This is a genomic window from Geitlerinema calcuttense NRMC-F 0142, assembly GCF_030285425.1.
The window spans coordinates 1-55,687 of sequence record NZ_JASVEJ010000030.1; the positions used below are offsets into that span (position 1 = coordinate 1).

Below are 55,687 nucleotides of genomic sequence, written 5' to 3' on the forward strand. Positions count from 1 at the left end.
ACGCATTTTAGTCACTGGAGGGGCCGGGTTTATTGGCTCTAATTTCGTCCATTATTGGTGCGATCGCTATCCGGAAGATAAGGTGGTCGTGTTAGATGCACTCACCTATGCGGGCAATCGTGCCAATTTAGCAGAGTTGGAGATGCGATCGCAATTTCGGTTTGTGCAAGGGGATATTGGCGATCGGCGAGAAGACCGCGAGAACGTTGAAAGGCAATCACTGCATTTTCGGTTTGCGGGCCAAAAACGCCGTCAACGCCGACGCCATACCCTAGGTTGCGTAGGGTGGATTGAATGGTGGTGACAGTGGCACCGCTGCTACCGTAACGTACGTAGGCAAGCGCTTGCGAGGAAATACTGAGAATTGATAGGGCAACGATCGCGCTAGCAACCCCAATCCAAGCTGAGTTACAGATTTTCAGGGAAAATCCGTAGTGCGATCGCAGTTGGGGTGCAGGGTTCGGATCTTCGTGGGCAATATAGGAATGCAGGAGCGCGAGATTTTCCATAATGTGTCTCCTAAAGCAATGTATGGTCTTTGCTTATCCAAGCAACTGACGTTTGCACCAAGCTCAAGCGAGATCGATATCTAAAATTAAAGGGAAAACACTAATTTCCGTATTTCTACTGCCGATTCAGCAATTTCACGGTGTTATGTCTCTATTATGTCTAGGAATTCCCTCTAAGGGGATGAAAATCAACGAAACTTTAAAGTTTCTAGAGGATTGCTTCCGAGTTTTTACTAGTTTTTGAGGCTGCTGGTATACTGAAGAGCTTCTGATGACCCAGAGAAAGTCGTTCGCAGCGATCGCACTATTGCCATATAAGTGTCATGCAACTGACAATTAAGCAAGGCATTATCAAAAGTAGTCTGATAACTCCTTACACACCTATTGGATAACCGCAGATACCCAGAGCCACCCAGCTCTGGTTTTTTTTTAGGGGTGCAACGATCGCGATCGCCAACTGGGCGCGATCGCATCCTGAGAATTTCTCATCTTTTTATTAAATCTTACTCAGGCATTCATCAGAGAAAATTCAGAGAAATTTTGGATTCTGGAAGACAGCAACCAAGACAAGCGACTGATGCTCATCCCCAAGTAAGGAGTTGCTCCTATGAAACGCTTTCTACTGGCTGGTTTCTCTGTTTTCTTTTTCTCTAGCATCCCTCACCTCCCTGTTCGTGCAGAATCAACTAAAGCGATAAGCACGCCTCCCACCACTGTCACCTCAATACGACCCTTTAACCTCGTTTACCTCGCGTATCAAGGCTACTTCAGCGAAGCAGGCATTCCCGGTTATGGCGGACTGATTGCAGCATATAATGCCAAACGAATTGACGCTACAGACCTAGTTGAGCAAGCTATCGAACAAAATCGCCTTCCCGCTTCTATGCGAAATGACTCTGCTTATCTGAGAGATGTAGAAACGCAACTGGCAGGTTTGCGAAATCGGAGTAACTAGAATCCCTCGATCGGCTACTCACCAGTTTCTCACATCGATCGGTGAGAATCTCTTCAATACCAATGCTTAAAGCGAAGGGGTGGAGGTTTTATCTAAATCTCCACCTTTTTTCAGCGACTCTCTTTTTACTGTGCCAGCGCTTGTTCAATGGCGGATATTAATTCTGGCGAGTCTGGCTTCACTGCGCTTTTGAAGCGTGCAACCACTTCTCCCTGGCGGTTAACCAAAAACTTCTCAAAGTTCCACGCCACATCGCCCGACGGTTCCACCGCTTGGGTCAGTTTAGCGTAGAGGGGATGCTGTTGGCTGCCTTTGGCATGAACTTTATCGAACATTTCAAAGGTTACGCCATAGCTCGTTTCGCAGAACTGAGCAATTTCATCGTTCGTTCCCGGCTCTTGTGCGCCAAAATCGTTACAGGGGAATCCTAAAACTCGCAATCCTGCATCGCGGTACTTTTGGTTCAGGTTCTCTAAACCTGAGTATTGAGGTGTATAGCCGCAAAAAGAAGCCACGTTCACAATTAAAAGCACGTTACCGGCATACTCGCTCAGTTGCTTCTGTTTGCCATCCATCGTTTCAACCGTAATATCCGATACGGTGGTACTCATAGCTATCCCGATTTGAAAGGGTACGGGAATATTCTAAGGTTGGATTGCGGACTGAGGACGTTGATTCTCCACACTGGATACAAGGACGCACTCATAAGTGATTCGATTTCATCTCTCTCAACAGAATTGGCGACGCTTGCAAGAAACGTTTTCTGTCTTTCAGTACAGCGGGAAGGCGGTGCGCCTGGTGTGGTCAACAAGTCGCCTGTTGACTGTGGTTTTTGGGATTTTAACATTAGGGGCGGGTTTATTACCGGCGGCGATCGCTTACGTTGGCAAGTTGATTGTTGATGCGGTTGTGTTAGCTGCTCAGACAGCAAGCGAGAGCGATCGCAATTTAGCGTTATTTTACGTGGGTTTGGAAGGATTGGCGATCGTGCTGCAACTGGGGACTCAACGCAGCCTTGCTATTTGTCAATCTTTACTGCGCGTCTTACTCGGTTACAAAGTCAATGTCTTAATTTTGGAGAAAGCGCTAACCCTAGATTTAACTCACTTTGAGGATTCTGAATTTTATGATTCCATGAGCCGCGCCCGTCGGGAAGCCTCTAGTCGTCCTCTTTCCCTAGTGAGTCGTACTTTTAAACTAGCTCAGGATGCGCTGTCTCTGATTGCTTATGGGGGGTTGCTATTGCAATTTTCCCTGTGGGCGGTGCTGATTTTAATCCTAACGGCGATTCCAGCTTTTGTTGCAGAAACCCGATTTGCTGGAGAAGCTTTTCGTTTATTTCGCTGGCGTTCCCCGGAAACGCGAGAACAGACTTACTTAGAAACGCTGATTGCGCGGGAAGATTATGCCAAAGAGGTGAAACTCTATCAACTGGGTTCGCTGTTACTGAAGCGCTATCGCGATATCTTCCATCGACTGTATGACGAAGATCGTAATTTAACCATTCGTCGGGGCGTGTGGGCAACGGTTTTAGGCGTATTGAGTACGATCGCCTTTTATCTAGTGTATGCCTGGATTGTGCTGGAGGCGATCGCCGGACAACTGACATTAGGAGATATGACGTTATACCTGATGGTGTTTCGTCAAGGTCAATCGACTTTTTCAGCCGCTTTGAGCAATATTGGGGGAATGTATGAAGATAATCTGTATCTGTCTAATCTTTATGAATTCCTCAATCAACCCATTCCCCAGTCTGGCGGAGAGGCGACGCAGGGGATAGTCTTTCAAGATGGGGTGCGGTTTGAAAATGTCTCGTTTACCTATCCAGGGAGTACAAAACCCGCCTTACAGGATATTTCCCTACATCTCAAACCGGGTGAAAAGCTAGCGATTGTGGGTGAAAATGGCTCTGGGAAGACGACTTTAATTAAGTTACTGACGCGTCTCTATACCCCCACCCAAGGGCGAATTCTCCTGGATGGTTTGGATTTACAAGTGTGGGATTTAAACGTTTTGCACCGCCGCATCAGCGTGATTTTTCAAGACTTTGTGCGCTATCAATTTACCGTGGGTGAAAATGTGGGCGTTGGCGATGTCGAGAAGATATCGGATGCCGAACGCTGGGAGATTGCGGCCCAAAAGGGGATGGCTAAACCGTTTATTGAGTTAATGCCCAATGGGTTTTTGACTCAACTCGGACGTTGGTTTAGAGGGGGGACAGAATTATCGGGAGGTCAATGGCAGAAGATTGCCCTTTCGCGGGCATTTATGCGCCAGCAAGCCGATATTTTAGTTTTAGATGAACCGACGGCGGCGATGGATGCCGAAGCAGAGGTGCAGGTGTTTGAGCATTTCCAGAAAATTACGAAAAATCAAATTGTGGTTTTGATTTCCCATCGCTTTTCTACGGTGAGAATGCGGATACGATTATTGTTTTAGCGGGTGGAAAAATTATTGAACAAGGAACCCACAAAGAACTTTTAGCCGCAAATGGGCGCTATGCTCATTTATTTTCTTTGCAAGCGGCGGGATATCAGTAGGACTAGCGACTGGGGGAGGGGTTAAGGAGGGGTTGAATTTGTCGATTCCAAAATTGGTTAAAGCTTTGGGGTTGGATGGTTCGCCAAAACAAGCCACCTGCGATCGCGATCGCGCCTAATACCAGTATTGTACCGATGACTTGCGTCACTGAGCGAGAGAGGTTCCGCCCCATCCGACTGGCGCTAGGGGGCCTAGGGGGAGGGGTGCTGAGTCCTGCCGATTGGCGGGGAATCGTCCGAGTCGGTTGAACTTGAGGGGTTCTGGCGGGGTGTGGCGGGGGAGTTCGGGTTGCTTGAGGAGGGGGGGCAGCGCCTCTGGGGAAACCGCCGGAATGACCGTTAGAATGCGTCGGTATCCCGGTGGAGTTAAGCAGGTTCAGGCGTTGGGTAATGAAGGGGGGTGTCTGTTTGGTGCGACTCCATTGTAGGAGTTGGGCGGTGGTCATGCCGCATAGGTTGGCGGCTTTGATGGCTTGAACGCGAAGTAAAAGCGGTTGGGTATTGGAGACGAACACCACTAAACGGTCTGGGTGAATTTGGGAAAAGCCGTAGGCAGATTGGGCGGTAATCAGTTCGAGGCGGGCTTTTTTACTGAGGCCTTGACCTTGAGGTGGGGCGAGGGCTGGGTGGGGGGCGCTGGCGGGGGTAATTTGCCAGTTATTTTGGACTTGGAAGCGGATAAAGGCTCTGGCAGTTTGTTCTTGGCGCGGATCGGAGGCGCGATCGCTTAAAAATTTGATTTCATCATAAACCACTTGGGGCAGGTAAGCACTCCCCAGAGTTTGATATTCCTGCCATTCTCGCGCTGAGGTCTCCATCAGCGCGCTGGTCTCAAATAATAAGTAGAGGGTCATAGGGGTAGGTGCTAAGTAGGTTGGTTCGCCCTAACCAATGCCTAGGCGTCCTGCAACGCTGGGAGTCAGGGGGATGAGTGTCACCACCATTAAGAATAAGGCTAACAATCCTAACGCGGCTCTGGCGTCATCGGGTTCGGTCAGTTCGTTCAGGCTCGGTCTTTCTAAGTCCCGCTGCAAGAACAAAATGAGGATGGCCCAGTATAGGGCTAAGGGATTGGCTAAAGATGCGATCGCCAATACAATAATCGTCGCTACGGTGGTGCGTCCGGCGATTTTGCGTCCGTAGATGGCTTGGACGATACGTCCGCCATCGAGTTGTCCGGCAGGCATCAGGTTTAAGGCGGTAATCACTAATCCTAACCAGCCGATAATGGTTAAGGGATGGACATCAACGAGGGGTTGCTGAACGGCATCCCCTAACACGACTTTGGCTAGGGTGCCGACGAGGATGGAACCTTGGAAAAACTGCGAGGGGACTTGAAAGTAGCTGCCGGGATGGGAGAGAAGCAAACCCAGTAAGAGCATGGCGAGGGACAGAATACCGCCCGCAGCCGGCCCGGCGAGGGAAATGTCAAATAAGACCTGACGGTTGGGTAAGAGGGATTCAAAGCGCGTTAAAGCGCCAAAGGAGCCAATTTGCCAGGTGGGTAGGAAGAACGGCCAACTTAGGCGGATATTATGGCGTTTTGCCCAGAGAAAATGACCGAGTTCGTGGGCTATTAAGATGGCCCAAATGCCGACGGCGACGGGAAGCGCTTCTGGATAGCGGGTGGGTTCGTTGAAGATATCGAAGCGCAGCAATAACCCTCCGGTTTCTAGGCTGGTGGCAATGGTGGCTAACGCCAGCACTAAGGCGAGAACCCTTTGGGGAACCGTCATCGGTTGGGGTTCGTTGTGGCTGGGGAGGACAACGACGGTGGGTCTTTCTTCTGGGCTGTTGAGTAAAAAGAGCCGATAGCGATCGCCAACGCGTTGTTGCATACTTGCCGATAAGCTAGCATGGACGGCTTCAGGTTCGCCGCGCAAGTTGCCTTTAAAGATTGCCCCATCTTGATAGGGGATGGTTTCGGTGGCAAAAAAGGTATCGATGCCAAAAATTCCCTGAATCGCTTTAATATCTTCAGCCGGCATGGCGCTGACGGCTTCGGGCGTTGCAGTGGGGTTCGGCTTGTCTGGCACTGGTGCGGCTGGTGTTGAATTCTCGGCTTCCATTTCTTGCAGTTTCGCCGCAATCCGTTCTCGCAAGGCGGCATCTTGTCCGGCGGCGCGTAACTGTCTGCCTAAATAGATATATAAACCGGCTGAAGCTAAAAGCAAAAATAGGATACCCGCCAAGTTTATATAGATACCCAGCGAGAATAAGCCAAAAAATAACAGCCAAGGCGTCATTAACACGACCGATTGCAACCAGGCGAGAATCCCTAATTTGCCAAAAGGTCTAGCCCGCCAAAACCCCCAACCCAAGATGGCTAGGGCGGCCAGCACAATTACCACTGTTAAAGAGATTTCTGATGTATTTAGCATTCGTTAACCTAGTTTGACCGATCGGCAAAACTTCAAACGTTAATATCTATTGTTTTATTTTTTCATCTTTTCCTTCAGGATAGCGTTCCTCTGCGTAGAATTTGGGAGAACTCTTTAAGAACAGAGATACCGAGTCCCGGTTGGTACGGGGTTTCCGGTAAGCTGAGATCGATTAGCCCTTGTTTTGTTGAGGACGGTTATGCGTAAATCCCTGACGGCGGATATGTTGGATGCAAAGACGCCTCAAGATGTTAACGTGCAGACAGAGGCCCGCAAACCCGCAAGCGACCCAACTTTGGGGATTCCGGTCAGCGTCAATCGCACCGGGACGCCGCGCCATCGCCTGGTGAGTTTGGGAGACTCGCTGACGCATGGTTTTCAAAGCGGCGCGATTTGTAAGACTCAGTTGTCTTATCCGGCGTTAATTGCGAGGGAGTTGGGGTGGTTTGAGGCGTTGCGGTTTCCCACCTATGGCGGCCCTGGGGATGGATTACCGCTCAATTTAGAGAACTTGGCGCGATCGCTCGAAGCGCAATTTGGCGATACGATTAACTGGTATGAGTATCCGCCTTTACTGGCTTTTTTGCGAAACTATCTCGACCAGATTGAAGATTACTGGGAACGCGGCGAGGGCACGCACTTGCCCGCAACGGAAGGGATTAATCACAATCTCGCTGTGTATGGTTGGGACTTACGCAACACCCTATCGCGCAATGCTGAGATTTGCCAAGCGATTCTCGACCAGAACCCCCCTAGAGATAACCTGCTGCGGCAAATTGTAGAACATCATAATGAACGGGCGGCCCTGCGCGTGCTGAATTCGGCTCGCGATGCGGCAGAAAATGCCCTCTCCCCCGTGCAAGCGGCGGCGGCTTTGGGGGCGGAAGGAACCCAAGAAACGCCGAACCAGGGGGACGGAATTGAAACCTTAATTGTTTTAATTGGGGCGAATAATGCGTTAGGTAGTATTCTGACGTTTCGGGTGAACTGGACGGATGAAGGGTATGACGATATGGCGGTGAATGACCGCTATACGGTTTGGCGTCCGATCCACTTTCAAGTTGAATTAGACCAATTGGTGGCTGAAGTTCGCAAAATTCGCGCCCGCCATGTCATTTGGGGAACGGTTCCCCACGTCACCATCGCGCCGTTTGCCAGGGGAGTGGCAACGAAGGTGAGAGACGGGTCTCGCTATTTTCCCTACTACACTTTACCGTGGATTAGCGATCGCGATTTCAATCCCAACCGCCATCCCCACCTCACAGGCCCCCAAGCCCGCGCCATTGATAGTGCGATTGACCAGTACAATGACTCAATTACCGCCGCCGTACGTCAAGCCCGTCTGGAGGGTCAGGACTGGTACTTATTTGAAACGGCTGGACTGTTAGATCGGTTAGCTTCGCGCCGCTACTTGGAAGATCCGACCGCCAGACCTGAATGGTGGGAAGAAGTGGGCGGTCAATACGAGTTACCGGCTGCGTTGCAAGCGCTTTCTCCGGTGCCCGATTCTCGGTTTTTTCTCTCCAATGAAACTGGGCGCATCCGTGGCGGTTTGTTCTCCCTCGATGGCGTGCATCCGACAACGATTGGCTATGGGATTTTAGCCCAGGAATTGATTAACGTGATGCAGCTTGCGGGCGTCCGATTTTACCAAGCGGATGGGGTGACGGAACGCCAAGGTCGAGTAAACATTGACTTTGCCCGATTGCTTGAGTTAGACACGTTAATGGCTAAACCTCCTGGTCTGGTTGCCCGTGCCATCGACCAAGTGGGGTGGCTAGATACTCGCTTTAGACTGTTTAGCAGCATGATGATGGCGAGTTATTAATAGAACAGGAAGACTCAGGAGAAACCCTGGTTTTTCTCTTAATTTCTAGCGAAAGTTGGGCGACAATAGTCTCTCCTAATGGCTCATCCGGGTGGGTGAAGTCAATTGCAACGTCGTTCATTCAAGCTTTTACTAGAGCCTCATCGGATTGCCAACTACGCCTGGAGGTGGGATTTGTGAAGTCAACTCAAGTTGCGATCGCCATGCTAATGTTGTTGGGTCTGCTATGTCCCTAGGGTTGTTAAGAGGAGCGCCCAGGCAAACAGGCGGATCGGCTTGGACTATTCCGGTCGCGATCGCCCTAGCCTATTTTGTCACCGCACATTGGGCGATTTGCAGAATTGCGCCCTTGGGTTGGGCGCTGGAACCGTCTCCCTTGTGGCCCTCGGCGGGGGTAGCGTTAGGCAGCTTGTTGATCTTTGGCTGGCGCTATTGGTTTGGCGTTGCCCTTGGGGCCTTGTGGGTTGCCCATTCTCTGGGTTCTTCCTGGGAAGCCGCCCTAGAATCGGCGATCGCCAGTACCTTTGCTGCCGTTGCGGGGGTACTGCTGTTGCGTTGCGTTGGCTTTCACCTCAAGTTTCGTCGCCTGCAAGATGTATTTAGCCTGATCGTGCTAGGGGCGATGAGTAGTTCTCTATGTGGGGCGCTATTACGCGCGATCCTGCGACTGGCGGTCGGTTCTTTACCGGGGGAATGGGGTCGCGATGGGTGGACGCTATGGGTGGGCGATACAATGGGCATTCTCGTGGTGACGCCGATGTTACTGGTCGGTTATACCTTATGGCAAGAGCAGTTGAGTCCCGCACGACGGTCTGTTCAAGGTCGGGTGCTTCCTCATTCGGTGTGGGAGTTACTGCTAGGGTTAACGTTGCTGTGTGGGGTGAGTGCCTTTGTGTTTTGCGCCCAGACTGAGGCGGCGTTTGTGCGCTATCCCCTGGAGTATTTGCCCTTTCCGTTTACGATCTGGGCGGTGCTGCGCTACGGTCAGTTAGGGGCAGTGCTGAGTAGTAGTTTGGTTTCCTGTATTGCCATTTTTGGGGCTTCCCAAGGACGCGGACCGTTTGTCGGGGGCGAAACCTCTACAGAGTCGGTGCTATTTTTGCAGGCGTTTATGGGGGTGCTGACGGTGACGACGCTGGTTTTGGCGGCGGCGGTGACGGAACGCCAAGAGGTTGAGAAGTTACTGCGGCGTCAGGAGGCAAGTTTAGCAAATGCTCAACGGATCGCGAAGATTGGCTACCGCGAGTTTGATGACCAGACGCGGCGGTGGTGCTGGTCGGATGAGATGTATCGGATATTGGGGTTTTCTCCCAAAATTTTTGTCCCTACGGAGTCGGCGTATTTAAATGCGGTGCATCCAGACGATCGCGATCGCGTTCGCCAACTGTTTGAATGGGCGCGACGCGGACAGTCGGGCGCGGCTTTGGACTATCGGATTATTTTACCTACGGGTGAGGAACGGATTGTCACCGAACAGGTAGAAGTGGGCGCAAATGGGATTACGGGAACGGTTCAAGATATTACGGAACGCAAGCACTACGAGGCGCAGTTACGGGCATCAGCGGAGGGCGATCGCTTGTTGGGAGAAATGGCGTTACGCATTCGTCAATCGCTAGATCTCCATCAAATTTTAGAGACGACGGTGCGCGAGGTGCGGGCGTTTTTGCAGGCCGATCGCGTGCTGATTAGTTATATGGGGGCGAAGGGAAAGATTGTTGCGGAGTCGGTTGCACCCCAGTATCAATCGTGTCTGGGGTTAACGTTTGAGGCGACTGATTATTATAACGAGATTAGAGGCTTGTTTGAGCGTAATTGCGTGCAGGCGATCGCCGATACGACACAAATTCAAATTCAATCGGCGGCGCGGGCTAAGTATTTACAAGATTTTCAGGTCAAAGCGGTTTTAGGGGTACCCATTTGGTTAAGCGAACCGTTTTTATTAAAGTCGGGGGTTTGGGAGGCGACGGGGTGCGGCGAGATGCAAGCCAAGCCGGAATTTTTTGGGTTGTTGGTGGCGCATCAGTGCGATCGCGTGCGGCAATGGCGACCCTGTGAGGTGGATTTTTTGCAGCGGCTAGCCACTCAAGTGGCGATCGCGATTCAACAAGCTCAACTCTATCAATGCTTGCAGGATAATCAAGCCAGTTTAGAGCGCCAAGTGGCCCAGAAAACGGCGCAATTGCAGCAGAAAATGCAGGAGTTAGCTTGCTCGAATCAGATTAAAAATGTGTTTCTAGATGCCGTCTCTCACGATCTGCGGACGACGTTGATGGGCAATGCGATTTTGTTGCAGTCGCAGTTGCAAAAGGAGGGCGATCCGATTGCGGTACCGCGCTGTTTATTGGAACGGATGATTGAGGCGGGAAATCGGCAATTGGTGAAGTTAAATTCGCTGCTAGAGGCGACGGAGTTGGAAGTACAGGGGGTACGCCTCTATCCCAAACCGATTCAAGGACGGGCTTTTGTTGAGGGAATTGTAGAAGAGCTTGAGGGGCTTTTTGCTCAAAATCAAACGCAAATGCGCTTAGAAATGCCGGAAGAGTTGCCGTATTTTATGGGCGATCGCGAACAGTTGCGCCGGGTGTTTGAACATTTAATTCACAATGCGATTCGTCATAATCCCCCAGGGTTGGAATTGACGGTGGGGGCGGCGGTGATTGAAGAGTGTTCTGGCTGTCAGGGAACGGCTGAGTGGGTGCGCTATTTTGTGCAAGATAATGGGATGGGAATTGCCCCAGATTTGCGCGATCGCTTGTTTGATTTGTATGTTTTGGATGAGGTGGCGCTGCCCAAACGGTTGATGGGAATTCGTTTAGGGTTATATTTATGTCGGAAAATTATTCGGGCGCACGGCGGTCAAATTGGGATTAATACCCAATTAGGGGAAGGTTCGACGGTTTGGTTCACGCTGCCGTTAGGGGTGGCTTCAAGCGCTTACGTTGCCCAATAATAGGGCGTTTCTTTGGTGTTGATAGTCGGCGACTTTAGCGAAGTCGCCTAAAGCGTTGCAGGTGACAATTAAGCTGCTAAGGATTTGTCCCATCAGGCGGGTGTCTTGCAGTTTTTGAGCAATTTTTAAGCGCTGTTCGTAATATTGGGCGGCGACTGAATATTCACCTAAAGCGTCATAAACTACGCCTAAACTGCCGAGGGCTTGTTCTTCTCCCCGCAGGTCTTGCAGTTGTTGAGCAACGCTGGCTCGCTGTTGGTAATAGGCGATCGCTTTGGGATAGTTACCGATGGCGTGGCAGGTATTGCCGAGATTTCTTAAAATTTGACCTTCGAGTCGCCGATCTTTAAGTTTGCGGGCGCAGGCTAAGAGTTCTTCGTAATATTCAATGGTTTTAAGAAAGTCGCTTAAGGCATGGTAGGCGTTACCAATGTTTCTTAAAATTTGGGCTTCTACTAAATCATCTTTAAGTTCGCGGATGATTTTAAGGCTTTGTTTCTGGCATTCAATGGCTTGTAAATAGTTGCCCAAGGCTTTGTGAACCAGTCCTAGGTTGTTGAGGGCTGCGACTTCTAAACGGGGGTTGTTGAGTTCTTGGGCGATCGCTAAACTGAGTTGCTGATATTCTAGGGCTTTTTGGGAGTTTTCTAAGTGGCGGTAAGCGTTGCCTAAGTTGCCGTAGGCTTGTCCTAAGAGGGTGCGATCGCCAATTTCAGCAGCCAGTTGAATTCGGATTTGCTGGAATTCTATGGTTTTTTGATAGTCGCCCTTGGCATAATAGGCATTACTTAAGAGGGCGAGGACTTGAATTTGTCCGGAAATTTGCTGGATTTGTTGATAGAAGATTAGGGCCTTTTCCCAGTCGGAAATGGCTAAATCCCAGGTTCCAGTTTGCTGGTGTTGAAGACCGCTTTGTAAAAGTTGGTCTGCCAGCATTTGCACGTCGGCTGATTGGGTGAAGGTTTGGTCGGAATGGTTAGGGCTTTCTGCGGTTTCAGGAACCAGCGTATCGCGATCGCCCTTCTTGGCTTCGCTGTCAGGTGTTGCGTTGAGGTAGCGCTCCCAAAAATCCATTTGTTTTCCTATTTCCCTGAATTAACCTGGCTGGAGCGAGTGACGATAAGTGTTTATTGTTTAGCTTAACTTTTAGCTGTTTCAAATGAACTCAGTAGTTTCTCCAGTTCATTTGTGAAGTTTTTATAAAAACTTCGTAATTAGCTCCGTAATTTCATGAATTTTCTGTAAATACCTGTTACTTCAGGCTGGCTGGCTCAGATATAGCGCTTTTTGATTGGATGAGATCCCCCTAAATTTCCCTCAAAAGCTACCGTGTATACACATCTAGTGTAAGAACCCTAAGTCTAATTGAGATCCCCCTAAATCCCCCTTATTAAGGGGGACTTTGATTCCGGTTCCCCCCTTACTAAGGGGGGCTAGGGGGGATCAAAACCTTGTAGAACAATACTAGAAAACTTATGTATGCACGGTAGCCTTAATAAGGAGGACTTTGAACGAAAATGTGCTTCACAGATCTGAGAAAGGCTGTAGCAGGCGGGCTGTGTCGCAATCTTGTTAGGGAAATCATCTCAACTTGCGCTTGAATTACTATGTTTTCCACCTCAAAAAAGATCGGGAGAGCATTAATAACTCTCCCAATTCCTTGCTATTAACTTGGGTTGGGTTAAATTAAAAAGTTAAGCAATTTCCACCAATTGAATATCAAAAACTAGAGTTTGACCGGCTAAAGGATGATTGGCATCCAAAGTCACTTGTCCGTCATCGACTTCAGTTACCATGACCGGAACTAATTGTCCGGTGGGTTGGCGAATTTGCAGTTGTTGGCCGACTTGAGGGGCAATTTCTGCGGGAATCTGTTGGCGATTGACCTGTAACACCATATCTTGGCGATAGGGGCCATAGGCTTTTTCCATTGGAATTTCTTCTGTTTTGGAATCTCCCGGTGCCATGCCTACAACAGCTTGCTCAAAGCCAGGGATAATTTGACCTTGACCCAGGGTAAACTCCAAGGGATCGCGCTGAACAGAACTATCAAAAACCGTTCCATCGGTTAAGCGTCCAGTGTAGTGAACTTTAACGGTATCGCCCGGTTTTGCTGGTGCTTGAATCATAGTTTTTCCTAGAATGCGTCACGCACATACAGCCAGTTTAACGACTGAATTCCAAAATTGGCGAGTGAATTTATTGAGAAATCTCGATATTGATTGCTCAATCGAAGTAAAATCGTTAATTAACCCAATTGCCTAGAATTTTGAATGCAAAGCGCGATCTTAAGTCAGTTTATTGTATATAAAAGAATCTGAATTTGAGGCTCAAAGTTAATAAAGATTTTAGATTTATTGCGGAAACTACCAAAGTTGGCTACGCTAAATTTTTATGGCTGGGAACCCAATGGATAAAAGTGCGATCGCGCTCATTTCTGCTTTGTCTTTATCATCGACTCAGCGGGCTGTTGTAGAGGGAATCTGTGCTGAATTTGCGAGTCTCCCGCAAGTGCTGGCGATCGCCTTAGCAGGTTCTCAAACCACCACCCAATCGGATTTTCGCTCAGATTTAGATATTTACATCTATCAAATGGCGGAAATTCCAGTTGAAGTCCGTTCTGTACTCGCTGCCCGATTTGCCCAGCACTGCGAAATTAATAACCAATTTTGGGAAACGGGCGATGAATGGCTAGCGCTAGAGGCCAATTGCGGGGTCGATCTGATGTATCGCCGCCCAGAGTGGATAGAAGCGCAATTAGAGCGGGTGTTGGTTCATCATCAAGCGTCAGTGGGGTATTCAACTTGTTTTTGGGCTAATGTTTTGAATTCTCAGGTTTTATACGATCGGACAGGCTGGTTCGAGCAGTTGCAGCAAAAAGCGAGACAACCCTATCCGGCGGCTCTCCAGCGGACGGTTATCGCTCTGAATTATCCGATTTTGCGCCAAACGATTTCTTCCTACCGCCATCAGTTGGAGTTAGCGATCGCGCGTCAAGATTGGGTTAGCGTGAATCATCGCGTCGCCGCATTTTTAGCCAGCTATTTTGATATTCTATTTGCGGTCAATGGGGTACCGCATCCTGGGGAAAAACGATTGGTCGCGTGGATAGAGCAAAGCTGCGATCGCTATCCGGAAAATTTGGGCGATCGCGTTCGGGCTGTATTGGAAGCGATCGCGCCCTCTGCTACGGGTTCGCTCTTAACTGCAATGGATAGCCTAGCCGATGAGTTGGATTGCATCTTGCAAGATACTGAATTTGCAGTTAATGCTGATAGGTGAGCTTTAGGCGTTAACCTGAAAAGGGCTTTCAATATTGGGGACTTACATGGATGCTGGCATTACTATTTTAGGATTGACTGCGGGGGCGCTAACCACGCTTGCGTTTCTCCCGCAGATGTTAAAGACCTATCGCTCTAAATCAGCCAAAGATGTTTCTTCGCTAATGCTGATTACATTTTGTACGGGCGTGTTTCTTTGGTTGGTCTATGGTTACTTCCGAAAAGATGTTGCGGTGATGCTTGCTAATAGCATTACTTTAGTTCTAAATTTGGGCATCTTTTATCTGAAGTTTAGATACAAATAGCCCTATTTCTCTCTAATTTTTTGATGGTTCAATGGGTAAAAGATAGAGGGCAAAAATGCCGATTTGACAAAGTGCCTCATTTTTTGTAGAATTACAGTTATGGGTGGAAGGTGTGACTGCCTGTAAGGTCTTCCGTAAGAAAAGTCATTCTACCCAGAAAATCTTCCCATCCTCAACCCCTTACCCAGGCTCCAGAATCAAGATTTGTCTCTCCCTTTATATCAGTTGTGAACCTTTCTGCCTTTTCAGACGAACGCCTTCTTTTTACCCCTGCAACGCCTAGCTGCGATCCAATTTCAACCATCTTTGCCTTTCCCAACGAGTATAGCGTCGGCATTACCAGTCTAGGCTATCAGGTGGTTTGGGCAACCCTTGCCATGCGATCCGATCTGCAAGTCAGCCGCCTGTTTACCGACCTGCACGAACCCTTACCCTCAGAACCTGAACTTGTCGGTTTTTCTGTATCCTGGGAACTCGACTACATTCATATTTTCCAGCTTTTAGAGTTTTTAAAAATTCCCCGACGCAGCCAACAGCGCCAAGACCAGCATCCCCTGGTGTTTGGAGGAGGACCGGTTTTAACCGCCAACCCCGAACCCTTCGCCGACTTTTTCGACCTAATTTTACTAGGGGATGGGGAAGACTTACTCGCCAACTTAATTGACGCCTATCAAACCGTTCGTCATAGCGATCGCCAAACCCAATTACGGCACCTCGCACAAGTACCGGGCATTTACGTTCCTAGCCTGTATGTGGTGAGTTATGAATCGCCAGCAGGTGCGATCGCAAGTATCGAACCTCTAGATCAATCTATCCCGGCTGAAGTTGAAAAACAAACCTATCGGGGAAATATCTTATCCGCTTCCACCGTTGTCACCCCTAAAGCAGCTTGGGAAAACATCTTTATGGTGGAAGTGGTTCGCAGTTGTCCAGAAATGTGTCGCTTTTGTTTAGCAAGCTATCTGACCTTACCCTTTCGCACCGCCAGCTTAGAAGGTTCTCTAATTCCTGCCATTGAACGCGGTTTAAGCGTCACTAACCGTATCGGCTTGTTAGGGGCTTCCGTCACGCAACATCCCGAATTTGAAACGTTACTCGACTATCTCAGCCAACCCCAACATCAAGAAGTCCGCCTCAGCGTCGCCTCCGTTCGCACCAATACCGTAACGCCAAAATTAGCCGCAACTTTATCCAGCCGAGATACCCATTCTATTACAGTTGCAGTCGAAAGTGGTTCAGAACGCCTGCGGCAGATTATCAATAAGAAATTAGCACAAGCCGATATTATCCAAGCCGCCATTAATGCCAAAGTAGGCGGTTTAAAGGGCATCAAACTTTACGGGATGGTGGGTATTCCGGGAGAAGAAATGGAAGACTTAGAACAAACCGTTCTGATGATGCGCGATTTAAAGAAAGCAGCACCCGGTTTGCGCCTTACGTTAGGATGCAGCACCTTTGTCCCAAAATCTCACACGCCCTTTCAGTGGTTTGGTGTCAATCCCCAAGCGGAAAAACGCTTAAAATTTCTCCAGAAAGAGTTAGGCAAACTGAAGATTGAATTTCGCCCGGAAAGTTATAACTGGTCGGTGATTCAAGCCTTAATTTCTCGCGGCGATCGCCGTTTGTCTCATCTGTTAGAATTAACCCGTCATTATGGAGAAACCCTCGGCAGTTATCGCCGCGCCTACAAAGAACTCGCCGGGACACTCCCAGAGTTAGACTACTTTGTCCATGCTAACTGGGACGAACAACAAATTCTTCCTTGGGAACATTTAAAAGGCCCCCTGCCAATTGCTACTCTACAAAAGCATTTAGCGTCTGCAACCGCTCAGTTTAGCGCCGTTCTTTAAGAAAATTCAACGCGCCTGTAAATAAACCATAAAGACTCTGGACGTTCTCTCCGGTGCAGGCTAGATTCGAGCAATGATGCTGCTAAGTTATGTTGAACTCCCATGAAATCAACCTTAATTAAAACAAGCCATTGGTTACTCAAAGGGATAAGCCTGTGCGTGCTAGCCATGAGTGTCGCTGATGCTGGCATTGCTTCTCCGGTTGTCCAAGCCGAACCCCTGGTTATTGCTCAATCGCGGAACTATTGTTTGCAACATGAAAGCTTATTTGTAGTTGCAGAAACGCGCGATTACTGGGTCAATATTTGTGGTGGCGATAACCCAGGACATTACGTAGGAGTCAACAAGCGCAATGGCGATAGCATTCGGGTTCGTCTGTATGACTATGACCGCCAAGGAAACTATTTTGAAGCGATTAATGGGGATGTCAGTTATTTGCTGATTCGCGGAACCACAAAAGGCGACTTTTTGACCGTTACTCAAGGTAGTCGCGAACTTCTCAGACAGCCGATTTTAAGGTGGCAATAGCGGTTGGATTCGCATTAGCATAACCCAACGAGAATGCTAATACAGTCGAATTTCAATAGCGTTCTACCTAACCTAAAAAAGATTTGTCAATCCATAACCGGAAGTTAGGCTAAACCTAGCTTCCGGTTTTAACTGCGGAATTCTCAATTTTTAAGTCAAGGTTTCCAGATAGGAAGATGCGTCGCTCCAGTTTACAATCAAGCTTATAGTTTATTGAGTCTTAACGCTATGGGACGGGGAGACTTTCAGCGCCACCGCCAATATCTGATGAATCCCGATATTCGGAAACCGCTAGATGAGATTTATGCAGACTTGGATGCTTTTACCCAAGAAATCTTTGAAACCGATACCGAACGCTTTTCCACCATTAGCTTTTATAACCTGTTACCCCCTCTTTTTTATGAAGAGCGTTTTATTAAGGGGATTTATTTTAGCGAGTCTGTAGACCTCCTCAACAAAGTTTTTCCTCAACTCGCACCCGTTTTCTTTTCCTTTGCCTATTCCATGTGGTGTTCTTACCCTTGGTCTACTACGGCAGATGCGTATTGCAAACTTTATGATAATCCTAGCCGAGAAGCATGGTTTCAAAAAACCTATCCCGATCGAGCCAAGAAGATTCTAATTCCCTTAATGGATTCTGATTTTACCCATGAATATTTAATTTCGCCGCGCAATATCGCCCAAAAGCAAATCGATGTCATTTGCGTCGCCCGGTTATCGGAGGAAAAGAACTTACCGATTGTGGCTCATGCTTTAAAGATTTATCGCCAAAAGTATCCCCATCATCCCATTCGCCTGCGATTAATGGTTTGTCGGCCATTCGATCTAAAAAGTCCCCAAACTTTAGAACCCCATAGCCTTAGAGAATGGCAAAAAATTGAAGCCATTTTAGGCAATCCTTTTGATTATCTTGAGGTGATTCCTCAAGTCGATTATTATGCTGAGATGCCGGTGTATTATTCTCACGCTAAACTATGCATCATGACTTCGCTGCTAGAAGGGAAGAATCGCAGTATTTTAGAAGCCATGAGTTGCAATATTCCGGTGGTTTGCTTCCAGGAATATAATCAATACGCGCGAGGTGATGCTCCTATTTTTCCAGAAGGGGCTGGACTTTGTGCCACCTTCCATCCAGAATCTTTAGCCGATACGATTTATCAGGTTTTACAAAACCTCGGCGAATTTCAACCCCCGGCGACGTTTTTCTCGAACATTGGGGGCGAAAAAACTTTCTTTTAATCGCTGTCTCGATAGCTTTCCTTACTATCGCGAGAATGTACCTGATTATATTCCCGGTCAAGCTTATAATAATCTTTGGCTAGATTTAGCCTTGCAACAAAATTATCAGGTGAGTTTGCATGATTTTCTCTATGGGCGATCGCAATTCTCGCACCTGTACGGACTTCAGCAAATCAAGACCGTTCTAGAACGCTGGATCAAGCTCGCATAAACTCTCTAAAACGATGCAAACTACGGCTGAATATTATTGTGCGTATTGTGGGGAACCGAATACCACTTTTATCGATATCAGTGGCGGCGGACAGCAATCTTATATTGAAGATTGTCAAGTGTGCTGTCGTCCCAATGTTTTGTATATCCGCATTGATGAAGAAAGTTTAGATGTGGAGATTGATACGGAGTATGTGGAGTAAGTCGCCATCGAGCTATCGCAATATCCAATTTTGAACCTTGCGATAGACCCGCGCCCAAGCATTTTAGTTAAAGGCTGGCGACTGCCAATAGATGCTATTCTCGATCGGGGTTTTCTGGCGTATTCTCGTCTTCTAAGGTGGGTTTATTCATTTCTTCTTTAAAGCCTCGTAGGGTTTTACCGATCGCGCTTCCCATTTCGGGGATTTTCTTTGGACCAAAGATGAGTAAAGCAACCACGGTAATTACGCCAACTTCAAGGGGACCAAGACCAAACATATCAACCTCCTGCAAACTGCTCTTTTACACTATAGACAAGGGGAACCGATGCGATCGCGCCTTTGTCTAATTTCCTGCCCAACTCAATTCACCTCAGACTCGCTGCAAGGCAGTGGTAAAATGAGCGGCATCTGGATTCTACTGCAAGCGATTTTGGCAAAACAACGACTCGATACATTATTGGTGGAACGGGCTTTGTGCGACTCTCGACAGATGGCGCAACGCTTGATCCGTGCTGGGGAAGTGAAGGTGAATCAGCAGGTGGTGGATAAGCCGGGAACCGAGGTGGATGCTAGCGCGGAAATTCAGCTAAAAGCGCGATCGCGTTTTGTATCGAGAGGGGGTGAAAAACTGGCTAAGGCGCTGGCGATTTTTGCAATAGACGTTAGCGATCGCATTTGTTTAGATGGCGGGATCTCCACCGGCGGCTTTACCGATTGTTTATTGCAAGCAGGGGCTAAATTAGTTTACGGCGTCGATGTCGGTTACGGTCAAGTTGATTGGGGTTTGCGAAACGATCCGCGCGTGATTCTCAAAGAAAGAACTAACCTGCGCTATTTGCAACCCGAAGAACTGTATGGCGACGCTGAACTTCCCAATTTCGGTGTTGTTGATGTTTCTTTTATCTCTTTAACAAAAATTTTACCCGCGTTAAAAAATTTATTACAATCGCCCAAAGAGTTAGTTTTGCTGGTTAAACCCCAATTTGAAGTCGGGCGATCGCGCGTGGGAAAAAAAGGCGTTGTTCGCGATCCCCAAGCGCGGGCAGAAGCCATTTTTCAGGTTTTACAGGCCAGCTTATCATTAGGATGGCAATATGGCGGTTTAACCCATTCCCCCATTGCCGGACCAGCGGGTAATATTGAATACCTATTATGGCTCAGTCTTCAACATGCTCAGAGCGTTCCAACGCTTCAAGATATCGAACGCTACGTCCAACAGGTGAAGATTGACGCGCCCTCAAAATCGGAAGGGTTGTAAAAAATATCACGCAATTGTGTTAATTTTTCAGTCAATTTCTAGCACAAAAAGAATAAAACGGCAAGAGAGCGCCTCCCCATCTCAGCCAATTTTCAGGAGTTTAAATGGTATCATTACCTGCATTGCCTTGCTGGTGTCGCTTCCGTTCGCTCCTTTTCCATGAATAATTCTAAAAACCTCCTCCGCAGCCTTCTTTACCTAGGCATTATCTTTGCAGTAATTGCCCTAGTCATTATGCTCAAACGCCTGCTAATTTTTGTCAGCGATGAGTATATCTATCCCATTCCCCTATTAGGAGATTTGCTGCGAGGGATTGAAATTGTTGAGCTTTCTAATATTATTCTCTTTGCCGTTTTAGGATTAGGATTTGGCATGGCCTGCGGTGTCTTACCCCGCCATTTAGGACGCAAAGTTAGCCTGTTCTTGCTGATTCCCATTGTGCCTATCTTATTTAATATTACCGGCTTAGTCCGCTACCGAGAATGGTTAAGAGAAGTGGGCGCTCAAGAAAGCTTGCTACCCGCAGAAGTGCAAAGCATTACCAATGACTTTTTGCATAGCCGGGTAGGTAAAAAAGGGTATCTCGGCTTTTACCTGTTTACCGCCCAATACCCCGTTATCCCCACCAACCAGCAGCAAATGGAGGAAATGCAGAATGTAGATAATCGCGTCAAAGCCCGATTTAACCGTATGGTGGGTTCGCAAGCCTGGATCGTCAATTTTATCTTTGCAGCCCAAGGATGGATTCTGCGGCTATTTTATTTTGCAATTGCTGCCATTGCGACCATCTTTCACTTTCAAGAAGGCGTCAAAGAGTCGGAAAAATTCAGTCGCAAGCGCCCTAAAGCCCAACCCCCATCCCCGCAAGCGAGAGTCAAAAAACCCTTACCTCAAGATAGCGAGATTTCCTAGGCGCGATCGCCCTTTACCCCCGCCGTTAACTCTTGGCGCAGACGATAGAGAATTGTATTAGGTTCTACCTGATTGAGAATATCTTGAATCACTGTATTCGCCCCCAAGGGCCCCCAAGTGCATCCCTGTTCGAGGTAGACTTGAGCCACCCTCCCCACCTTATACGCCCCATATCCGGCTAATGTCGCTTGGGCGATCGCCGTTCCCGCATAAGCCGTCACGCTTAACGCCCCCTCTCCAGCAGCCCCCACAGCAGCGGCGGTACTTTTCCCCAACCCCATCAATAGGCTACTGCCCAACTCGCCCAGCAGCAAGCCCCCAGAACTGAGTAAAATCGTCTTCCAGAGTTTCCCCGCCTCATAATTAGTCATCGGCAGATCGTATAATTGCCCCAACGCCCGAATCAGCGCCAAATCTGCCCCCGCACCCCCCACTAGGTCTAAAATCGCAATGGGATTTGCGGCCACTGCGATCGCCTTATAGCGGGCGAACTTCCAGATTAAAGCCTCCGCTTCGCGATCGCGCAACTCCAACGTCTTGCGGGCAATATTGACGCTTGCTTCCCGCGCCTGTACCATCGCATTCAACGCCAACAAACTGCGCCCCTCGCGGTTGAGTAACTCCAGAAGCTTGTGCTTCAGTTCGTCTACCTGCGGCTTCGGCGTCTCCCACTCATAGGTCACTCGTCCATCGGGCCATTCCAAGCGCATCTGGCGGGGAATGGGATCGGCGGCTACCCGAACAATTTCATTCGGCGTGAGTAGCTTGCTTTGCGCTTCCGTTGCGCCCAATTGTTGCAGCTTGCGATAAATTGCCTCAATATCCTGTTCCGGGTACAAGTCTGTTTTATTAAAGACCAAAATCAGCGGTTTCTGGGCTTGTTCCAACTCCAGCAGCGCTTGATATTCCGTCCGGGTAATATCCCCCGCCACAATAAATAGAATTAAATCGGACTGACGCGCCACCGATCGCGCCATTTGCGCCCGCGCTTGTCCTTGAATCTCATCTAACCCCGGCGTGTCAATTAACTCAACCTGCACCTTGCCATTATTCTGAGGCGTCCACCGTACCGAACGCGGCCATTGTGTCACCCCATTTAAGGGCCCAGTTTGCAAGACCTTTTCGCCCATTAAAGCATTGAGAACTGCCGATTTCCCGCGACTGACTAAACCAAACGCCGCGATCCGAATTACCCCTTGGTCGAGTTTATCTAAGCTGGACTTTAAGACCTCAACTTCCGGCTTTAAAGCCGCTTGCAGGCTTGGGTTCAGGGCAATTTGCCGATGGCGGTTGAGTTGTCCATACTGCGCGATCGCCTGTTTCAGACTCGCACGGGCGCTTTTGAGGTGAGATTCTTGGAGATTCGGTTGAGGGGAAGGTGGGTTGCTCAAGGTGGAATTGCACAGAAAAACGGGCTATATCCATTCTCTCTTAGCGTTTAATGACTCAAATGGCAAGAGGAGTGCGGATTTTTCGACTTCTCATGCGAATGAGGGGCGGTTGGGCAAACCTGGGCGATCGATTCGAGCTTTTGCGATCGCCTGCTACAAATTCATAAAAAATTAAGTTTCCGGCTTGGAATTGTCTATCTTAAAGCAGATTTTCAGCATTTGATTTGCAGCGACACTATAAGAGATTTGCAAATCACAGTCAAAATCTATAAAAGCGACCAGAGTTTAAAATACCATTAACCTCTCAAATCAAGAGGATGGGTTATGTCTGGATCGGTGACAGCAGGCTTTTACTCCTAAAGTTGTTAGCAGTAAAAGCCTGCTCTTCTAATGAATCAGCTTCAAATCGTCGATTGTCACCCCCTATTTAGGTGACTCAAAGCATTACTTCTGTGATTGAGTATTCAACCTTTGAGTCAAGCGGTCGCGCTATGCTAGAGAAAATCGCCAATTGAGCATTTTTTCTATGCTTCAACTTCTCCGAAAAATCTCCTGGAGTTTGGTTATCCTTGCGATCGCGTATCCTTCTGACGCCTCATTCGCTCAAGTCCAACCCGTCCCCAGCGTTAGCGGTTGCCTAACTGGATATCCCGATGGCAGCTTTCGGGGCAACCAACCCGTGACGCGCTACGAGTTTGCAGCCGCCTTAAATGCCTGTTTAGATGGAGTCAACCAGCAGTTAGAAGGTATTAGTCAAGATGCTCCAACTGCTGAAGAAATTGCTAATTTCAGGCGCTTGTTAGAACAAAACCGCCAGGAACTCGACAGCCTTAATCAGCGGTTGGATAGACTCAACTAAAGTTATGGAAATTGTCGATCTCTTGCCCGATGCTAGCGATCGCATTCACCAAGCTGCGGCTTTGTTAGTTGAGGGTTTTCGGGAACATCATCCCCAAGCTTGGCCAACCTTAGACAGCGCTTTAACAGAAGTCCAAGACTCCTTAAGCGATTCGCGGATTAGTCGAGTGGCGATCGCGCCTGCTGGCTTCGTCTTAGGATGGATTGGGGGAATTCCCAGTTACGGCGGTCATGTTTGGGAATTACATCCCCTGGTGGTGCATCCTGCCTATCAAAGTCAAGGCATTGGTCGGGCTTTAGTGGCAGATTTAGAGCAGCAAGTCAGTCAGCGAGGGGGGTTAACCTTATGGGTGGGAACCGATGACGAAAATGCCCAAACCTCCCTTTCAGGTGTATCGCTTTATCCCAACCCCCTAGAAAAACTCGCCCAGATTCAAAACCTGCATCGCCATCCCTATGCGTTTTATCAAAAATGTGGGTTTACCTTAATCGGCGCAATGCCCGATGCTAACGGTCGCGGCAAACCCGATCTTTTTCTTGCAAAATCAATAGAGACATATCTTTAGGGGTTCTAGCAGGCAAAATGGTATAACAGAAGACGTTGGCTTCAGCAGTACGATCGCCGCTCTTTTTCTGGGTAATCGCTCAATGGCTTATGCTCGTCGGTACTTTCGCTTCAGGTCAAAAATTTGGCCTGAAGAACTAGAGGTATTGCATTTTGGTACTTCTGGTTATCCTTTACTTTTATTTCCTAGCAGTTGCGGGCGTTTTTTTGAGCCAGAGGATCGCGGTTTAATTGCCAGTTTGCGTTGGTACCTCGATAGCAGTTACGTTCAAATCTTTTGCTTAGATACGCGAGATTGGGAAACATTTTTTGCGTCTAATCTAACGCTTCAAGAACGGCGCGATCGCTGGTTATTACTCGAACGCCATTGGGTGAAAGAATTTATCCCCTATGCCTGCGATGAAGCTCAAAATGATTTTCTAGTAGTTGCTGGCTGCGCCCTTGGTGCCACCCATGCGTTAAATTTAGCGCTGCGGCATCCTACCCGGGTTCGTCGCTGTTTAGCGATGGGCGGCATTTACGATATCGCCCATAGTTCTGCGGTCTTTAACGAGTTTTCCTCAGCCGAAAAAGAGCAAGAACTCTATTTTATGAATCCAATGGCTTATATGGCGAATATGAGTCGCGATCGCTGGGTAGATTTAGGGGGATTGAATACCGATATTAAACTCCTCACAGCCCATGAAGATGGCGGGTTAAGCGAACATTTGCAACTCTCAGAACTTTTGCACCGCAACCGCATCCCCCATCAGTTAGAAGTGTGGAATGGCGGTCATGATTGGCATACTTGGGCCGCTCAATTGTCAGCCTTTGCTTAAAATCGAGTAAATAATGGCAAGACTAGGGTAACGAAATAATAAACTAACGGTGCGGTAAAGACATAGCTATCGGCGCGATCGAGAATTCCTCCATGTCCGGGAATGAGTTGTCCGGAATCTTTAACGCCCGCGTCTCGCTTCATCATTGATTCGGTGAGATCGCCCAATAAGCTAGCAATGCCAATCATTAATCCAAAGGCAAATCCCGTCAACAGACCATGCGGCCAATCTAAATACCGCGCCCCCACCAGCGCGATCGCAATACTCCCTACCACGCCAAATAATGCCCCTTCTACCGTCTTCTTCGGGCTAATATGGGTCAGGCGCGTCCGTCCAAACATCCGACCAAACGTATAAGCACCAATATCCGCCGCCCAGATGCACAGGAAGGTTAAGAGCGTTACGGTTAACCCTAGGGGTAAAGCTTGCCAGTTCGTCCAATCCTCCGGCCAATAAGCGTCTAAGGGGAGGTTGCTGGTAGCTTGGGCTTCTAGCGATCGCAATCTCACCCAATAACTGGGCAGATAGCCGCAATAAAATAAGCCCAAAATGGAAGAGGCGATATCGGCGATCGTCGCGAGTTTAGGCTGAAACAGTAAATAAAAGCAAATAAAGGTGGCGGCGACGGGTAAAACGGCATCCGCTAGGGGTGAGGAGAACGTACAGATGATTAATAAAATTAAGCTGACTGCAATGGTGGTTTTGGCTGCTGGTGCAATCCCTTTTGCTCTCACCAGTGAAAATATTCTAATTGACCCAGATAGACGATTGCCCCAAAACATAAGGTAAAGTACCATCCGCCTAGGATCGTCATGGGTAACGCAATGGCGATCGCCACTAGACCGCTGAGGATGCGCGACCACGGGAGGGAGAAGCTAGGGCGAGAAGAGAACTCGGATGGTGAGGACATTATCGGGTTAAGAAAGTTAAGAAACGATTTCGCTTACTTTAACGACTTTAAGCGCTCATTCGTTTTTTGTCATTCGCTCGATAGGTCGGCGCAAAGTTCGGACGCCTTTTAATGGGACCTCTCTTCCCAGCGCGATCGCTACCGTTCTATCTTGATTATGAAGCGCCAAACCCCTGGCTGCACAGATTGGCGATCTTGAAAGGAAAGGGGCGGTCTTCCTAATCTAGCTTTTCGCCGCTTAAGATAAAAATCGGGTTGACGGCGGCAAAGGTTTGATAAATCCCGCGCTTCTCTAAACGGTTAATGGAAGACTGAACCACCTCAATGTTGCGGAGTTGCAGTTCTGCGAACCCTTCGGAAATCGCATACAAGTTTTCTAGGCTGCTAGCAGTGGCGACAATTCGACCTTGGGGCGTTAAGTGTTGCCAAACGACTTTTAAGATATCTTTAATCGGTCTACCCCCCTCAATACAAACCCGCTGGGGACGGTGGGGTAAATCCTGCAAGCATTCTGGGGCGCTTCCTTCAATCACTTCCACATTAGAAACCTCAAAGCGATCGCAGTTTCGCCGAATCAGCGCCGCCACATCCTCATCCCGTTCTACAGCAATAATTTTACCTTGCGGACAGAGCAAGCCCGTTTCTACAGGAATTGTCCCCGTTCCTGCCCCAATATCCCATACCACCGAATCCGGTTGCAGTCGCAAAGCCGAAATCATCAATAAGCGAACTTCTCGCTTGCTCAGAGGAATACCCGGAAGTCTTTCAAACCAATCATCTGGAATTCCCGGAGTGACATAAGGCCAGCGCATAAGCGTTCCGGTAAAAACAACTGAATCTCACCTGTGCAAAGCGAATACCGCGCTTCACGTTCGCCAAGATTGTGTTTATCCTACCAAACCTTACCAGTCGCCTCATCTACCTGCGCTGAGGAGTAGGATAAATTCAACGATTCGAGAGTTCTGGCTATGCGACGAGATTCCATCTTTTATCAACTGTTCCAACAATCGCCGGAACTGTTATTTGAGCTACTGGAAAATCCGCCCGTCAATGCTGAGAACTATCGCTTTGATTCAGTTGCGGTAAAAGAACCCAAGTTTGAAATTGATGGAGTATTTCTCCCACCCGAAGCGGAAACGCCAGGAGTTGTTTTTTTCTGTGAAGTCCAGTTTCAAAAGGATGAACAACTGTATGAACGATTGTTTGGAGAGTCGTTTCTCTATTTTTACCGCAATCGCGATCGCTTTGAAGACTGGCAGGCTGTCGTCGTTTATCCATCGCGGATCGTCGAGCAAAGTCAAACCTTACCCTATGAAGATTTACTCAATGGCGATCGCGTTCATCGCGTTTACCTAGATGAACTGGGCGAAATGGCTCAATTACCGTTAGGGGTTGCTTTAATGGTCTTAACTACGCTTCGAGAAGATCGAGCCGCACTAGAAGCGCGAAATTTGTTAGCGCGATCGCAACAGGAGCTACCTCCACCCGCAAATCGTGCCATCCTAGAGATGATAACAACGATTATGACGTATAAATTTGCCAATCTCAGTCGGCAAGAGGTTGAAGCCATGTTAGGAATTACCTTGCAACAAACGCGGGTCTATCAGGAGGCCAAAGCGGAGGGACGCGAAGAGGGAGAGCGATCGCTCATTCTCCGCCAACTGACTCGGCGCGTAGGGGAAGTCCCCGAACCTCTCAGAAAACAAATTGATACGCTGGCGATCGCGCAATTAGAATCGCTAGGAGAGGCGCTGCTAGATTTTGCCAATCTCTCTGACTTAGAAAACTGGCTAGCTGCAAGGGAAACGTAAGTTTTCAACCCTTAACCACTTTAATGGTTTTTAAGGTGGGGTCGCTGCACCCGGTCAGGCTTCCCCCTAAGTTGAGAACTTGCTGTAAATAATCTAGAGTCGCTAAGTTAATTTCCTCACCGGGCATTAAAGCCGGAATTCCGGGAGGGTAAGGACAAATCATTTCCGCACAAATCCGCTCATCTGCCCGTTCAATCGGAACGCGTTCTGTGGCAGCAAAGAAAGCTTGCCGAGGGGATAATGAAGGATAAAGGCGAAAGGAGGAAGGATGAATAAACAGAAATTCTTCTTTCCACCTGCTGAAAACCGTCTGTTCTTGAGAAGGAAGGCTTAACGATTTCCGAGTTTGGACTAACTGACGAAAAGCGTCAACCATTGTCTCGATATCAGTCAGCGTATTCCCTAAGCTGATAATAAAAGTAAGGTGTTGGGCTGAAGGTAACTCCGCAGTGACGCCAAACTGCTGGCGTAAAATTTCATCCGCTTCATAGCCACTGATCCCTAAGTTACCGAGATTCACGCTGATTCGGGTTGGGTCTAAAGCCAAAAAACCGGGTGTATGAGAGGCTTGCAAAACAGATAAATCCGGAATTTGAGCAATTTGCGCGTAACCGTGTTTGGCGAGTTCTAGGGTTTTGCTCATTAAGGCTTCGCCGTGGAGAGCCATTTGTTGGCGCGTCGCATCTAGAGAAGCCAGTAACAGATAGCTAGGGCTAGTCGATTGGAGGAGGCGCAAGGCCTGGGAAATGCGATCGCAATCGATGCGCTGCCCTTGTAGGTGGAGCATGGACGCTTGAGTCATCGCCCCTAATACCTTATGCGCCGATTGTACGGCTAAATCTGCACCGCTGGCCAGGGCAGAGGGGGGGAGGTCTGGGTGAAAAGCGAAATGGGGGCCGTGTGCTTCGTCTACAAGTAGGGGAATTCCGTGTTGATGGCAAATTTGGGCGATCGCCCCCACATCCCCGCACGCGCCATAATAGGTGGGATAGACGAGCATCACCGCTTTGGCATCGGGGTGGACTTGCAGAGCATTGGCGATCGCATTCGGTGTAATACTGTGGGCTAAATCGAGATTGGGGTCATATTCCGGCGTCACAAAAATGGGAATCGCTCCCGATAGAATCAAACCCGCGATCGCGCTTTGATGTACGTTGCGCGGCAAGATCATCTTATCGCCCTCGCCACAAGTCGCTAAAATCGCCGCCATCACTCCACAGGTTGAGCCATTCACCAAAAACCAAGTGCGTTCTGCACCAAAGGCTTCTGCGGCTAAATTTTGTGCGTCTGCGATCGCCCCGCAAGGCGCAAATAAGTTATCGAGTTCGGGTAACTCCGGCAAATCCGCACGAAATACCTGTTCTCCTAGGACATCTCGCAGTTGTGGCGAAACCCCGACCCCGCGCTTATGTCCAGGTGCATAAAACGCGGCGTCAGGTTTGTTAGCCAATTCTTGGAGAGCTGTTAATAAAGGGGTTGTTGCTTGAGGCGTTTGCATCGTTAGCTACATCGGGTAGACTGCCACTCTGAAGAAGAAAAGGGAGTTAGGCATTGGGAATTGAAAATTGGGAGTTCACAGACGAGAGGAAGAAGAAGGGTTGGATCTTTTCATCAACGCTACTCAGCAGCGAGCGACTCCGTGCAATAGCATTCCGCACTCACCAAACCCTATTTTGACAGATGTCAGAGACGCGTTTTCTTTTTACTCTAGGGGAAGTTGGCTCTTAGAGAACGAATATTATGATTAATCCTATTCCTCAACCCGATACCCCCGCTCCTCCGGTTCCCGAACCCATACCCGATCCCGTTCCGAGTCCAGTTCCCTCGCCTGTACCCGAACCCATTCCCAATCCCGTACCCGAACCCGTTCCTGCACCTATTCCCCAACCCGTTCCCGCGCCAGTTCCTCAACCGATTCCTGGCCCTGCGCCCCAACCCGTTCCGCAACCCCAGTAAAATAAGCTTGATAGCTATAGCTCTAAAGACGGGGACAGTACCTTGCTGAAGCGATCGCCCCTAGAGGGTTTTCTCTCAGCACTTTGCTATAGCTTCAATTGCGAACTTAATTTTACTGCCCACGAATCTAAAATGCTCAGAGCTGGAATTGTTGGACTACCAAACGTTGGTAAATCAACGCTATTTAATGCCTTGGTGGCGAATGCAAAGGCACAAGCTGCAAATTTTCCGTTTTGCACGATTGAACCGAATGTGGGAGTTGTGGCGGTTCCAGACGAACGCCTGGAAGTTTTGGCCAAAATTTCTAATTCTGAGCAAATTATCCCCACTCGGATTGAGTTTGTGGATATTGCAGGTCTGGTGAAGGGTGCCAGTCAAGGGGAAGGTTTAGGAAATCAGTTTTTGGCCAATATTCGCGAAGTGGATGCGATTGTCCATGTGGTGCGCTGTTTTGAGGATGATGACATTATTCATGTGTCGGGTTCTGTCGATCCGGTTCGCGATATTGAAGTGATTAATCTGGAATTGGCATTGGCGGATTTGTCCCAGGTGGAACGCCGGATCGAGCGCGCGCGCAAGCAGGCGCGGGGAAACAAAGAGGCTCAGGTTGAAGTGGAGGCTTTGGAGAAGTTGCTGGCGGCTCTCAATCAAGGTCAGTCGGCGCGGAATGTCGATCTGACGGAGGAAGAAGCCGAGTCGGTGCGCTCTTTGGGTCTATTAACGGCTAAACCAGTCATTTATGCCACGAATGTCACTGAAGACGATTTGGCGGCGGGAAATGCTTGGGTGGAACAAGTCCGCGAGGTGGCCGTTCAAGAACAGGCTCAGGTAGTGGTGGTTTCGGCTCAGGTGGAGTCGGAGTTGGTGGAATTGTCGGACGCAGAACGAGCCGATTTTCTCTCGGCGTTGGGGGTAGAAGAAGGGGGATTGCGATCGCTCATTCGCGCCACCTATGATCTGTTGGGTCTGCGAACCTACCTAACGACGGGACCCAAGGAAACTCGCGCTTGGACGATTACAGCCGGGATGAAAGCTCCCCAAGCGGCGGGCGTGATTCACTCGGATTTTGAGCGCGGTTTTATTCGAGCCGAGACGGTTGCTTATCAAGATTTAGTCACCGCCGGTTCTATGGGCGCGGCTAAGGAAAAAGGGTGGGTGAGAAGCGAAGGAAAGGAGTATATCGTCCAAGAGGGCGATGTGTTGCTCTTCCGCACTAACGTCTAAAAATCAGGGTGAAGAAGGGGGACTTTGATTCCCTTTCTTCTTCGATTCTCCCACGGGTCTGAGTAGCCCTGTTCTTGCCAGGGCGTCTCTAGCGCCTTCTAGACCTAACGATTGCCCTGAATGATGTGTTTTGTCGTCGTTAGGCTTTCTAGCCCAATTAAACCGCGACGGAAGCCCCTCTGGTTAGACATTCCTAGGAAGATTGCGCTTCCGCGTTGGGGATGGCGGTAGAAGCGAGGGCTGTTGTTGATGAAGGCGGCGGCGCTATTAATTCCCAGCGCGAACTGGCGGCTTTCTTGATAGGATTCGGTTACTAGACAGTTGGCATGACCGCTGCTGTAGCGATTCATCCAGGCGATCGCAAACTCTAAGTTTTCGACGCTCTTAAATGTCACCACTTTGCGTAAATAGGCCTGACTCCACTCGCTAGGATTCGCCAGCGTTAGTTCTGGAAACTCGGCAACTAAAGCCGGATCTCCCCGCAATTCAAAGCCTTTTTCTTTCAAGCCGTTGAGCAGCGTGACTAGGGCGGTATAGCTTTGATCGTGGTGAATCAAGACTTTTTCAATGGCGTTGACAGGATCGGGTTCGCTTTGATGGGAATCAATAATCATCCACCGCGCCAAATCCAAGCTACCCGAAAGCCCCCAATACAGATAACAATTGCCCATTGCTGACTTTAATACGGGGGCGGTTGCCTGTTTGACGACTTGTTCGACGAGGCTAGGGCGACCGTAGGGAATAATCAGGTTAATGTATTGATCGAGCTTTACGATGTCGCGAATGGATGCACCCGGATCGGCGGGTAGTAATTCGATGCTACTAGGCGGCAAACCCGATTCTTCGATGGCTCGCTGAAGTACCTGAGCAATAATGGTATTGGAATTAATCGCTTCGCTGCCTCCTCGCAAAATCAAGCTATTGGCTGTTTTTAGGCATAAGCCTGCTGCAATGACGCCGAGTTCGGGAAAGGCTTCGTAAATTAAGGCGATTGTTCCCAAGGGCATTCTCTGGCAGTAGGTTTGACAATACTCTACTTGATAGGGAGTGCTGAGGGCTTCTTGGATTGGATCGGGCAGTTCGGCGAGTCGATGGAGAATTTGGACTGCCGTTTGCAGGCGTTCGGGCGTCAGTTTCAGCCATTCCAAAATTAAATCGGGAACGGCCATTTCGCGAGAGGCTTCGAGATCGAGAGTATTGGCTTCGAGAATGTTATCGATGGCTTTTTCTAAGGCCGCTGCCATCGCTTTGAGGGTTTGATTGCGATGCACTCCCTTAGCGTTTGCTAACTCTAAGGAAGCCTGGTAAGCGCGGCTAACGGCTGCCGTCGCGGTCGGTGAAGGAACAGTGGAGTCAGTTGTCATCTAGAACGTCTGTAAGCCAGCCATTGCATGAGTGCCAGCAGTAGGACAACTAACAGCGGCACCATAACCCAGAGAATAATATCAAAGCCTGACGGAGAAACGAGAAATACTAAAGAAAGCCACACAACGGGCAGTACGAGGATGGTAAATAGGGCAACGGACAGGTAATGTTCTCGGAGTCCGGAGTGTGCTTTGATCCACTGATGACCTGTCCAGCACCATGCTTTTTTATAGGGATAGTTGGTTGAGAGTTGTTCGATAACGTGACCGTTTTCTTCAACCACGAAGATTTGCTGGCATTTATTGCAGCCGAATGCTTCGGTCAAGGTAATCGGTGTAATCCGACCCCGGCGACCGCAAGGGCAAGGATAGTCAGCGTTGAGGTCTATTTTTTGAGCTTTCTGGGATGGCACAAGCAGCAGTCGAACTAACTAATATAAATTTATAACCACCTGAAGCAGAAGGGGATTTGAGGTTTCCCCGCAGATACTCTTTAAGCGTACAAGTTTGAGCGGCTACTGCCAACCAAACGTTTACTCCTCTACTAAGAGTGGATGGGCAAATTTTAGCATTGCTGGCCGGGGGAAGCAGGGGATTTATTGAGGATCTCCGCCCGTTAATTCAGCTTTATCCCTTTGGGTAGAGTTTGAGGATTTTGAAAGCGGGTAACGCGATTCGAACGCGCGACATTCACCTTGGCAAGGTGACGCTCTACCACTGAGCTATACCCGCAAAACTTATTGCTTATCTATACTCTCAAAAAGACCGGAGCTTGTCAACCCCCTCTAGCTCGAAAGAAAAACAATCTCGGCTCAGGGTTTGTTGCGATCGCGACCGGGTGTTTTCTTGCAAGCGATCGAGCGTTTCAATAAAATCGCGGATGCCTTGAAACTGGCGATAAACCGAAGCAAAACGGACGTAAGCCACTTCGCTCAACGGTTGCAGCCGCAGCAACACCATTTCACCAATATCGCTACTGCTGACTTCGGGAGTGGCTTGTTGTTGAAGTTCTGCTTCAATTTCATCAACAAAGGCTTCTAGGCGTCCCAAGGGTATCCCCGTTTTCTCGCAAGCTCTCACGACACCGCGCAACAGCTTGGAGCGGTCAAAGGATTCTCGCTGTCCATCCCGCTTGATCACCGTGATGGAGACGTATTCGATCCGTTCGTAAGTGGTAAAGCGACGCTTGCAGTTTAAGCATTCGCGCCGCCGCCTAACACTCTGACCAGCTTCTGCTGCTCGCGATTCTAGAACTCGACTATCTGTATGCTGGCAGAATGGACACCGCATGATCGAAGCCTTTCAAGCAGGATGGACGAACAAAAGCGTTATTTGCCGATGCGAGGGGGTTCGCGGAAGGCGATCGCAAAGAAAAGCGTACCGATCGCTAAAGCCAGAATCAAGATATAAGCAGCGCTTTCCATGTCAGAAATTCCTGATACTTTCCCTTTTAGTTTACCGAATAATGGCAATCGAAACGCACTTGAGCAGTTTTAAACAAGAGGGGCAGGAAAATCCCACCCCTGTTGCGGCTAACAGCTCAAGGTCAACTTAGACCGCCTCTTTCTTCCGAGTAGATTTGTCACCCACTTTTTGGAACAAGCCGAATTCCACTTGTTCTTCAAGGTCAGCTTCCACCCCAGCGAACACATCGCGGAAGATGGTTCTCGAACCATGCCAGATATGGCCAAAGAAGAACAACAAGGCAAATACGGCGTGACCGTAGGTGAACCAACCGCGAGGGCTAGTCCGGAATACCCCATCAGAGCCTAACGTTTCGCGGTCAAACTCAAACGGTTCGCCCAATTGTGCCTTACGAGCAAATTTCTTCACGCTAGCAGGATCTTCAAAGGTTTGGCCGTCGAGATCGCCACCGTAGAAGCTAACTGTAACCCCAGCTTGCTCGAAGCTATAGCGAGATTCAGCCCGACGGAAGGGAATGTCAGCGCGAACAACGCCATCTTTATCCGTCAGGATAACCGGGAAGGTTTCAAAGAAGTTGGGCATCCGACGAACGGTTAGTTCGCGGCCTTCAGCATCCTTAAATACCGGGTGTCCTAACCAGCCAGTGGCAATTCCATCGCCTTGGTTCATCGGACCTGTCCGGAACAAACCGCCTTTAGAGGGGTTATTGCCGATGTAGTCGTAGAAAGCCAATTTTTCAGGAATTTGCTCCCAAGCTTCACCCAGGCTGCTGCCATTGGCAACGCTTGATTGAACGCGACGTTCAATTTCTTGTCTGAAATAGCCTTGATCCCACTGATAGCGGGTCGGGCCAAACAGTTCAATGGGAGTTGCCGCAGAACCATACCACATGGTTCCTGCTACCACAAAAGCTGCAAAGAAAACGGCTGCAATACTGCTTGATAAAACGGTTTCAATGTTCCCCATCCGCAGGGCTTTGTAAAGCCGTTCGGGGGGACGAACAGTCAAGTGAAATAAACCAGCAATGATACCAACAATACCGGCTGCAATGTGGTGAGCAACAATCCCGCCCGGATTAAAGGGGTTAAATCCGGCGGGTCCCCATTCGGGGGCGACGGGTTGAACGCTACCTGTAATGCCGTAGGGGTCAGAAATCCACATTCCCGGCCCAAACAGTCCGGTGAGGTGGAAAGCACCAAAGCCAAAGCACAGTAAACCGGATAAGAACAGGTGAATGCCGAACATTTTCGGCAAGTCGAGTGCGGGTTCGCCGGTACGGGGGTCGGTGAATAGTTCTAAGTCCCAATAAACCCAGTGCCAGCAAGCGGCTAAGAACAGCAAGCCCGATAAGACGATGTGAGCGGCCGCAACGCCTTCAAAAGACCAGAAACCAGCATTGGTTACGGTTTCGCCAGTAATGCTCCAGCCCCCCCAGGAGTCTGTTACCCCTAAGCGGGCCATGAAGGGCATGACGAACATGCCTTGACGCCACATTGGATTCAGGACGGGATCGCTCGGATCGAAAATGGCTAGCTCATATAACGCCATTGAGCCAGCCCACCCTGCAACCAGGGCGGTGTGCATCAGGTGTACAGCAATCAGACGACCTGGATCGTTCAGGACGACTGTGTGTACTCGGTACCAGGGTAGTCCCATTGACTACGCTCCTCCTCTAATACTTTCTAGATGAACGAGTCTGCCAACCTCTTAAGAAAGTTGGAACAGAGCTTTTCGTGCTAGTTGACCCAAGACTAATCCTCACATTTATTCTGCGAGAATTCAACGCTATTGCGCCGGGAATGTCGCTCTAGTGCAGCGACGCCAACGCACTTTTTTGAGAGGGTTTTTCAGTTCGCCCCTGTCTCAAGGGACAGGTTCTCTATCTGAAATTTTTTGTGTTTTGCTGAAGGGGCTGCCCGCATGAGTGCGATCGCCTTGGTGAGTGCAGTCCGCTTGGAGTGATGGTTTAAGCCACCAATTAAACGTCAGAAACCTAACAAGCCAAGGCTACAGGTTTTCTAACGGGTTTATCATGAGAATGAATATAACGAATTGTAACCAGTGTTGGAACCTATTGCAAGCTGGTTTAGGAGTTGAGCAACAGGTTTATCAAAAAGCAATTTTTTGCGTCAACATTTCTTTATAATTTTTAACGAAAAGCAACAGAGGGACAAGCAATGGCGAATATCAACTTTGTTAAGGAAGGTAAAGAGGCGATCGCCGCAGATGGGGCAAATTTAAGGCTAAAAGCCTTGGAAAATGGCATCGATCTTTACAGCGTCTTCGGCAAAATGATGAATTGTGGAGGATACGGTCAATGCGGCACCTGTATTGTAGAGATTGTCGAAGGCATGGAAAACCTCTCGCCCCGTACCGACGTAGAAAAGCGCAAGCTTAAGAAGAAGCCTGACTCCTATCGCCTTGCTTGTCAAACGCTCGTTCAGGGATCGGTTTCTGTCAAAACCAAGCCTTGAGGCGAAAATGGTATTCTAGGTAGTGATTTTTCCACTATTTACGAGAGAGGCTTGATTGCAATGGAAGTTAACGATCTAGGATTTGTTGCCAGTATTTTATTCGTCCTAGTCCCCAGCGTCTTCCTGTTGATTCTGTATATTCAAACGGCTAGCCGACAAAGCGATAATAGTTAGTCACTGGTCAATGGCAGGTCAATCCATCAAAGGTTCGCAAAAATTATTTCTGGCGCTTTGAAACTTTGGCAGGAAAGACAACAAAGAAAGAAGGATGAAGCTAATGAGTCATCCTTCTTTTTATTGTCGGGGAAAAGCGATCGCCCCCCTTTGGCTAAATTAGACGATTTTAATCAACCGTCCGCGCTAGCAGAACCGGACAATTCGCCTTGACGCGCACGTAATCGGAGAGCGAAGTCCCCAACAGGCGGTCAATATCAGGTAGCGTTTTGGCAACCGAAGGACGGCGGTCAGGAGAACCGAGGATCAGCAGATCGACGTTTTTCTCATCGGCAATCTGGCAAATGGTTTCGCCAGCATTACCGCGACCAATCGTTGCGGATACAGACACGCCTGCTTGTCTGGCTTGGGCCATTGCTTCAGACAAAACGGGGTCTTCTTCAATCGTCGTAATTTTTGAGTTGGGATTAACGTGAATGAGCAGCAATTCGCTATTGGGAATCTCGCGTAAAAAGGACAACGCTAGCTTAATGCACTGTTGTGAGGCTTCAGAGCCATCGGTAGCAACCATAATCCGCCGGATTTTTTTGACGTAGATATCGTCTTTGACCAGCAACATCGGACGCGAAGTCAGTTGGAAGACATACTGACTCACCGAGTTTTTCAGAATCGATTCTAAGCGACCGAGAGCGCGAGAACCCATCACAATCAGGTCAGAATCTTCTTCCTCGGCAACTTGCAGCACGAGGTCTTTGGGATCGCCTTGCTTGAGGCGAGCGTTAACTTGGCCTGGATCGAGGTTAAGCGCTTTGACGGCTTCCGCCAGGATTTTTCCACCCGCTTCGAGTTTGGCGGACATATCCTGAGCGCTAATTTGAGAAGGAACAACATGCAGAACCGTTACCGAGGCATTTTTAATTGATGGGATCTCCATCAGCATGTTTACCATCTCTTCACATAGGCCTCGACCTGCAACAGTCACCAGAATTTTCTTTATCATGGGTTAGTCTCATCACTCGTCTATAGGTTTTTATCCCGTATTTAGGATAATCCTGAGTAATGACCCAGGATTTGAAGAAATGTAGTCTTTTAGCACGATTTGTAACGGGTTAGACGCAATGCCTCAGAAACCGGACTTGGCACCGACAGGTGCAATTGCACGCCAGTCAGCGATTAATGACTCTAGTTGGTTTGAGTATCCTGTGCGATCGCATCCCCACCATACTGATTATGGGGGGATTGTCTGGCACGGCAGCTATATTGCTTGGATGGAAGAAGCGCGAGTCGAGTGCTTGCGCTCCATTGGGGTAGAGTTTGCCGATTTGGTCGCCTTGGGATGCGATATGCCCGTCGTCGAAATGTCCTTACGCTACCATCGCTCCGTACTAATGGGAGTGACCCTGGTTGTGCGGACGCGCATGACTCTAGAAGGCGTGCGACTGGTTTGGGATTACCAGATTTGTTCGCCCGATCGTCAGGAGTTGTACGTTACCGCACAAGTCACCCTGGTGGCAATGGATCGCGAAAAGGGTAAGATTTTGCGACAGTTACCCCCCGCCGTCAAGAATGCTTTGATGCGCTTGGGAGTCTAACTCCAGGGTCGCCTGCTGGCTGGGTTCGGGGTAGCGCAGTCCCTTTGAGAGATTAGAGATGGAAAAGAGCGATCGCACTCCCAATCTGTGCGCCCTGATTCTAGCAGGCGGCAAAAGTTCGCGTATGGGTCGAGATAAAGCCTTACTTCCCCTAGAGGGAAAACCCTTACTAACGCGAACCTGCCAAATCGCCCAATCTTGTGCCAACCCCGTCTGGGTAATTTCGCCTTGGCCGGAACGCTACCGCGAGATCCTACCGGCAAACTGCCAACTGATTCAAGAGGTTGCCACAGACTCAGGGGGTGCAACGCACGGCCCTTTAGTCGGCTTTGCTCAAGGTTTAACCCAGATAACAACCGAGTGGGTTTTACTTCTGGCTTGCGATTTACCGCAATTGCAGCCAGAACCCCTCCAGCAGTGGGGTCAGCTTTTAGACGCGCTTCCAGAATCCACTCTGGCTTTTTTACCCCAACACCCCAAAGGATGGGAACCCCTGTGCGGATTCTACCGCCAGCGCTGTTTAACGTCGCTTCAGACCTTTATTGCCCAAGGGGGACGTTCGTTCCAAGCTTGGCTCTCTACTCAGAACGTTCAACCCATCCCCCAAGTTGACCGATCCTTGCTTCTCAATTGCAACACCCAGGAAGAATGGCAGCAAATCGAGCGTTAAGAGCGGTTTTGGCTGCTCGTGAGATGTTGCTTGAGTCTCAGCAAACTCAGGGTTTGTCCCAAACTCAACGGGAGTGCGGTAATCCCTTCAATGCGAGATTGCACCCAGCCTTCCCCCCACATCCATTCGTGAAAACCATCAATCCCTTGACTGAGCAGCAACCGCAAGCAATAGGGTTCTGCCACATCCACTTGATGCGCGATCGCAATTGGCCCCACCCAACTGGTAAAATTCAACCCAGTTTCTAAACGTTCTGGCAAACCCGCCGACAAACGCTGCGGCCACAACCACTGGCGCAACTGACTAGAGTGTAATAAACTCTCGCGAATCGCTGCTTCAGGCGCATCGATTTCAATCCGCAAATGACTTTGTTGAAAGTTTCCTAGCATCGTTTTTTTCCTTAGTTTAACGAATCCTCTCCCAAGGAGGGTGGAGGAAAAGAGTGCAAAGTACCGAACCCTCTTCCCCGCACGCTCAAGAGTTACTAGCCTAGAATAGGGGAAAGACAAATTGTTAAGAAACGTAAGGATTTTCATGGCAGATCAGCTCATTCGCGCTACGGCCGCCGAGGGAGGGATTCGAGCTGTAGGAGTCATTACCACAAGACTTACTGAAGAAGCTCGACATCGACACCAACTTTCCTATGTCGCGACTGCGGCTTTAGGTCGAACAATGGCAGCCGGTTTATTACTGGCTTCTAGTATGAAGCGACCCGAATCCAGAATTAATATTCGCGTAAAAGGCAACGGTCCTTTACAAGGCATTTTAGTCGATGCGGGTTTAGATGGAACCGTGCGGGGATATGTTTACGAGCCTCAAGTTGAGTTACCGCCAAACGAATTAGGAAAACTGGATGTTGGCGGAGCGGTTGGACGAGAAGGCTTTCTCTATGTCGTTCGCGATATCGGCTATGGCTACCCATACTCTAGTACCGTTGAACTGATTTCTGGGGAAATTGGCGATGATATTACCCACTACCTCGTTACCTCAGAGCAAACCCCCTCTGCTTTAGTGCTGGGTGTATTTGTAGGAGCCGATGGCGTTCAAGCAGCCGGTGGTATCTTATTACAAGTGTTGCCAAAGGCTGCTTCTGATGAGGAGCTAGTGCAAAAACTAGAATCGCGCGTGGGTGCATTATCGGGATTTACGCCGCTACTCCGTCAAGCTAAAACCTTACCAGATATTTTTGAGCAACTCTTGGGGGATATGGGATTAAATCTTCTCCCAGAGACTCAAATGGTTCGCTTTGATTGCAAATGCTCGTTTCATCGCCTGCTAGGGGCGTTAAAAATGCTGGGTGAAGCAGAACTTCAAGACATGATTGATAAAGATGATGGTGCAGAGGCAACCTGTCAATTTTGTGGAGAAGTTTACCGCGCCAGCAGCCACGAGCTAGCGGAGTTAATCGAAGCTTTACGAGAAGAGTCCGGATCGTAAATAAAACGCGAACTATAGCGCTTTAGCAGGGGGGAAGAGTTGGCATTTCACGAAAGAGAACGGTAGGATTGCAACTACCGTGGAGTGTTACAGGTAATGGCAAGCCTCCAGCCGTTGCTGTCGTCCTTTAGTGTGGGGGTTGTGAGGAATGGGGATGATGAAAGATCCAAAACTGCCAAAGCGATCGCTGAAAAATCATAGTCCAGTCGATTCGGCTCGGACGGTGCGTAAGCCACCTGCTCCAAAACCTAGAGATAAACATCCCCGCACCGAAGTTCCATCCCCTTCTCGACAAGCTTCTGTCCCCCCTGCTTCCGGTGTCGCTGCTTGGTCTAATCTGCCTTCGGCATTAGATGCAACCCTTCCTGAGTCTACGCCCATCTCTGGGGAGGAACTCTCGCCAAAAGAGAAGTTTTTAAACTGGCTGAAGCCGACGCGCTGGCAATTTTGGGTGATTTTAACGGTGCTGCTTCCGGGTGGCGTCGGGGGGTTAGCGCTAGCAATGCTTTTGCGGCTGCCGGCGTTACCAAATTGTCCTTCAATTTTCTGGCCGACGGCTTCGGCTTCGTTGCGTCTGTATTGCGCGGAGTTGGCTGCGAATAAACAGACGGTGAAAGATTTGCTGGAAGCGATTGAGTTGGTCAATGCTTTGCCTGAAGATCATCCCCTGCGCCCTCAGATTAATCAGTTAATTGAGCAATGGGCGTCGGATATTTTGGATTTGGGGGATAAGGTCTTTCATCAAGGTAAGTTACAAGAAGCGATTTCGATTGCCCGTCAGGTTCCGGCTCAGACTTCGGCGGCGTCGTTGGTGACGGAACGAATCGATCGCTGGCAGGAGGTTTGGAAAAGGCTGAGGGACTTTATCGCGAGGCTGAAGATTTTCTCCGCCAGGAAGAGTGGAATAAGGCGTTCCGCACGGCAACGTTTTTATTGTCGGTTGGGAATAATTACTGGGAGACAACGAAGTATCAAGAGCTGACGGAAGCAATTAAGACGGCGCGAGAAGATGGCGAGAAGCTTTATCAGGCCCGGCGTTTGGTGGAACAGGGAGGGGTTGATAATTTAGTAGAGGCGATCGCGCTCGTTGAGAAGATTGATCCTAAGAGCTACGTTTATAAGAAGGCTCAAGATGAGATTAGAAAGATCGGTCGGCAAATGCTAGCGCTGGCAGAGGAGGAGCTAGAACAACGGCGCAACTCTTCAGCCGCGATTAATATTGCTCGGAGAATTCCCGCCAGCGCTAAGTTAGCTGAAGAAGCTCAAGATTTGATTATTCTGGCTGAGGCCTATGCGGATGCTTGGCAAGGTAAGGTGGCAAGTTTGGAAGCGGCGATTATTCGAGCGCAGAAAGTGACGGTGAAGCGTCCGCTTTATGGTAAGGCGCAGCGGTTAATTGCTCGCTGGCAGCGGGAAATTGAAGATATTGCCCATTTGGAAAAGGCGCAAACTTTGGCTCGCGGTGGTTCGATTGATGCCCTCAGCAATGCGGTAGCGGAGGCGTCGTTGATTCCGGTGAGCAATCCTCGCTATGAGGAGGCACAAGATAGTATTAATGAGTGGCAGCGACAAATTGAGACGCTAGAGGATAGCCCTTATCTCAACCGGGCGGAGGCGCTGGCGATCGCGGGCGATTTGGGTTCTCTGCAAGCGGCGATCGCAGAAGCTAGCCGGGTAGGACGGGGACGGGCGTTGTATTCGGAAGCGCAACAGCGGGTTGGGCAATGGCAGCGTCAAGTTGAGACGATGCAAGATCGTCCCTACCTAGATTCGGCTCAACAGTGGGCGCTGATTGGGGATGCGGTTTCTCTGCAAGCGGCAATTGATGAAGCCAGTCGGATTGGACCGGGACGAGCGTTATACGATGAGGCTCAAAATCGGATTTCTGAATGGAGAAGCCGGTTGCAGCGTATGCAAGATCGTCCGACTTTGGATGGTGCTAGGGATTTAGCGGCTCGCGGCGATTTACAGGGGGCGATCTCGCTGGCCGAACGGATTGGTTCGGGACGGGCTTTGTCTAATGATGCGGCTGATGATTTGCAACGATGGCGATCGCAAATTCGGGCTGAAGAAAATCTCCAAGAAGCTCGCCGCCTTGCTGGAGGGGCAACCCCAGAAGCGCTAGCCGCAGCGATTCGCACGGCCGATCGCGTTCCGAATTTTAGTCCCCTCAGAAATGAAGCCGATCTCGCTATTTCTCAATGGAGCCAGCAGATTTTGAGTTTGGCCCAGCAGCAAGCGACTTTTGATGTAGCCGGGGCGATTGAAATTGCCAGACGCATCCCCGAAAATACTGCCAGCTATGGGGCTGCTAGAGCGCAGATTGAAGCTTGGCAGCGGATGCTGGTGCCATCTCCGACGCCGCGTACCTTCCCTTAAAAATGTTGATTATTTAGACAATATCTGGCACACTAAGGTTAGATGCTCAACTTCCCCAGCAATTGCCGCATTGCTGGGGTCTTTTTTAGAGGACAGTTTTAAAGATCGATCTCAATCAGCTTTATTCGGGCGGCGCGACCTGATTTAATCGTAATCCTAGCTTTGGGGACATCAAACGTTTTTGCCAAAACTTCGATTAACTCTGCGTTCGCCTTGCCATCGGTTGGGGGTGACTTGAGGGCGATCGCCAAACTTCCATCCTCTAGGGTTTGGACGGATTGATGTTTAGCGTTGGGTTTGACTTTGACTTGGAGTTTCATAAAATCAAGACCAAATCCTTTCTCAAGTGGTATTCTCTGTTACTTCAAAAAAGACCGAACTCCGCCATAAACTAAAGGCGTGCTTTTGATAAAACCTGAACAATAATGAAATTTAGCTCCATCAAACCATTCAGTATTGCCCTTTCTGTTAGCGTACTTTTAGCGGGTTGCAATGGCACAAATTCTCAATCGGGACAGGGGAACGACGACAACTTTCAGGTGGGATTAATCTTAGTCGGTCCCAGAAATGACGCCGGTTGGAGCCAAGCCCATTATGAAGGGATTGAGTACGTTCAACAGCAGATGTCTGGGGTGACGCTAGAGTATGCGGATAAGGTGAATCCTGGCGATCGCCCTAACGTTAAAGGCTCGCAAGTCGCAGACGATCTGATTGCTAAAGGTGCCGATTTAATTATTTTCAACTCCGACGACCTCAAGGACGATGCGCTAGCAACGGCTCAGAAATATCCTAATATCCCAGTTATTCACGCTTCTGGGGATTCCGCTTGGCAAGAAGGGCAGAATTATCAAGCCTTGCCAAACCTGGCGAACGTGATGCCCAAGATGGAATATGGCCGGATGATTGCAGGTTGTGCGGCGGCGCTATCTAGTGAGACGGGGCGAATCGGCTTTTTGGGGCCGTTAATTAATGATGAAACGCGGCGCTTAGTATCGGCGGCGTATTTGGGGGCGCGCTACTGCTGGCAGACTTATCGCGATCGCAACCCCGAAGACCTAAATTTTCGGGTGACATGGATCGGCTTCTGGTTTAACATTCCAGGCGTTACCCTGGAACCCACCAAAGTTGCTGACGACTTCTATAACAGCGGCTACGATGTGGTGATGACGGGTATTGACACGCCAGAAGCCGCAGTTCAAGCCAAAAAAGCCGCAGATTCTGGAAAAAATGTTAAGTTTTTGCACTATACCTTGCGATCGGGTTGTAACCTAGCACCAGATGTCTGTGTAGGCGTTCCTACCTATAACTGGGGACCGAGTTATCTCAAACTCATCCAAGATGCTCAGGCTGGAAACTTCCAGAGCCAATTTATTTGGGCCGATCCAGACTGGCAAGATATCAATAACCCGGACACTTCTGCGGTTGGGTTTGTACGCGGCGAGGCCTTTAGCCCAGAGAACAATCGCTATCTCGATCAATTTATACAGGGTTTGGGGGATGGCAGCATCAACCTTTATCAAGGCCCGCTAAACTACCAAGATGGCACGCCTTTTGTAGCAGCAGGTCAAACGGCTACGTTACAACAAATCTGGTACATGCCGCAGTTGTTAGAAGGGATTGAAGGACCAAGCCGTTAGCTCGACTGGGGAGAACCGGGAAACTTAAGCAGCACAAAGTTTAAGTACACAAAGCAGTTTTTAGTTCTCAAGTCTCGCGGTTTTCCGCTAGAGGCTAACGGTCTCCATCAAACATTTGGACTAAACCAGAGAGCTTTACTCGGCGTCCCTTTTTTGAGTTCAATATCGTCCGCTTAATTTATCTCTCTTGGACGATGTATCGTTTTGAGGGTTTCTTTATTCTTAAAAACGTATAGAACTCGCGCATTTACTTTCTCCTTAATAAAGCAACATGTTTTCTAATCAAAACAAAGGCAAAATCGCCTTAATTTCTGTCCACGGCGATCCGGCTGTAGAAATTGGTAAAGAAGAAGCGGGCGGACAAAACGTCTACGTTCGTTGTTGCGGTGAAGCTTTAGCTAAACAGGGTTGGCAGGTTGACTTATTTACTCGTAAGGCAAGTCCCGACCAAGAGAATATTGTTGTTCACAGCCCTAATTGTCGGACAATTCGCCTAAATGCAGGTCCAGAAGCCTTTATTGGACGAGACGATCTATTTGGATATTTACCGGAATTTGTAGAATCCTTTAAACAGTTTCAAGAGCGGGAAGGAACGCTTTATCCCATCATTCATACGAATTATTGGTTATCGTCTTGGGTGGGAATGCAACTGCGGAAAAGTCAACTGTTGAAGCTAGTGCATACCTATCACTCTTTGGGGGCGATTAAGTATAAGTCTATTTCGACGATTCCTCTAGTGGCTAAAACGCGTTTAGAGGTGGAGAAAGCTTGTTTAGAAACGGCAGATTGCATCGTCGCAACTAGCCCCCAAGAAGAAGAACACATGAGAACTTATGTCTCAGAAAAAGGGAATATTAAGGTAATCCCCTGCGGGACTAATATTGAGCGTTTTGGTTCGGTTAGGCGAGAGGCTGCAAGAGATAAGCTTCAGTTATCTCCTGACGATCGCGTAGTTTTATATGTAGGACGCTTCGATCCCCGCAAGGGTATTGAAACGGCGGTTCGGGCTGTTAGCCATCTTTCTTCAGAACGCAAAGCTCAGTTAAAGTTGATGATTGCAGGGGGATGGACGCCTGGAGAAAAGGATGGCGAAGAACGCGATCGCATCGGTCAATTAACCCAAGCATTGGGAATTGAAAATAACGTTCAGTTTGTGGGGCGACTCGATCATACCGTTCTACCCACTTACTATGCGGCGGCGGATGTGTGCGTTGTTCCCAGTCACTATGAACCGTTCGGTTTAGTGGCAATTGAAGCAATGGCTTGTGGAACGCCTGTAATTGCGAGTAATGTTGGGGGACTGAAATTTACAGTCATTCCTGAAGAAACGGGTTTATTAGCTCCTCCAAAAGACGATCGCGCTTTTGCTGAGGCGATCGATCGGATCTTGGCAGATCCTCAATGGCGATCGCAGTTAGGAGAACAAGCGCGATCGCGGGTAGAGGCAAAGTTTAGCTGGGATGGCGTCGCTTCTCAACTCGGCGAACTCTATAGCGACTCAATTCAACAACTGACGAGTGAGTTCTTTAAACATCACTTTGCAGGCTAATGAGTTGCCTGTTATGAAAAACCTGCCTTTCGTAAGAAGGCAGGTTTTATTTTTAAAGATTATTCCATTAACCGCCAGAGACGCTTGACAGCCTGGGTTAAAGAGGCTTGCGTCTCTTTTGATTCATCTAATGCCCAGCATCGTTCTAGATACTCGACTTGCTGCTCTTCAATCAGTTCATCTACCAGTAGATTTAAGAGCGATCGCCATGCCAAATCTACTCCCCACTTCAACTGGAGACGGCTTGTATGGGGATCGGGGACTCGACTTGAGATCAGCTCCAGCCGTTTGTAAAGTTGCCAATGATAACCTTGGGTTGGGTTATGGCTTATAGATTCCATTGTGAACCTCCTCAATGTTTGACGATTGCAGGAGGCACTTCAAAACCTGTCACCACACTCCCTCGCCACTGGGGGAAGCGAAAAGTGTATGTCCGAATCTTTTTCCGTGCCTTATTATACAATTATACAAATAATTTTCAATTTGTTGTAATTTTTACACTAATTTAACCAAAACTTAATAAAACGATGAAATTTTCTCGCCTCAAGAACTCAGTCACTGAGAGCAAAACCTACCCTTCTATCATGACGCCACACCCTATCAGTTGTAATGTATCTTTTGATAGTGTTCCTAGCTTCGTAAGGGGTATCAGAATAACCTTAAGTCCGTCAATATTTAGTCATAATGAGTGGTTTAGAACCAATTCTTCGTCACATTCACCCCATTTATCGTCATCTCACAATGCCTATTTATCCGGACGATCGAATTTTCTATTCCAGCGTTGCGATTGAATATATTGTTCCTCAAGGACAAGGACTTGCTTTTCGCCTCTGGCATTCTCGCTTAGTCCGTCATGCCAAGCAATACAAAGGCTATTTTAGAACCGATCTCTGTCCGCCAGTGAGGTGTAAAAATGGAGTTGTCAAGTGGTGTGCAATGATGCACTTTGACAACCCCGAACATCTCAATCACTGGCTGGAATCGCCACAACGCAAAGAACTGCTAAAATCTAGCGAAAAAGTCCTCCAGGCTTATCGTTTCAAATCCTTTACTACTGGGTTAGAAGGCTGGTTTTCGCATGAATTAGGGGCCGAACAAGCGGGTTTAGGCCCTCCGGCTTGGAAGCAGGTTCTTTCAGTTGTCCTAGGCCTATATCCGGTTTTAATGATTCAAGTTGCGATCTTCACCGCTTTAGGGATTATGCAGTTTTGGCCGCCCGCCGCGTCAATGGTAGTGAATAACTTAATTACCTCTTCGATTTTAACCTGGGTCGTTATGCCCCTCATTTCTCGCGGGTTGGGGTTCTGGCTGCGTCCTGCCTATCGCAGAGCTTCTGTTAAGGTGGATCTGGTCGGCGCTGGTCTTGTGCTGTTAGCGTTGGGGGGGATGGTAGTTCTTTTCGATCGTCTCCCCTGGACCTAATCTCTGTTGTCAGGTTATTCTTCAACTCGATAACCAAATTCTGCCACTCGCAGGCGATCTTGCCGCCATTTGGGTTTCACTTTAACAAAGAGTTCTAAGTAAACTTTCCCGGCAATTAGCTTTTGCATTTGCTCTCGCGCTGCGGTGCCAATGGTTTTCAGCATACTCCCTTTTTTGCCGATTAAGATGCCTTTTTGGGAGTCTCTCTCGACAATAATGGCAGCATAAACCCGCGTCAGTTCTTCGCCTTCTTCCACTCGTTCAATTTCTACTGCGACGGAATGGGGGACTTCTTCGCGAGTCAGCATCAAAATTTGCTCGCGGATGAGTTCTCCCATAATAAAGCGTTCGGGTTGATCGGTTACTAAATCGGGCGGGTAGTAATAGGGCCCTTCCGCTAGCTGTTCGATTAAACTGGTTTGCAGTCGATCTAAACCTTCTCCAGTTAAGGCAGAAAACTTGACAAATTGCCAATTATGGGTCTTAGCAACTGCGGCGTAAGTGGTATCTAATTCTTCTGCTTGTGAGGGCTGTAAGTCAGTCTTATTTAAGCCCAGAATAATGGGAGTTTGAACGTTTTCGAGGAGTTCAACGATATAGCGATCGCCCCCACCCAATTCTACAGAGCTATCGACCACAAACAAGATCGCATCCACAGCTCTAATCGCATTTTTGGCATTTTGTACCAAAACTTTTCCCAGTTGATGGTGGGGTTTGTGAATCCCTGGGGTATCAACAATAATTAACTGGGCTTCTGGGGTCGTGAGAATTCCCCGGAGGCGGTTGCGAGTGGTTTGCGCGACTGGGGAAGTAATCGCAATTTTTTGTCCCACTAACTGGTTCAAAATTGTAGACTTGCCGACATTGGGACGCCCAATTACACCGATAAAGCCTGACTTAAATCCCGGTGGCGCGATGGGAATGCTAAAATTCCCTGACAAATTTAAAATCTCGTCACCTTCTGGCTCAAATTGTGTACTGATTTGGCGTTCTGTCATTTTGTGTAACGTAAATGTTGCAAAGGGAGAAGAAAAGTTTAATTCAAACTGCAATTCAACGGACTTGTCCCTAATCAAGTTTAATTTACTCCTGGGTTTGCACCAATTGGACTTAAGGAAGAATGGGCGAGATGAAACGAATTGGGATTCTTACAAGTGGCGGGGATTGTGCGGGACTGAATGCAATCATTCGGGCCGTGGTTTGTCGGGCGGCAGGCGGGTATGGCTGGAAGGTGATGGGAATTCGCCAAGCCACCCAAGGGTTAATGAGCGATCCCCCGCAGATTATGACCCTAGAACCCGATAAGGTCGATCATTTACTAACAATGGGGGGAACGATTCTGGGGACGACGAATAAGGGCGATCCGTTTGCGTTTCCGATGCCGGATGGTACGGTGCGCGATCGCTCTGAAGATATTATCGCGGGTTATCGGCAACTGGGATTAGATGCCATCATCGGGATTGGCGGCGATGGGAGTCTAGCGATTTTGCGCCGCATTGCTCAACAGGGCGATTTAAATCTGGTTGCCATTCCCAAAACCATCGATAACGATATTGGGATTACCGAAAATTCCATTGGCTTCGATACGGCGGTTAATATTGCCACCGAAGCCTTAGACCGCTTGCACTTTACCGCCGCCAGCCACAGCCGAGTCATGATTCTCGAAGTGATGGGCCGAGATGCCGGTCACATTGCCATTAGCGCCGGAATTGCCGGGGGTGCAGATGTCGTCCTCATCCCAGAAATTGCCTACACTCTAGAAAATGTCTGCCAGCAGATTCAAGAACGCCAATCCCAAGGCAAAAATTACTGTTTAATTGTCGTCTCGGAAGCGGTTTGCACTCCCGATGGCGAAACGGTTACGAATACCAATGCGCTAGGTCAATGTCGCCTGGGGGGAATTGGCGAACACTTGGCCGACCAAATTAGCGCCTGTATCGGTGCAGAAACGCGCGTCACCGTTTTAGGTCATACGCAACGGGGAGGGATTCCTTCGCCTTTAGACCGGCTGACGGCTTCGGCGTTTGGGGTCGCTGCCGTTGAGTTAATCGCCGAGGGCTTATACGATCGTATGGTGACATGGCAAAATCGGCAGGTGGTCAGCGTCCCGATTGCAGAAGCAATTTCCTATTATCGCGCGGTCGATCCCAATGGCACGCTAGTCAAAACGGCCAGAGGGCTAGGGATTTGTTTGGGAGATTAAGAGGGGTGGGATGGGTTAGTCTGGCCTAACTCAGATCTTGCATCATTCTGAGTAGACCTGAGAAACCAGGTTTTTCGACGAAAAATCAGGGTTTCAGCTTAAGCGATTGGCAAGAAACCCGGTTTCTAGCACTGGTGCAAGAGGTCAAGTCTAACCCATTTCCGGTTGGGGATTAACCGCCACTGACAGGGGGAATTAAAACGACTTCATCGCCGTTTTGCAGGAGGGTATCGGGTTCAACAAATTGCAGATTAATGCCAAAGCGAGTCACCTCGCGCCATTTCTCTAATTCAGGGTGTTCGGCAATTAAATCCTCTAAAACAGCACTTACGGAAGTTTCACCCGGAAAGTGTCGCACTAGCTCAGAAACGCCGTAGGCTTCTTGATAAGCTGCAAATAGCTTAATTGTGACGCTAACTGTAGATTCAGGCATGGAAATTTAGCAGGCAGATTCAACAGGGGATGACAGTATTATTACCTAGTTCTTATGGCTCAAGGGCAAAGAAATTCGTCTGTCTCTTCTGGCATAAGTTACTGTTAAGCCACGTATCCGCAAAATCATTCGATCAACAGACCCCGTTGGGGGTTACAGAACTTAAAATTTGGCTATAGTAGACGAAGAAATATAACGTTAGATAGTCGATTATGAGTGTCAAACTCGCTCAAGTTTCTACGGCTGCAAAACTTGCAGGACAAACAGTAGGAGCAAGGGCACTTAAGCAAGTTCTGGAAACCATTGACGCCGACAGTTGTCCGCATCGGTTCAATTTCCACATGCATACCGTTTGCTCCGATGGTCGCTTGCATCCCGAACACCTAATGGAACAGGCGATCGCGATCGGTCTGCAAGGTCTAGCCATTACCGACCATCATACGGTAGAGGGTTACTCGATTGCCAAGCAGTGGTTGGAAGCATGGCAAAACCAACACCCCCAACACCCCGTCCCCCGTTTGTGGAGTGGGGTTGAGATTAATGGCAATTTATTGGGGACAGAAGTCCATATTCTAGGTTATGCGTTCGATCCGCAGCATCCTAGCCTTCAACCCTATCTCCAAAAACACGCGGCTACAGGCGATGCCTATCAAGCCGCAAGTGTCATTTCAGCGATTCATCAAGCGGGTGGGTTAGCCGTTCTCGCGCACCCAGCACGCTATCGTTGTTCTGCAACAGAGTTAATTCCCGAAGCTGTTCGTTGGGGAATTGATGGGGTAGAAGCCTATTATGCTTATAGCAACCCCAATCCTTGGAAACCGAGTCCAAAACAAACTCAACAAGTGAGCCAGTTGAGCCAAATTTATGGCTTATTACAAACTTGTGGAACCGACACGCATGGTACAAGCTTGCTCCAAAGAATGTGAAGCCGACGCCTGACGATAGGGAATTAGGGCATAGAAGCGCTTTGCAACGTCATAAACACAACCACTGCTGCACTCATCAAGACAAGCAAAGCAGCTAAGGAAATAGACTGACCGAGGTGTTGAGAGGAGCGAGAAACTTTCATGGCTATGGGGTCAGGAATTCATGAGAAATGAGTTAACTCAACTTATCAAAATTTTGAGGTTGTCATAGATTTATGACAGTTAATCCATAAAACTCAATATTCCTTAAGACCTTGAGCGATCGCGCCACCTCAGTACAGTCTCGTCTACACAAAGTAGCAAAACTATTTGGTTAGACCATGTTCTAAAGCAAAGCGCACTAATTCCGTGCGGCTGTTCGTACCCGTTTTCACAAACAAGCGCGAGACATACTTTTCCACATTGCGAACGCTTGTAGAAAGGCGTCGGGCAATCTCCTTATTCATCAATCCTTCCGAAACAAGGTCTAAAACGCTTTGTTCTCTGGGCGTAAAATCGACCTGAATGGGGGAAGGCGTTTGAGCAATTCCGCCTGTTTTTTGAATCATGCCGCGAATTTCGGCAATTTGGCGGGCAATATCATCAAGTTCGGTAGTGCCTCCAGAGGTGGCTGTACGCCGCTCTAAAAGGTTTTTGATAATCGCCTCTAATTCTTCAGGATCGAAGGGTTTAGGCAGGTACGCATCGCACCCAGCCTGATAGCCTTGAATCCGATCCATCGTCATCCCCTTAGCGGTGAGGAAGATCACGGGTAAAGACTTGTAGCGCGAATCTTCTCGCATTTGCTTGAGAAACTGATAGCCATCGACTTGCGGCATCATAATGTCAGTAATCACCAAATCGGGCAATTTTTCCTGCAAGATGTCCCACCCTTCAATGGCATTACTGGCAGCATGAACCGTAAACCCACTGTCTTCTAAATAGGCTTGCACGGCTTCTCTCAAACCGGGTTCATCATCAACGAGTAACAATTGTGCTGACATCGATTTCCTTAGATAGCGTTGGATGGTTTTGTTTAAAATTTAACGAATTTCTGCAACGGGGAAGGATTTAGAGGTCTTTCAGATGATTGCTCAACGCCACCCACTCCGGAACGCTTAAATCCTCTGCCCGCGCTTGGGGGTTCAGGTTAAGCGCATTCATCACCTCTAGCAGGCGATCGCTCTCTACAATAGCCTTCAAATTATTGCGGAGCATCTTCCGTTTAGAAGAAAAACCCACCTTCACCAGTTGCGAAAGGCGTTTGGGGTTCTCTGCAGGCGGTTCCACTAAGCGAGGGCGCAAGCGGATAATTGCCGAATCCACTTTGGGCGGGGGTTCAAATGCGCGCGCCGGAACCGTATAAACATAATCCCCTTGGGCAAGATACTGCACCCGCACTGAAAGCGCCCCAAACGCCGTTGAACCCGCTTGCGCCACTAGGCGTTGGGCAACTTCCTTTTGTACCAATAGCACGATTAACTCGTAAGGGTGGGGATTGGGATGCTCAATCGTCCCTAGCAGTTTTTCCAAAATGGGGCCGGTGATGTTGTAGGGAATATTGGCAACCACTTTATTGGGTTTTTGAAAATCGGGAAACGGTTCGAGCAGGGGAGGTAAATCGAGTTCGAGAATATCGCCTTGCAAAAGCAAGAAATTCGGGATTTTACCGAGTTTCTGACCTAATTTTCGGCACAGATCGCGGTCAATTTCAACAGCCGTTACCGCTCCAACCTGGGAGAGTAATTGCCGAGTCAAGATTCCCGTACCCGGACCAATTTCTAAAATGCGATCGCGCTGTTGTAACTCAGAAGCTTGGAGGATTTGAGCCAACGCCTTATCGCTTCTGAGCCAATGTTGAGCAAAACGCTTGCGAGGTCTAGCCGAAAAACTAGCAGAATCCTTAGACATGAGAAAACCTAAGACAAGTGGAAGATTTTTAACGAACTCTCGACGAGAGACTCATTAAAACGCAAACTGGAATTATTTGCACGTCCAATAACCAGGAGATGAACCCGTGCATTACGACATTCGCTACAAACCTGCTTTTGCAGCTATTTTTATTACTTTAAGTCCTGGCGAATCCATTACCGCAGAAGCCGGAGCAATGACGAGTATGGATGGTCGCCTGACGATGAAAACCCGCTTTTCGGGTGGATTCTTGCCCGGTTTGCTGAAAAAATTCTTTGGGGGAGAATCGCTCTTTGTCAATACGTTCATGAATCAAACGCAACAACCTTTAACATTAGTGCTTACGCAGTCTACCATTGGCGATATCGCTTGCGAGGAACTGCGCGGGCGCGAGTTATGCTTTGAACCAGGTGCTTATATTGCTCATGCTGGACAAACTCATTTAGGGGTAAAGTGGGCGGGTTTTAAGAGTTGGTTCGCTAGGGAAGGATTATTTAAGCTGCAAGTTAAAGGGACTGGACTGGTCTTTTTTGGAGCCTATGGCGGGATTACTAAACATCGCGTCAATGGTGAATTTGTGGTAGATACGGGTCATTTAGTGGCTTACGAACCGACAATTAAGATGAACCTGGGATTAGCCGGGGGATTAGTGGGTTCGATAACTTCGGGCGAAGGTTTTATTAATCGACTCACGGGAAATGGATATATCTATTTACAATCTCGCAGCGTTGATGGGTTAGTTAAATATCTGACGCCTAAGTTCCGTTAATTGATGTTTCTCGCTTGACTCTTAGATTCACATCCACTGACTTAAGGTTAGCCCAATGGAGATTAAACTTTTACATCAACCCGATAGCGCGATCGCTCAGATCCTATTAAATGCGGGTGAGGAAATTGTAGCAGAAGCTGGCAGCATGATTGCCATGAGCGGCTATATCAACACCAGCACCACTTTGAGGAGGGGCAAAGGCGGTGGGGTTTTCGGCGGTTTAAAGCGGATGTTAGCCGGAGAATCGCTATTTTTGAGTGTTTTTCGTTCGCCAACTCAGGGCGGAGAAATTTTTTTAGCGCCTCATCTGATGGGCGATTTACTCGTTTATGAGATGAAGGGTCAAGAATTAGTCGTTCAAGCAACTTCCTATCTAGCAAGCGCTTCTAGTGTAGATATTGATTTAGGCTTTCAAGGATTTAAATCTTTCTTTTCAGGAGAAGCCATTTTTTGGTTAAGCATTAGCGGACATGGCCCGGTGATTCTCACTTCCTTTGGGGGCATTTATGATATTGATGTCGCTGGAGAATATATTGTTGATACAGGTCATATTGTTGCCTTTGAAAAAAGCTTAGATTTTGAAATTACCAAGGCGGGAAGTAGTTTAATTGGAGCCTTTTTAGGCGGAGAAGGGTTAGTTTGTCGCTTCAAGGGTAAAGGAAAAGTTTACTGTCAAACGCATAATCCAGGAGCGTTTGGTTCTCGGATTGGTTCTCAACTTCCAGCTCGCTAATCTTTTAAAATAGGGTTAAAATCATGACTGAAATTGCTTATGAGATTGAGCATTCACCAGCCTATGCTTCTTTGATTGTTTTTTTGCAGGCTAATCAATCAATCTTGGTTGAGGCAGGGGCAATGGCTGCAATGGATAGCTGCATTAAAATGAAGTCTGGCATTCGCGGCGGATTGGGTAAAGGAATGGGCAGGATGTTGAGTGGTGAATCTCTGTTTATTAGCGAATTCACGGCTCAAGAAAAACCTGGTAAACTCTATATTTCACCGGGAGTTCCTGGGGATGTTCAGCATTATTATCTAGATGGCAGCAAGACTTTAATGGTGCAATCTTCCGGGTTTGTGGCAGCAAGTCCAACAGTTGAAATTAATACTCAGTTTCAGGGTTTTAAGGGCTTTTTTAGTGGCGAATCAATTTTTCTGATTCAAGCGAAAGGAAAAGGGGATTTTTGGTTTAGTTCCTATGGGGGAATTATTGAAATTCCGGTGGCTGGCGATTATGTGGTGGATACGGGTTATATTGTGGCTTTTGAAGATACGCTGAATTACGATGTAGAAATGATTGGCGGTCTATCGTTTCGCGGTTTAAAGACAGGAATTTTGGGAGGAGAAGGCTTTGTCTGTCGATTTCGCGGACAAGGTAGACTTTGGGTACAATCGAGAAACTTATATCCGTTATTAAATTTCCTCAATCCTTTTCGTCCCGCCAAAAGTAGCTAACCGATGACTTTCCAAAAACCACCCCTCAACGATTCTGCTGAAGATCGCAATCCTCCTGTAAGCAATCGCGATTTATTGATTTTATTGGGTTTGTTCCTTGGCGTAGTGGTGGGGGTGGTTTGGTTATTGGGACTTTTGGTGAATAATTTGGTTTGGTTGATTCCCACCCAGGTTGAGAAAACTTTAGGTCATCTAATTGTCCCAGCTTACGAGCGTTTGGCGCAACCGACTCCGGCGCAGGATGTACTCAATCAACTGTTACAACGTCTAGAACAGCAACTCCCTGAAGAACAGCGCCAGGAACGCGATTATCGGGTTCTCTATGTTCCCGATGAAACTGTGAATGCTTTGGCAGTCCCTGGAGATGTCATTATTATCTATCAGGGGTTAGTGGCTCAAGCAGAATCGGAAAATGAGCTAGCAATGGTGTTAGGTCATGAATTGGGTCATTTTGCTCATCGCGATCATTTGCGGAGTTTGGGACGAGAAATTTTATTTCGCGCGATCGCAGCCACGTTTTTAGGAGATTTAGGCGCGCTACAATCGGTAGCGGTTTCTGGGGTTTCGGCGATTTCGCGATCGCACTATTCCCAATCTCAAGAACTTCAAGCCGATGAAATGGGTTTAACTCTATTAAATGCGGTTTATGGTCATGCAGGAGGCGCGACAGACTTCTTTCGCCGTCTCCGCCAACAGCGAGGTTCGGGAATTGCTTTTTTATCGACTCACCCTTCTCCGAGAAATCGAGTCAACAAGTTGGAACGCTTAATTCAAGAACGCGGCTATTCTGTAGGGAAAATAAGCCCATTACCGCCAAGTTTAGTAGATTAAAGTTTGCCTGTAGGGTCAGACCCCTATAGGAAAATTAGGGAGAAAGCGAGACAATCATTAATACTTCATAAACTCGTAGCGATTTGTTGAGTCAAATCGTTACACCAGTCGCAATGCGAACGATCAAAACGCAATCAATAGGGCTAGGTGCAGGTCTGGTTGGAGTCGCGATCGCAACTAGCGTATTTCAAGTCCGCTTCCCATTTTTCAATCCCCCTTAATTGCTGACTCCTCTTCCCATCCCTCTCATTGTATGACTTTGGTTGCGGCCCTCAAGCCGCCGTTAAATGTTCGTTCTCAACCCTTTGTCGCGCCAAATAACATTATTGGTACTCTCGATACGGGGATGCAAGTTTCAGTGGAAAAGCAGGAGGGAAACTGGCTGCTGCTGAATGCACCCATCCAAGGTTGGATTTATCAAAAATCTACCGCTACAAGTTGTTCTGACTCTCAAAAGGTCTTGGCGGCGATTCCTCCAGCGAGTGACAGCAGTACGCCGATTGATTCCGGGCCGGGATTGCTGGCGATCGCTGCCGAGCAGTATCATTTAGGTCATATCGATGCGGCGATCGCGCTGG

General features: G+C 48.6%; 57 protein-coding genes, 1 tRNA gene and 3 pseudogenes (1 of these 61 cut by a window edge). 36 read left to right on the top strand and 25 right to left on the bottom strand.

Annotated elements, in window-relative coordinates; genetic code table 11:
* Positions 1 to 187, top strand: a pseudogene (locus QQ055_RS07860) (NAD-dependent epimerase/dehydratase family protein); the annotation flags it as partial.
* Here the strand turns inward: QQ055_RS07860 and QQ055_RS07865 are convergent.
* A complete protein-coding gene (locus tag QQ055_RS07865; RefSeq protein WP_286004524.1) occupies positions 102 to 509 on the bottom strand; it encodes a peptidoglycan-binding domain-containing protein in 408 nt (135 codons plus the stop codon). The pseudogene QQ055_RS07860 and the gene QQ055_RS07865 overlap by 86 nt on opposite strands.
* Positions 510 to 1,116: 607 nt before the next feature.
* Here QQ055_RS07865 and QQ055_RS07870 point away from each other — a divergent pair.
* Complete coding sequence (locus tag QQ055_RS07870; protein WP_069966532.1) at positions 1,117 to 1,464, top strand: hypothetical protein; 348 nt, start codon at positions 1,117 to 1,119, stop codon at positions 1,462 to 1,464.
* A 125-nt stretch (positions 1,465 to 1,589) separates the two neighbouring features.
* On the opposite strand, the gene QQ055_RS07875 is transcribed toward QQ055_RS07870, so the two are convergent.
* On the bottom strand, positions 1,590 to 2,075 hold the full coding sequence (locus QQ055_RS07875) for a glutathione peroxidase (protein ID WP_069966533.1): 486 nt from the start codon (positions 2,073 to 2,075) through the stop codon (positions 1,590 to 1,592).
* A gap of 97 nt (positions 2,076 to 2,172) precedes the next feature.
* Between QQ055_RS07875 and QQ055_RS07880 the strand changes: the two are divergent.
* Positions 2,173 to 4,004 (top strand): annotated as a pseudogene (locus tag QQ055_RS07880) (ABC transporter ATP-binding protein).
* A 2-nt stretch (positions 4,005 to 4,006) separates the two neighbouring features.
* Here the strand turns inward: QQ055_RS07880 and QQ055_RS07885 are convergent.
* Together QQ055_RS07885 and QQ055_RS07890 are read right to left on the bottom strand one after the other, a co-directional pair.
* Complete coding sequence (locus QQ055_RS07885; RefSeq protein WP_284474827.1) at positions 4,007 to 4,858, bottom strand: hypothetical protein; 852 nt, start codon at positions 4,856 to 4,858, stop codon at positions 4,007 to 4,009.
* Between the two features lie 30 nt (positions 4,859 to 4,888).
* Positions 4,889 to 6,385 (bottom strand): site-2 protease family protein, encoded by a 1,497-nt coding sequence (locus QQ055_RS07890; RefSeq protein WP_284474828.1) that lies wholly within the window; start codon positions 6,383 to 6,385, stop codon positions 4,889 to 4,891.
* A gap of 199 nt (positions 6,386 to 6,584) precedes the next feature.
* Between QQ055_RS07890 and QQ055_RS07895 the strand changes: the two genes are divergently transcribed.
* Positions 6,585 to 8,213: a hypothetical protein gene (locus tag QQ055_RS07895; protein ID WP_284474829.1), complete on the top strand. Its 1,629-nt coding sequence runs from the start codon at positions 6,585 to 6,587 to the stop codon at positions 8,211 to 8,213.
* A gap of 148 nt (positions 8,214 to 8,361) precedes the next feature.
* Positions 8,362 to 11,163 (top strand): sensor histidine kinase, encoded by a 2,802-nt coding sequence (locus tag QQ055_RS07900; protein ID WP_284474830.1) that lies wholly within the window; start codon positions 8,362 to 8,364, stop codon positions 11,161 to 11,163.
* Here QQ055_RS07900 and QQ055_RS07905 read toward each other — a convergent pair.
* A complete protein-coding gene (locus tag QQ055_RS07905; RefSeq protein WP_284474831.1) occupies positions 11,140 to 12,237 on the bottom strand; it encodes a tetratricopeptide repeat protein in 1,098 nt (365 codons plus the stop codon). The genes QQ055_RS07900 and QQ055_RS07905 overlap by 24 nt on opposite strands.
* A gap of 620 nt (positions 12,238 to 12,857) precedes the next feature.
* A complete protein-coding gene (locus tag QQ055_RS07910) occupies positions 12,858 to 13,292 on the bottom strand; it encodes an FKBP-type peptidyl-prolyl cis-trans isomerase (RefSeq protein WP_069966538.1) in 435 nt (144 codons plus the stop codon).
* A 265-nt stretch (positions 13,293 to 13,557) separates the two neighbouring features.
* Here QQ055_RS07910 and QQ055_RS07915 point away from each other — a divergent pair, with 265 nt between their 5' ends.
* The 7 genes from QQ055_RS07915 to QQ055_RS07945 all read left to right on the top strand — a co-directional run bounded on the left by QQ055_RS07915 (position 13,558) and on the right by QQ055_RS07945 (position 18,779).
* Positions 13,558 to 14,445: a DUF4037 domain-containing protein gene (locus QQ055_RS07915; protein WP_284474832.1), complete on the top strand. Its 888-nt coding sequence runs from the start codon at positions 13,558 to 13,560 to the stop codon at positions 14,443 to 14,445.
* A 46-nt stretch (positions 14,446 to 14,491) separates the two neighbouring features.
* Complete coding sequence (locus QQ055_RS07920; protein WP_069969021.1) at positions 14,492 to 14,749, top strand: SemiSWEET family sugar transporter; 258 nt, start codon at positions 14,492 to 14,494, stop codon at positions 14,747 to 14,749.
* Between the two features lie 227 nt (positions 14,750 to 14,976).
* Positions 14,977 to 16,599: a B12-binding domain-containing radical SAM protein gene (locus tag QQ055_RS07925; RefSeq protein ID WP_284474833.1), complete on the top strand. Its 1,623-nt coding sequence runs from the start codon at positions 14,977 to 14,979 to the stop codon at positions 16,597 to 16,599.
* Between the two features lie 102 nt (positions 16,600 to 16,701).
* Positions 16,702 to 17,127, top strand: coding sequence for a hypothetical protein (locus QQ055_RS07930; protein WP_284474834.1), 426 nt, complete (start codon positions 16,702 to 16,704; stop codon positions 17,125 to 17,127).
* Positions 17,128 to 17,355: 228 nt separating this feature from the next.
* On the top strand, positions 17,356 to 18,366 hold the full coding sequence (locus tag QQ055_RS07935; RefSeq protein WP_286004526.1) for a glycosyltransferase: 1,011 nt from the start codon (positions 17,356 to 17,358) through the stop codon (positions 18,364 to 18,366).
* Complete coding sequence (locus tag QQ055_RS07940; protein ID WP_286004527.1) at positions 18,341 to 18,577, top strand: HAD family hydrolase; 237 nt, start codon at positions 18,341 to 18,343, stop codon at positions 18,575 to 18,577. The genes QQ055_RS07935 and QQ055_RS07940 overlap by 26 nt, the downstream gene beginning before the upstream one ends.
* Before the next feature lie 13 nt (positions 18,578 to 18,590).
* A complete protein-coding gene (locus QQ055_RS07945; protein ID WP_284474835.1) occupies positions 18,591 to 18,779 on the top strand; it encodes a CPXCG motif-containing cysteine-rich protein in 189 nt (62 codons plus the stop codon).
* Positions 18,780 to 18,873: 94 nt separating this feature from the next.
* On the opposite strand, the gene QQ055_RS07950 is transcribed toward QQ055_RS07945, so the two are convergent.
* Positions 18,874 to 19,056: a Sec-independent protein translocase subunit TatA/TatB gene (locus QQ055_RS07950; RefSeq protein ID WP_283362314.1), complete on the bottom strand. Its 183-nt coding sequence runs from the start codon at positions 19,054 to 19,056 to the stop codon at positions 18,874 to 18,876.
* A 153-nt stretch (positions 19,057 to 19,209) separates the two neighbouring features.
* Here QQ055_RS07950 and QQ055_RS07955 point away from each other — a divergent pair, with 153 nt between their 5' ends.
* Complete coding sequence (locus QQ055_RS07955) at positions 19,210 to 20,037, top strand: TlyA family RNA methyltransferase (protein WP_286004534.1); 828 nt, start codon at positions 19,210 to 19,212, stop codon at positions 20,035 to 20,037.
* Positions 20,038 to 20,196: 159 nt separating this feature from the next.
* A complete protein-coding gene (locus tag QQ055_RS07960; protein WP_284474837.1) occupies positions 20,197 to 20,949 on the top strand; it encodes a hypothetical protein in 753 nt (250 codons plus the stop codon).
* Here QQ055_RS07960 and QQ055_RS07965 read toward each other — a convergent pair.
* Complete coding sequence (locus tag QQ055_RS07965) at positions 20,946 to 22,340, bottom strand: GTP-binding protein (RefSeq protein ID WP_284474838.1); 1,395 nt, start codon at positions 22,338 to 22,340, stop codon at positions 20,946 to 20,948. The genes QQ055_RS07960 and QQ055_RS07965 overlap by 4 nt on opposite strands.
* A 526-nt stretch (positions 22,341 to 22,866) precedes the next feature.
* On the opposite strand from QQ055_RS07965, the gene QQ055_RS07970 reads away from it, so the two are divergent.
* From QQ055_RS07970 to QQ055_RS07980, 3 genes are all read left to right on the top strand, one after another.
* Positions 22,867 to 23,199, top strand: a complete 333-nt coding sequence (locus tag QQ055_RS07970) for an S-layer homology domain-containing protein (protein WP_069969029.1) — start codon at positions 22,867 to 22,869, stop codon at positions 23,197 to 23,199.
* Between the two features lie 4 nt (positions 23,200 to 23,203).
* A complete protein-coding gene (locus QQ055_RS07975; RefSeq protein ID WP_284474839.1) occupies positions 23,204 to 23,764 on the top strand; it encodes a GNAT family N-acetyltransferase in 561 nt (186 codons plus the stop codon).
* A gap of 82 nt (positions 23,765 to 23,846) precedes the next feature.
* Positions 23,847 to 24,581: an alpha/beta hydrolase-fold protein gene (locus QQ055_RS07980; protein WP_284474840.1), complete on the top strand. Its 735-nt coding sequence runs from the start codon at positions 23,847 to 23,849 to the stop codon at positions 24,579 to 24,581.
* On the opposite strand, the pseudogene QQ055_RS07985 reads toward QQ055_RS07980, so the two are convergent.
* Together QQ055_RS07985 and cbiT are read right to left on the bottom strand one after the other, a co-directional pair.
* Positions 24,578 to 25,491, bottom strand: a pseudogene (locus tag QQ055_RS07985) (phosphatidate cytidylyltransferase). The gene QQ055_RS07980 and the pseudogene QQ055_RS07985 overlap by 4 nt on opposite strands.
* A gap of 218 nt (positions 25,492 to 25,709) precedes the next feature.
* Positions 25,710 to 26,303 carry a precorrin-6Y C5,15-methyltransferase subunit CbiT gene (gene cbiT / locus QQ055_RS07990; RefSeq protein WP_284474842.1) on the bottom strand — a complete coding sequence of 198 codons (594 nt, stop codon included), beginning with the start codon at positions 26,301 to 26,303 and terminating at the stop codon, positions 25,710 to 25,712.
* A 156-nt stretch (positions 26,304 to 26,459) separates the two neighbouring features.
* Here cbiT and QQ055_RS07995 point away from each other — a divergent pair, with 156 nt between their 5' ends.
* Complete coding sequence (locus QQ055_RS07995) at positions 26,460 to 27,302, top strand: Rpn family recombination-promoting nuclease/putative transposase (RefSeq protein WP_284474843.1); 843 nt, start codon at positions 26,460 to 26,462, stop codon at positions 27,300 to 27,302.
* Positions 27,303 to 27,306: 4 nt separating this feature from the next.
* On the opposite strand, the gene QQ055_RS08000 is transcribed toward QQ055_RS07995, so the two are convergent.
* A complete protein-coding gene (locus QQ055_RS08000) occupies positions 27,307 to 28,800 on the bottom strand; it encodes an aminotransferase class I/II-fold pyridoxal phosphate-dependent enzyme (RefSeq protein ID WP_284474844.1) in 1,494 nt (497 codons plus the stop codon).
* A 242-nt stretch (positions 28,801 to 29,042) separates the two neighbouring features.
* On the opposite strand from QQ055_RS08000, the gene QQ055_RS08005 reads away from it, so the two are divergent.
* Entirely contained in the window at positions 29,043 to 29,258 is a 216-nt protein-coding gene (locus QQ055_RS08005; protein WP_283362323.1) for a hypothetical protein, read from the top strand.
* 132 nt (positions 29,259 to 29,390) lie between these two features.
* Positions 29,391 to 30,482, top strand: coding sequence for a redox-regulated ATPase YchF (gene ychF / locus QQ055_RS08010; protein WP_284474845.1), 1,092 nt, complete (start codon positions 29,391 to 29,393; stop codon positions 30,480 to 30,482).
* 104 nt (positions 30,483 to 30,586) lie between these two features.
* Here the strand turns inward: ychF and QQ055_RS08015 are convergent, their stop codons facing one another.
* The 6 genes from QQ055_RS08015 to psbB all read right to left on the bottom strand — a co-directional run bounded on the left by QQ055_RS08015 (position 30,587) and on the right by psbB (position 34,927).
* Positions 30,587 to 31,846 (bottom strand): glutamate-5-semialdehyde dehydrogenase, encoded by a 1,260-nt coding sequence (locus tag QQ055_RS08015; RefSeq protein ID WP_069969039.1) that lies wholly within the window; start codon positions 31,844 to 31,846, stop codon positions 30,587 to 30,589.
* A complete protein-coding gene (locus QQ055_RS08020; RefSeq protein WP_069969040.1) occupies positions 31,843 to 32,259 on the bottom strand; it encodes a hypothetical protein in 417 nt (138 codons plus the stop codon). Before QQ055_RS08020 ends, QQ055_RS08015 begins: the two co-directional genes overlap by 4 nt.
* A 247-nt stretch (positions 32,260 to 32,506) precedes the next feature.
* Positions 32,507 to 32,578 (bottom strand) — tRNA-Gly (locus QQ055_RS08025).
* Between the two features lie 24 nt (positions 32,579 to 32,602).
* Entirely contained in the window at positions 32,603 to 33,136 is a 534-nt protein-coding gene (gene nrdR, locus QQ055_RS08030) for a transcriptional regulator NrdR (protein ID WP_283362327.1), read from the bottom strand.
* 38 nt (positions 33,137 to 33,174) lie between these two features.
* On the bottom strand, positions 33,175 to 33,270 hold the full coding sequence (locus QQ055_RS08035; protein ID WP_069969042.1) for a photosystem II reaction center protein T: 96 nt from the start codon (positions 33,268 to 33,270) through the stop codon (positions 33,175 to 33,177).
* A 127-nt stretch (positions 33,271 to 33,397) separates the two neighbouring features.
* Positions 33,398 to 34,927, bottom strand: coding sequence for a photosystem II chlorophyll-binding protein CP47 (gene psbB / locus QQ055_RS08040; RefSeq protein WP_284474846.1), 1,530 nt, complete (start codon positions 34,925 to 34,927; stop codon positions 33,398 to 33,400).
* A 521-nt stretch (positions 34,928 to 35,448) separates the two neighbouring features.
* Here psbB and QQ055_RS08045 point away from each other — a divergent pair.
* Both QQ055_RS08045 and psbM read left to right on the top strand, forming a co-directional pair.
* A complete protein-coding gene (locus QQ055_RS08045; protein WP_069969044.1) occupies positions 35,449 to 35,745 on the top strand; it encodes a 2Fe-2S iron-sulfur cluster-binding protein in 297 nt (98 codons plus the stop codon).
* Between the two features lie 60 nt (positions 35,746 to 35,805).
* Positions 35,806 to 35,919, top strand: coding sequence for a photosystem II reaction center protein PsbM (psbM, locus tag QQ055_RS08050; RefSeq protein WP_069969045.1), 114 nt, complete (start codon positions 35,806 to 35,808; stop codon positions 35,917 to 35,919).
* 169 nt (positions 35,920 to 36,088) lie between these two features.
* Here psbM and QQ055_RS08055 read toward each other — a convergent pair whose 3' ends face one another.
* A complete protein-coding gene (locus tag QQ055_RS08055; protein WP_283362329.1) occupies positions 36,089 to 36,919 on the bottom strand; it encodes a universal stress protein in 831 nt (276 codons plus the stop codon).
* Between the two features lie 118 nt (positions 36,920 to 37,037).
* Between QQ055_RS08055 and QQ055_RS08060 the strand changes: the two genes are divergently transcribed.
* Positions 37,038 to 37,511: an acyl-CoA thioesterase gene (locus QQ055_RS08060; protein ID WP_283362330.1), complete on the top strand. Its 474-nt coding sequence runs from the start codon at positions 37,038 to 37,040 to the stop codon at positions 37,509 to 37,511.
* A gap of 58 nt (positions 37,512 to 37,569) precedes the next feature.
* Positions 37,570 to 38,181 carry a molybdenum cofactor guanylyltransferase gene (locus QQ055_RS08065; RefSeq protein WP_284474847.1) on the top strand — a complete coding sequence of 204 codons (612 nt, stop codon included), beginning with the start codon at positions 37,570 to 37,572 and terminating at the stop codon, positions 38,179 to 38,181.
* Here QQ055_RS08065 and QQ055_RS08070 read toward each other — a convergent pair.
* Complete coding sequence (locus QQ055_RS08070; protein WP_284474848.1) at positions 38,178 to 38,570, bottom strand: hypothetical protein; 393 nt, start codon at positions 38,568 to 38,570, stop codon at positions 38,178 to 38,180. The genes QQ055_RS08065 and QQ055_RS08070 overlap by 4 nt on opposite strands.
* A gap of 145 nt (positions 38,571 to 38,715) precedes the next feature.
* Between QQ055_RS08070 and hslO the strand changes: the two genes are divergently transcribed.
* Complete coding sequence (gene hslO / locus QQ055_RS08075; RefSeq protein ID WP_069966633.1) at positions 38,716 to 39,618, top strand: Hsp33 family molecular chaperone HslO; 903 nt, start codon at positions 38,716 to 38,718, stop codon at positions 39,616 to 39,618.
* An 843-nt stretch (positions 39,619 to 40,461) separates the two neighbouring features.
* Complete coding sequence (locus QQ055_RS08080; protein ID WP_286004528.1) at positions 40,462 to 41,997, top strand: AAA family ATPase; 1,536 nt, start codon at positions 40,462 to 40,464, stop codon at positions 41,995 to 41,997.
* Positions 41,998 to 42,095: 98 nt separating this feature from the next.
* Here the strand turns inward: QQ055_RS08080 and QQ055_RS08085 are convergent, their stop codons facing one another.
* Positions 42,096 to 42,317, bottom strand: coding sequence for a DUF167 domain-containing protein (locus QQ055_RS08085; RefSeq protein WP_284474850.1), 222 nt, complete (start codon positions 42,315 to 42,317; stop codon positions 42,096 to 42,098).
* Between the two features lie 105 nt (positions 42,318 to 42,422).
* Between QQ055_RS08085 and QQ055_RS08090 the strand changes: the two genes are divergently transcribed.
* Both QQ055_RS08090 and QQ055_RS08095 read left to right on the top strand, forming a co-directional pair.
* On the top strand, positions 42,423 to 43,634 hold the full coding sequence (locus tag QQ055_RS08090) for a BMP family lipoprotein (RefSeq protein WP_284474851.1): 1,212 nt from the start codon (positions 42,423 to 42,425) through the stop codon (positions 43,632 to 43,634).
* A 271-nt stretch (positions 43,635 to 43,905) separates the two neighbouring features.
* Positions 43,906 to 45,183: a glycosyltransferase family 4 protein gene (locus QQ055_RS08095; RefSeq protein WP_284474852.1), complete on the top strand. Its 1,278-nt coding sequence runs from the start codon at positions 43,906 to 43,908 to the stop codon at positions 45,181 to 45,183.
* 59 nt (positions 45,184 to 45,242) lie between these two features.
* Here QQ055_RS08095 and QQ055_RS08100 read toward each other — a convergent pair whose 3' ends face one another.
* Complete coding sequence (locus tag QQ055_RS08100) at positions 45,243 to 45,524, bottom strand: hypothetical protein (protein WP_283361006.1); 282 nt, start codon at positions 45,522 to 45,524, stop codon at positions 45,243 to 45,245.
* 400 nt (positions 45,525 to 45,924) lie between these two features.
* On the opposite strand from QQ055_RS08100, the gene QQ055_RS08105 reads away from it, so the two are divergent.
* Positions 45,925 to 46,605 carry a putative antibiotic biosynthesis monooxygenase gene (locus QQ055_RS08105; protein WP_284474853.1) on the top strand — a complete coding sequence of 227 codons (681 nt, stop codon included), beginning with the start codon at positions 45,925 to 45,927 and terminating at the stop codon, positions 46,603 to 46,605.
* Positions 46,606 to 46,619: 14 nt separating this feature from the next.
* On the opposite strand, the gene era is transcribed toward QQ055_RS08105, so the two are convergent.
* On the bottom strand, positions 46,620 to 47,603 hold the full coding sequence (gene era / locus QQ055_RS08110) for a GTPase Era (RefSeq protein WP_284474854.1): 984 nt from the start codon (positions 47,601 to 47,603) through the stop codon (positions 46,620 to 46,622).
* Between the two features lie 122 nt (positions 47,604 to 47,725).
* On the opposite strand from era, the gene QQ055_RS08115 reads away from it, so the two are divergent.
* On the top strand, positions 47,726 to 48,808 hold the full coding sequence (locus tag QQ055_RS08115; RefSeq protein ID WP_284474855.1) for an ATP-dependent 6-phosphofructokinase: 1,083 nt from the start codon (positions 47,726 to 47,728) through the stop codon (positions 48,806 to 48,808).
* Positions 48,809 to 48,980: 172 nt separating this feature from the next.
* On the opposite strand, the gene QQ055_RS08120 is transcribed toward QQ055_RS08115, so the two are convergent.
* The gene (locus tag QQ055_RS08120; RefSeq protein WP_284474856.1) at positions 48,981 to 49,241 is read right to left on the bottom strand and encodes a MoaD/ThiS family protein; all 261 of its coding nucleotides are present in this window, start codon (positions 49,239 to 49,241) and stop codon (positions 48,981 to 48,983) included.
* Positions 49,242 to 49,453: 212 nt separating this feature from the next.
* On the opposite strand from QQ055_RS08120, the gene QQ055_RS08125 reads away from it, so the two are divergent.
* A complete protein-coding gene (locus tag QQ055_RS08125; RefSeq protein WP_284474857.1) occupies positions 49,454 to 50,167 on the top strand; it encodes a PHP domain-containing protein in 714 nt (237 codons plus the stop codon).
* 305 nt (positions 50,168 to 50,472) lie between these two features.
* On the opposite strand, the gene QQ055_RS08130 is transcribed toward QQ055_RS08125, so the two are convergent.
* Together QQ055_RS08130 and rsmA are read right to left on the bottom strand one after the other, a co-directional pair.
* Positions 50,473 to 51,150, bottom strand: coding sequence for a response regulator transcription factor (locus tag QQ055_RS08130; protein ID WP_283361011.1), 678 nt, complete (start codon positions 51,148 to 51,150; stop codon positions 50,473 to 50,475).
* 67 nt (positions 51,151 to 51,217) lie between these two features.
* Positions 51,218 to 52,057 carry a 16S rRNA (adenine(1518)-N(6)/adenine(1519)-N(6))-dimethyltransferase RsmA gene (gene rsmA, locus QQ055_RS08135; RefSeq protein WP_284474858.1) on the bottom strand — a complete coding sequence of 280 codons (840 nt, stop codon included), beginning with the start codon at positions 52,055 to 52,057 and terminating at the stop codon, positions 51,218 to 51,220.
* 106 nt (positions 52,058 to 52,163) lie between these two features.
* Between rsmA and QQ055_RS08140 the strand changes: the two genes are divergently transcribed.
* The 5 genes from QQ055_RS08140 to QQ055_RS08160 form a co-directional block, all read left to right on the top strand.
* Complete coding sequence (locus tag QQ055_RS08140) at positions 52,164 to 52,826, top strand: TIGR00266 family protein (protein WP_283361013.1); 663 nt, start codon at positions 52,164 to 52,166, stop codon at positions 52,824 to 52,826.
* A 55-nt stretch (positions 52,827 to 52,881) separates the two neighbouring features.
* Positions 52,882 to 53,559, top strand: a complete 678-nt coding sequence (locus tag QQ055_RS08145; RefSeq protein WP_069966646.1) for a TIGR00266 family protein — start codon at positions 52,882 to 52,884, stop codon at positions 53,557 to 53,559.
* 23 nt (positions 53,560 to 53,582) lie between these two features.
* Positions 53,583 to 54,278: a TIGR00266 family protein gene (locus QQ055_RS08150; RefSeq protein ID WP_349775335.1), complete on the top strand. Its 696-nt coding sequence runs from the start codon at positions 53,583 to 53,585 to the stop codon at positions 54,276 to 54,278.
* A gap of 3 nt (positions 54,279 to 54,281) precedes the next feature.
* The gene (locus tag QQ055_RS08155; RefSeq protein WP_284474859.1) at positions 54,282 to 55,109 is read left to right on the top strand and encodes a M48 family metallopeptidase; all 828 of its coding nucleotides are present in this window, start codon (positions 54,282 to 54,284) and stop codon (positions 55,107 to 55,109) included.
* Between the two features lie 253 nt (positions 55,110 to 55,362).
* Positions 55,363 to 55,687: the 5' portion of an SH3 domain-containing protein gene (locus tag QQ055_RS08160; protein WP_284474860.1), read on the top strand. The gene runs 281 nt beyond the window's last position; only the first 325 of its 606 coding nucleotides appear in the window; it begins with the start codon at positions 55,363 to 55,365; its stop codon lies off the right edge, out of view.

Excerpts from the sequence above, each read along its gene's own strand:
- QQ055_RS07995 (WP_284474843.1), top strand. The coding sequence starts at position 26,460 with ATGCGACGAGATTCCATCTTTTATCAACTGTTCCAACAATCGCCGGAA.
- psbM (WP_069969045.1), top strand. The coding sequence starts at position 35,806 with ATGGAAGTTAACGATCTAGGATTTGTTGCCAGTATTTTATTCGTCCTA.
- QQ055_RS07950 (WP_283362314.1), bottom strand. The coding sequence starts at position 19,056 with ATGTTTGGTCTTGGTCCCCTTGAAGTTGGCGTAATTACCGTGGTTGCT.
- QQ055_RS08155 (WP_284474859.1), top strand. The coding sequence starts at position 54,282 with ATGACTTTCCAAAAACCACCCCTCAACGATTCTGCTGAAGATCGCAAT.
- QQ055_RS08060 (WP_283362330.1), top strand. The coding sequence starts at position 37,038 with ATGCCTCAGAAACCGGACTTGGCACCGACAGGTGCAATTGCACGCCAG.
- QQ055_RS08055 (WP_283362329.1), bottom strand. The coding sequence starts at position 36,919 with ATGATAAAGAAAATTCTGGTGACTGTTGCAGGTCGAGGCCTATGTGAA.
- QQ055_RS07920 (WP_069969021.1), top strand. The coding sequence starts at position 14,492 with ATGGATGCTGGCATTACTATTTTAGGATTGACTGCGGGGGCGCTAACC.
- QQ055_RS07945 (WP_284474835.1), top strand. The coding sequence starts at position 18,591 with ATGCAAACTACGGCTGAATATTATTGTGCGTATTGTGGGGAACCGAAT.
- QQ055_RS08130 (WP_283361011.1), bottom strand. The coding sequence starts at position 51,150 with ATGTCAGCACAATTGTTACTCGTTGATGATGAACCCGGTTTGAGAGAA.
- QQ055_RS08035 (WP_069969042.1), bottom strand. The coding sequence starts at position 33,270 with ATGGAAAGCGCTGCTTATATCTTGATTCTGGCTTTAGCGATCGGTACG.
- QQ055_RS07885 (WP_284474827.1), bottom strand. The coding sequence starts at position 4,858 with ATGACCCTCTACTTATTATTTGAGACCAGCGCGCTGATGGAGACCTCA.
- QQ055_RS08105 (WP_284474853.1), top strand. The coding sequence starts at position 45,925 with ATGCCTATTTATCCGGACGATCGAATTTTCTATTCCAGCGTTGCGATT.
- ychF (WP_284474845.1), top strand. The coding sequence starts at position 29,391 with ATGCTCAGAGCTGGAATTGTTGGACTACCAAACGTTGGTAAATCAACG.
- QQ055_RS08000 (WP_284474844.1), bottom strand. The coding sequence starts at position 28,800 with ATGCAAACGCCTCAAGCAACAACCCCTTTATTAACAGCTCTCCAAGAA.
- QQ055_RS08005 (WP_283362323.1), top strand. The coding sequence starts at position 29,043 with ATGATTAATCCTATTCCTCAACCCGATACCCCCGCTCCTCCGGTTCCC.
- QQ055_RS08045 (WP_069969044.1), top strand. The coding sequence starts at position 35,449 with ATGGCGAATATCAACTTTGTTAAGGAAGGTAAAGAGGCGATCGCCGCA.
- nrdR (WP_283362327.1), bottom strand. The coding sequence starts at position 33,136 with ATGCGGTGTCCATTCTGCCAGCATACAGATAGTCGAGTTCTAGAATCG.
- hslO (WP_069966633.1), top strand. The coding sequence starts at position 38,716 with ATGGCAGATCAGCTCATTCGCGCTACGGCCGCCGAGGGAGGGATTCGA.
- QQ055_RS07980 (WP_284474840.1), top strand. The coding sequence starts at position 23,847 with ATGGCTTATGCTCGTCGGTACTTTCGCTTCAGGTCAAAAATTTGGCCT.
- QQ055_RS07930 (WP_284474834.1), top strand. The coding sequence starts at position 16,702 with ATGAAATCAACCTTAATTAAAACAAGCCATTGGTTACTCAAAGGGATA.
- QQ055_RS07905 (WP_284474831.1), bottom strand. The coding sequence starts at position 12,237 with ATGGATTTTTGGGAGCGCTACCTCAACGCAACACCTGACAGCGAAGCC.
- QQ055_RS08115 (WP_284474855.1), top strand. The coding sequence starts at position 47,726 with ATGGGCGAGATGAAACGAATTGGGATTCTTACAAGTGGCGGGGATTGT.
- QQ055_RS08070 (WP_284474848.1), bottom strand. The coding sequence starts at position 38,570 with ATGCTAGGAAACTTTCAACAAAGTCATTTGCGGATTGAAATCGATGCG.
- cbiT (WP_284474842.1), bottom strand. The coding sequence starts at position 26,303 with ATGCGCTGGCCTTATGTCACTCCGGGAATTCCAGATGATTGGTTTGAA.
- QQ055_RS07870 (WP_069966532.1), top strand. The coding sequence starts at position 1,117 with ATGAAACGCTTTCTACTGGCTGGTTTCTCTGTTTTCTTTTTCTCTAGC.
- QQ055_RS07975 (WP_284474839.1), top strand. The coding sequence starts at position 23,204 with ATGGAAATTGTCGATCTCTTGCCCGATGCTAGCGATCGCATTCACCAA.
- QQ055_RS08095 (WP_284474852.1), top strand. The coding sequence starts at position 43,906 with ATGTTTTCTAATCAAAACAAAGGCAAAATCGCCTTAATTTCTGTCCAC.
- QQ055_RS08145 (WP_069966646.1), top strand. The coding sequence starts at position 52,882 with ATGGAGATTAAACTTTTACATCAACCCGATAGCGCGATCGCTCAGATC.
- QQ055_RS07890 (WP_284474828.1), bottom strand. The coding sequence starts at position 6,385 with ATGCTAAATACATCAGAAATCTCTTTAACAGTGGTAATTGTGCTGGCC.
- QQ055_RS08150 (WP_349775335.1), top strand. The coding sequence starts at position 53,583 with ATGACTGAAATTGCTTATGAGATTGAGCATTCACCAGCCTATGCTTCT.
- QQ055_RS07935 (WP_286004526.1), top strand. The coding sequence starts at position 17,356 with ATGGGACGGGGAGACTTTCAGCGCCACCGCCAATATCTGATGAATCCC.
- QQ055_RS07910 (WP_069966538.1), bottom strand. The coding sequence starts at position 13,292 with ATGATTCAAGCACCAGCAAAACCGGGCGATACCGTTAAAGTTCACTAC.
- QQ055_RS07915 (WP_284474832.1), top strand. The coding sequence starts at position 13,558 with ATGGCTGGGAACCCAATGGATAAAAGTGCGATCGCGCTCATTTCTGCT.
- QQ055_RS07865 (WP_286004524.1), bottom strand. The coding sequence starts at position 509 with ATGGAAAATCTCGCGCTCCTGCATTCCTATATTGCCCACGAAGATCCG.
- QQ055_RS08085 (WP_284474850.1), bottom strand. The coding sequence starts at position 42,317 with ATGAAACTCCAAGTCAAAGTCAAACCCAACGCTAAACATCAATCCGTC.
- era (WP_284474854.1), bottom strand. The coding sequence starts at position 47,603 with ATGACAGAACGCCAAATCAGTACACAATTTGAGCCAGAAGGTGACGAG.
- QQ055_RS08120 (WP_284474856.1), bottom strand. The coding sequence starts at position 49,241 with ATGCCTGAATCTACAGTTAGCGTCACAATTAAGCTATTTGCAGCTTAT.
- QQ055_RS08125 (WP_284474857.1), top strand. The coding sequence starts at position 49,454 with ATGAGTGTCAAACTCGCTCAAGTTTCTACGGCTGCAAAACTTGCAGGA.
- QQ055_RS07970 (WP_069969029.1), top strand. The coding sequence starts at position 22,867 with ATGCTTCAACTTCTCCGAAAAATCTCCTGGAGTTTGGTTATCCTTGCG.
- QQ055_RS08100 (WP_283361006.1), bottom strand. The coding sequence starts at position 45,524 with ATGGAATCTATAAGCCATAACCCAACCCAAGGTTATCATTGGCAACTT.
- rsmA (WP_284474858.1), bottom strand. The coding sequence starts at position 52,057 with ATGTCTAAGGATTCTGCTAGTTTTTCGGCTAGACCTCGCAAGCGTTTT.
- QQ055_RS08015 (WP_069969039.1), bottom strand. The coding sequence starts at position 31,846 with ATGACAACTGACTCCACTGTTCCTTCACCGACCGCGACGGCAGCCGTT.
- QQ055_RS08090 (WP_284474851.1), top strand. The coding sequence starts at position 42,423 with ATGAAATTTAGCTCCATCAAACCATTCAGTATTGCCCTTTCTGTTAGC.
- psbB (WP_284474846.1), bottom strand. The coding sequence starts at position 34,927 with ATGGGACTACCCTGGTACCGAGTACACACAGTCGTCCTGAACGATCCA.
- QQ055_RS07895 (WP_284474829.1), top strand. The coding sequence starts at position 6,585 with ATGCGTAAATCCCTGACGGCGGATATGTTGGATGCAAAGACGCCTCAA.
- QQ055_RS08065 (WP_284474847.1), top strand. The coding sequence starts at position 37,570 with ATGGAAAAGAGCGATCGCACTCCCAATCTGTGCGCCCTGATTCTAGCA.
- QQ055_RS07875 (WP_069966533.1), bottom strand. The coding sequence starts at position 2,075 with ATGAGTACCACCGTATCGGATATTACGGTTGAAACGATGGATGGCAAA.
- QQ055_RS07960 (WP_284474837.1), top strand. The coding sequence starts at position 20,197 with ATGAATAATTCTAAAAACCTCCTCCGCAGCCTTCTTTACCTAGGCATT.